General features: G+C 73.2%; 44 protein-coding genes (1 of these 44 running past the window's edge). 22 read left to right on the forward strand and 22 right to left on the reverse strand.

The features are described from left to right. Positions 1 to 330: 330 nt before the first annotated feature. Both QIS96_RS22240 and ptsP read left to right on the forward strand, forming a co-directional pair. A complete protein-coding gene (locus QIS96_RS22240) occupies positions 331 to 780 on the forward strand; it encodes a PTS sugar transporter subunit IIA (protein ID WP_282544451.1) in 450 nt (149 codons plus the stop codon). Between the two features lie 78 nt (positions 781 to 858). After that, a complete protein-coding gene (gene ptsP, locus QIS96_RS22245) occupies positions 859 to 2529 on the forward strand; it encodes a phosphoenolpyruvate--protein phosphotransferase (RefSeq protein ID WP_282544452.1) in 1671 nt (556 codons plus the stop codon). An 84-nt stretch (positions 2530 to 2613) separates the two neighbouring features. Here the strand turns inward: ptsP and QIS96_RS22250 are convergent, their stop codons facing one another. After that, on the reverse strand, positions 2614 to 3501 hold the full coding sequence (locus QIS96_RS22250; protein WP_282544453.1) for a hypothetical protein: 888 nt from the start codon (positions 3499 to 3501) through the stop codon (positions 2614 to 2616). A gap of 81 nt (positions 3502 to 3582) precedes the next feature. Continuing rightward, positions 3583 to 5565, reverse strand: a complete 1983-nt coding sequence (locus QIS96_RS22255) for an acetoacetate--CoA ligase (protein ID WP_282544454.1) — start codon at positions 5563 to 5565, stop codon at positions 3583 to 3585. A gap of 215 nt (positions 5566 to 5780) precedes the next feature. Between QIS96_RS22255 and QIS96_RS22260 the strand changes: the two genes are divergently transcribed. Then, entirely contained in the window at positions 5781 to 8156 is a 2376-nt protein-coding gene (locus QIS96_RS22260; protein WP_282544455.1) for a glycoside hydrolase family 31 protein, read from the forward strand. Positions 8157 to 8190: 34 nt separating this feature from the next. Here the strand turns inward: QIS96_RS22260 and QIS96_RS22265 are convergent, their stop codons facing one another. Further along, entirely contained in the window at positions 8191 to 8730 is a 540-nt protein-coding gene (locus tag QIS96_RS22265) for an NUDIX domain-containing protein (RefSeq protein WP_282544456.1), read from the reverse strand. A gap of 223 nt (positions 8731 to 8953) precedes the next feature. Here QIS96_RS22265 and QIS96_RS22270 point away from each other — a divergent pair, with 223 nt between their 5' ends. The 6 genes from QIS96_RS22270 to glpK all read left to right on the forward strand — a co-directional run bounded on the left by QIS96_RS22270 (position 8954) and on the right by glpK (position 16123). Beyond that, the gene (locus QIS96_RS22270; protein ID WP_282544457.1) at positions 8954 to 9772 is read left to right on the forward strand and encodes a M15 family metallopeptidase; all 819 of its coding nucleotides are present in this window, start codon (positions 8954 to 8956) and stop codon (positions 9770 to 9772) included. Between the two features lie 115 nt (positions 9773 to 9887). Then, positions 9888 to 10331: a Zn-ribbon domain-containing OB-fold protein gene (locus QIS96_RS22275; protein ID WP_282544458.1), complete on the forward strand. Its 444-nt coding sequence runs from the start codon at positions 9888 to 9890 to the stop codon at positions 10329 to 10331. Then, positions 10328 to 11521: a lipid-transfer protein gene (locus tag QIS96_RS22280; RefSeq protein ID WP_282544459.1), complete on the forward strand. Its 1194-nt coding sequence runs from the start codon at positions 10328 to 10330 to the stop codon at positions 11519 to 11521. Before QIS96_RS22275 ends, QIS96_RS22280 begins: the two co-directional genes overlap by 4 nt. A 168-nt stretch (positions 11522 to 11689) precedes the next feature. Then, the gene (locus QIS96_RS22285; RefSeq protein WP_408907236.1) at positions 11690 to 13468 is read left to right on the forward strand and encodes an EAL domain-containing protein; all 1779 of its coding nucleotides are present in this window, start codon (positions 11690 to 11692) and stop codon (positions 13466 to 13468) included. Between the two features lie 359 nt (positions 13469 to 13827). Continuing rightward, a complete protein-coding gene (locus QIS96_RS22290; protein ID WP_282544461.1) occupies positions 13828 to 14556 on the forward strand; it encodes an MIP/aquaporin family protein in 729 nt (242 codons plus the stop codon). 58 nt (positions 14557 to 14614) lie between these two features. Continuing rightward, entirely contained in the window at positions 14615 to 16123 is a 1509-nt protein-coding gene (gene glpK, locus QIS96_RS22295; RefSeq protein ID WP_282544462.1) for a glycerol kinase GlpK, read from the forward strand. Positions 16124 to 16220: 97 nt separating this feature from the next. Here the strand turns inward: glpK and QIS96_RS22300 are convergent, their stop codons facing one another. The 5 genes from QIS96_RS22300 to QIS96_RS22320 form a co-directional block, all read right to left on the reverse strand. Next, the gene (locus QIS96_RS22300; RefSeq protein WP_282544463.1) at positions 16221 to 16829 is read right to left on the reverse strand and encodes a GTP-binding protein; all 609 of its coding nucleotides are present in this window, start codon (positions 16827 to 16829) and stop codon (positions 16221 to 16223) included. Positions 16830 to 17096: 267 nt separating this feature from the next. Beyond that, positions 17097 to 20726 (reverse strand): hydantoinase B/oxoprolinase family protein, encoded by a 3630-nt coding sequence (locus QIS96_RS22305; protein WP_282544464.1) that lies wholly within the window; start codon positions 20724 to 20726, stop codon positions 17097 to 17099. Positions 20727 to 20764: 38 nt separating this feature from the next. Next, a complete protein-coding gene (locus QIS96_RS22310; RefSeq protein WP_282544465.1) occupies positions 20765 to 21169 on the reverse strand; it encodes a DUF742 domain-containing protein in 405 nt (134 codons plus the stop codon). A gap of 9 nt (positions 21170 to 21178) precedes the next feature. After that, on the reverse strand, positions 21179 to 21601 hold the full coding sequence (locus QIS96_RS22315) for a roadblock/LC7 domain-containing protein (protein ID WP_282544466.1): 423 nt from the start codon (positions 21599 to 21601) through the stop codon (positions 21179 to 21181). Beyond that, positions 21598 to 24597, reverse strand: coding sequence for a sensor histidine kinase (locus QIS96_RS22320; protein ID WP_282544467.1), 3000 nt, complete (start codon positions 24595 to 24597; stop codon positions 21598 to 21600). The genes QIS96_RS22315 and QIS96_RS22320 overlap by 4 nt, the downstream gene beginning before the upstream one ends. Positions 24598 to 25136: 539 nt before the next feature. On the opposite strand from QIS96_RS22320, the gene QIS96_RS22325 reads away from it, so the two are divergent. Both QIS96_RS22325 and QIS96_RS22330 read left to right on the forward strand, forming a co-directional pair. Further along, positions 25137 to 25616, forward strand: a complete 480-nt coding sequence (locus QIS96_RS22325; protein ID WP_282544468.1) for a hypothetical protein — start codon at positions 25137 to 25139, stop codon at positions 25614 to 25616. A 324-nt stretch (positions 25617 to 25940) separates the two neighbouring features. Next, positions 25941 to 26849 carry an IclR family transcriptional regulator gene (locus QIS96_RS22330; RefSeq protein ID WP_282544469.1) on the forward strand — a complete coding sequence of 303 codons (909 nt, stop codon included), beginning with the start codon at positions 25941 to 25943 and terminating at the stop codon, positions 26847 to 26849. Positions 26850 to 27020: 171 nt separating this feature from the next. Here QIS96_RS22330 and QIS96_RS22335 read toward each other — a convergent pair whose 3' ends face one another. From QIS96_RS22335 to QIS96_RS22350, 4 genes are all read right to left on the reverse strand, one after another. Continuing rightward, positions 27021 to 31778 carry a coiled-coil domain-containing protein gene (locus QIS96_RS22335; RefSeq protein ID WP_282544470.1) on the reverse strand — a complete coding sequence of 1586 codons (4758 nt, stop codon included), beginning with the start codon at positions 31776 to 31778 and terminating at the stop codon, positions 27021 to 27023. 100 nt (positions 31779 to 31878) lie between these two features. After that, positions 31879 to 32772, reverse strand: a complete 894-nt coding sequence (locus QIS96_RS22340; protein WP_282544471.1) for a hypothetical protein — start codon at positions 32770 to 32772, stop codon at positions 31879 to 31881. A 64-nt stretch (positions 32773 to 32836) separates the two neighbouring features. Further along, positions 32837 to 34342, reverse strand: coding sequence for a hypothetical protein (locus QIS96_RS22345; protein ID WP_282544472.1), 1506 nt, complete (start codon positions 34340 to 34342; stop codon positions 32837 to 32839). Positions 34343 to 34552: 210 nt separating this feature from the next. After that, complete coding sequence (locus QIS96_RS22350) at positions 34553 to 35242, reverse strand: GntR family transcriptional regulator (RefSeq protein ID WP_282544473.1); 690 nt, start codon at positions 35240 to 35242, stop codon at positions 34553 to 34555. A 159-nt stretch (positions 35243 to 35401) separates the two neighbouring features. On the opposite strand from QIS96_RS22350, the gene QIS96_RS22355 reads away from it, so the two are divergent. From QIS96_RS22355 to QIS96_RS22375, 5 genes are all read left to right on the forward strand, one after another. Continuing rightward, positions 35402 to 36724: an MFS transporter gene (locus tag QIS96_RS22355; protein ID WP_282544474.1), complete on the forward strand. Its 1323-nt coding sequence runs from the start codon at positions 35402 to 35404 to the stop codon at positions 36722 to 36724. After that, positions 36721 to 37509 carry a putative hydro-lyase gene (locus QIS96_RS22360; protein ID WP_282544475.1) on the forward strand — a complete coding sequence of 263 codons (789 nt, stop codon included), beginning with the start codon at positions 36721 to 36723 and terminating at the stop codon, positions 37507 to 37509. Before QIS96_RS22355 ends, QIS96_RS22360 begins: the two co-directional genes overlap by 4 nt. 73 nt (positions 37510 to 37582) lie before the next feature. After that, positions 37583 to 38347, forward strand: coding sequence for a LamB/YcsF family protein (locus QIS96_RS22365; RefSeq protein WP_282544476.1), 765 nt, complete (start codon positions 37583 to 37585; stop codon positions 38345 to 38347). Next, the gene (gene pxpB / locus QIS96_RS22370; protein WP_282544477.1) at positions 38344 to 39033 is read left to right on the forward strand and encodes a 5-oxoprolinase subunit PxpB; all 690 of its coding nucleotides are present in this window, start codon (positions 38344 to 38346) and stop codon (positions 39031 to 39033) included. Before QIS96_RS22365 ends, pxpB begins: the two co-directional genes overlap by 4 nt. Further along, positions 39030 to 39887, forward strand: coding sequence for a 5-oxoprolinase subunit C family protein (locus tag QIS96_RS22375; RefSeq protein WP_282544478.1), 858 nt, complete (start codon positions 39030 to 39032; stop codon positions 39885 to 39887). The genes pxpB and QIS96_RS22375 overlap by 4 nt, the downstream gene beginning before the upstream one ends. Positions 39888 to 39951: 64 nt before the next feature. On the opposite strand, the gene surE is transcribed toward QIS96_RS22375, so the two are convergent. The 6 genes from surE to QIS96_RS22405 all read right to left on the reverse strand — a co-directional run bounded on the left by surE (position 39952) and on the right by QIS96_RS22405 (position 46622). Next, positions 39952 to 40962 carry a 5'/3'-nucleotidase SurE gene (surE, locus tag QIS96_RS22380; protein WP_282544479.1) on the reverse strand — a complete coding sequence of 337 codons (1011 nt, stop codon included), beginning with the start codon at positions 40960 to 40962 and terminating at the stop codon, positions 39952 to 39954. A gap of 31 nt (positions 40963 to 40993) precedes the next feature. Beyond that, positions 40994 to 41926 carry an SGNH/GDSL hydrolase family protein gene (locus QIS96_RS22385; protein ID WP_282544480.1) on the reverse strand — a complete coding sequence of 311 codons (933 nt, stop codon included), beginning with the start codon at positions 41924 to 41926 and terminating at the stop codon, positions 40994 to 40996. Positions 41927 to 41976: 50 nt separating this feature from the next. Beyond that, on the reverse strand, positions 41977 to 43233 hold the full coding sequence (locus tag QIS96_RS22390) for a glycosyltransferase (protein ID WP_282544481.1): 1257 nt from the start codon (positions 43231 to 43233) through the stop codon (positions 41977 to 41979). Then, positions 43230 to 44390, reverse strand: coding sequence for a glycosyltransferase family 4 protein (locus tag QIS96_RS22395; RefSeq protein ID WP_282544482.1), 1161 nt, complete (start codon positions 44388 to 44390; stop codon positions 43230 to 43232). The genes QIS96_RS22390 and QIS96_RS22395 overlap by 4 nt, the downstream gene beginning before the upstream one ends. A gap of 132 nt (positions 44391 to 44522) precedes the next feature. After that, the gene (locus tag QIS96_RS22400) at positions 44523 to 45944 is read right to left on the reverse strand and encodes a HEAT repeat domain-containing protein (protein ID WP_282544483.1); all 1422 of its coding nucleotides are present in this window, start codon (positions 45942 to 45944) and stop codon (positions 44523 to 44525) included. 285 nt (positions 45945 to 46229) lie between these two features. Next, the gene (locus QIS96_RS22405) at positions 46230 to 46622 is read right to left on the reverse strand and encodes an ankyrin repeat domain-containing protein (RefSeq protein WP_282544484.1); all 393 of its coding nucleotides are present in this window, start codon (positions 46620 to 46622) and stop codon (positions 46230 to 46232) included. A gap of 286 nt (positions 46623 to 46908) precedes the next feature. Between QIS96_RS22405 and QIS96_RS22410 the strand changes: the two genes are divergently transcribed. After that, positions 46909 to 47103, forward strand: coding sequence for a hypothetical protein (locus tag QIS96_RS22410; RefSeq protein WP_266598445.1), 195 nt, complete (start codon positions 46909 to 46911; stop codon positions 47101 to 47103). Between the two features lie 40 nt (positions 47104 to 47143). Continuing rightward, positions 47144 to 48688, forward strand: coding sequence for a hypothetical protein (locus QIS96_RS22415; protein WP_282544485.1), 1545 nt, complete (start codon positions 47144 to 47146; stop codon positions 48686 to 48688). Between the two features lie 169 nt (positions 48689 to 48857). On the opposite strand, the gene QIS96_RS22420 is transcribed toward QIS96_RS22415, so the two are convergent. Further along, positions 48858 to 50354, reverse strand: a complete 1497-nt coding sequence (locus QIS96_RS22420; protein ID WP_282544486.1) for an SCO1417 family PLP biosynthesis transcription factor — start codon at positions 50352 to 50354, stop codon at positions 48858 to 48860. A 122-nt stretch (positions 50355 to 50476) separates the two neighbouring features. Between QIS96_RS22420 and yczE the strand changes: the two genes are divergently transcribed. The 4 genes from yczE (at position 50477) to QIS96_RS22440 (ending at position 53960) form a co-directional block, all read left to right on the forward strand. Further along, positions 50477 to 51145, forward strand: coding sequence for a membrane protein YczE (gene yczE, locus QIS96_RS22425; RefSeq protein ID WP_282544487.1), 669 nt, complete (start codon positions 50477 to 50479; stop codon positions 51143 to 51145). Further along, positions 51142 to 51918, forward strand: coding sequence for a glycerophosphodiester phosphodiesterase (locus tag QIS96_RS22430; protein WP_282544488.1), 777 nt, complete (start codon positions 51142 to 51144; stop codon positions 51916 to 51918). Before yczE ends, QIS96_RS22430 begins: the two co-directional genes overlap by 4 nt. A gap of 56 nt (positions 51919 to 51974) precedes the next feature. Further along, positions 51975 to 53330 (forward strand): MFS transporter, encoded by a 1356-nt coding sequence (locus QIS96_RS22435; protein ID WP_282544558.1) that lies wholly within the window; start codon positions 51975 to 51977, stop codon positions 53328 to 53330. A gap of 255 nt (positions 53331 to 53585) precedes the next feature. Then, the gene (locus tag QIS96_RS22440) at positions 53586 to 53960 is read left to right on the forward strand and encodes an RNA polymerase-binding protein RbpA (RefSeq protein ID WP_161698311.1); all 375 of its coding nucleotides are present in this window, start codon (positions 53586 to 53588) and stop codon (positions 53958 to 53960) included. 146 nt (positions 53961 to 54106) lie between these two features. Here the strand turns inward: QIS96_RS22440 and fxsA are convergent, their stop codons facing one another. From fxsA to QIS96_RS22455, 3 genes are all read right to left on the reverse strand, one after another. Beyond that, positions 54107 to 54691, reverse strand: a complete 585-nt coding sequence (gene fxsA, locus QIS96_RS22445) for an FxsA family membrane protein (RefSeq protein WP_282544489.1) — start codon at positions 54689 to 54691, stop codon at positions 54107 to 54109. Between the two features lie 149 nt (positions 54692 to 54840). After that, positions 54841 to 55614 carry a polyprenol monophosphomannose synthase gene (locus QIS96_RS22450; RefSeq protein ID WP_282544490.1) on the reverse strand — a complete coding sequence of 258 codons (774 nt, stop codon included), beginning with the start codon at positions 55612 to 55614 and terminating at the stop codon, positions 54841 to 54843. Positions 55615 to 56119: 505 nt separating this feature from the next. Then, positions 56120 to 57671, reverse strand: the 3' portion of a protein-coding gene (locus QIS96_RS22455) for an amidohydrolase (protein WP_282544491.1). Its footprint extends 104 nt past the window's final position; only the last 1552 of its 1656 coding nucleotides appear in the window; its start codon lies beyond the right edge, outside the window — the gene reads right to left on this strand; the stop codon is at positions 56120 to 56122.

Consider the following 57671-nt stretch of genomic DNA (forward strand, 5'->3'; position numbering starts at 1 on the left):
GACCCCCGGAATTGAATTCCGGCATCAGGCCTTCCCTTCTCCCTGACCATGCCTCCGCGAGCATGCAGAAGCGGATCCATGGATAGGATCGAGCTTGATGAGGATGCCGCCGAGGCTTTGGACGCTTGGCGCGCTGTGCGACCTCAGGCAGGGACCCGACAGTACATGTCGCTGATAGTGGAGGCAAATCCACGGCGGTACGTCGTACGCCTGCCAACTGGGACCAGTTGTGCGGAACCGGGACTTCATATGACTTACGCTTCTGAACAGTGCGCTGTCGTGGACAGGTAGTGACGGCGCTAATGAATCTCCACCCCTGGGAGGCTCCCCATGACGACCGTGACGTCCCCTCTTGCTGGACGTGCAATCGGGCTGAGCGCAGTGCCCGACCCGGTGTTCTCCGGCGCGATGGTGGGACCCGGTACGGCGATTGATCCCGCGCGCGAGCCTTCGGAGGCCGTTGCTCCCGTCGCCGGCATCGTCGTATCTCTTCACCCGCACGCCTTCGTCGTAGTGGACGAAGAGGGTCACGGTGTGCTGACGCATCTGGGCATCGACACCGTGCAGCTCAACGGCGAGGGGTTCGAGCTCCTCGTGAACAAGGGGGACACCGTGCAGCGCGGTCAGGCGATCGTGCGTTGGAACCCGGCCGGCGTCGAGGCCGCCGGTAAGTCCCCGGTGTGCCCGATCGTGGCGCTCGAGGCCACGGCCGAATCCCTCTCCAATGTCGTAGAGGACGGCGACGTCAAGGACGGCGACGAGCTCTTCAGCTGGCAGTGACGTCAGCCCGTAACTGGGCCGCAGGTACGACATCCATCGCGGCGGGGTGCACCGCCGCATCTATCGGAGACGGGTGAAATGGAGACAACGCTGCGAGGCGTCGGCGTGAGCCACGGTGTGGCGATCGGCGAGGTACGGCACATGGGGACCGCGGTCCTCGAGCCGCCGGCGAAGCAGATTCCGGCCGAGGAGGCGGAGCGCGAACAGGGGCGCGCCCGTCAGGCGGTCGAGGCAGTCGCTGCCGATCTGAATGCGCGCGGCAATCTGGCCGGCGGTGAAGCGCAGGCCGTGCTCGAGGCACAGGCCATGATCGCGCAGGACCCGGAGCTGATCGCCGACGTGGATCGGCGGATCGCCGTCGGGAGCACCGCCGAGCGCGGTATCTACGACGCGTTCTCGCACTACCGCGAGCTGCTCGCGGGTGCGGGTGAGTACATGGCGGGTCGGGTGGCCGACCTCGATGACGTGCGGAACCGGATCGTGGCGCGGCTGCTCGGCGTGCCGATGCCGGGTGTGCCCGACAGCGACGAGCCGTACGTGCTGATCGCGCGGGATCTCGCGCCGGCGGACACCGCTCTGCTCGACCCGACGCTGGTGCTCGGGTTCGTGACCGAGGAAGGCGGGCCGACCAGTCACAGTGCGATTCTCGCGCGGGCACTCGGTGTGCCTGCTGTGGTGGCGCTGCCCGGGGCCTGTGAGCTGGCTGAGGGCGCTGTGGTGGCGGTGGACGGCAGCACGGGTGAGATCTTCGTGAGCCCGAGTGCCGAGAAGCAGGCGGAGTTGGAGAAGCAGGCCGAGGAGCGCAAGGCTGCTCTGGCTGCTTCGACCGGGCCTGGTGCGACGTCCGACGGTCACAAGGTGCCGCTGCTCGCCAACGTGGGTGGTCCCTCCGACGTGCCGGCGGCGGTCGAGGCCGGTGCTGAGGGTGTGGGGCTCTTCCGGACCGAGTTCCTGTTCCTGGACGACAGTCAGAAGGCGCCGTCCGAGGAGAAGCAGGTCGAGGCGTACCGGCAGGTGCTCGAGGCGTTCCCCGAGGGGCGGGTCGTCGTGCGTGTGCTGGATGCGGGCGCCGACAAGCCGCTGGACTTCCTGACGCCGGCCGACGAGCCGAACCCGGCGCTGGGCGTGCGGGGTCTGCGGACGCTGCTCGACCACCCCGAGGTGCTGCGTACGCAGTTGACGGCGCTGGCCAAGGCGGCCGAGGGGCTGCCGGTGTACCTCGAGGTCATGGCGCCGATGGTGGCGGACCGGCTGGACGCCAAGGCGTTCGCCGACGCCTGTCGGGCGGCCGGGCTGCAGGCGAAGTTCGGCGCGATGGTGGAGATTCCGTCGGCCGCGCTGCGGGCTCGGTCGATTCTGCAGGAGGTCGAGTTCCTTTCGCTGGGGACCAACGACCTCGCGCAGTACACCTTCGCGGCCGACCGGCAGGTCGGTGCGGTGTCGCGGCTGCAGGATCCGTGGCAGCCGGCGCTGCTCGACCTGGTGTCGCTGTCCGCCGAGGCGGCCAGGGCCGAGGGGAAGAGCTGCGGTGTCTGTGGCGAGGCCGCGTCCGACCCGGTGCTCGCGTGTGTGCTGACCGGTCTTGGGGTCACCTCCCTTTCCATGGGTGCGGCATCCATTCCGTATGTGCGGGCGACGCTGGCGAAGTACACGCTGGCGCAGTGTGAGCGGGCTGCGGCTGCCGCTCGGGCTGCGGACTCCGCCGACGAGGCGCGGGCCGCCGCGCAGGCGGTGCTGTCCGGGGAGTGAGCGAACGGCCGGATGCCGGCTGATCGTTGTGTGCGTGCGGGTGTCCCACTTCGGTGGGGCACCCGCACGCGTTGTCGGGGTCGGTCAGTGGGCGTGGGGGTCGTCGTACGGACCGAGGTCGGGGGCCTGGGCGTAGTCGAGGCCCGGTTCCGGTGGGACGGGGTCGCCGGTGTGGGCGTCCGTGCAGTAGGCGTCGAAGACCTGGGCTTCTGTGAGGGGTGTCAGGCGTTCGCCGCTGAGGCGCCAGCCGCAGACGCGGTCGGGTCGGTCGGGTGTCGTGGTGCGTTGGACGAGGCCGCCCGGACTCTGGGTGGCGATGCCTACGGCGAGGACCGTGGTGACTTCGAGGGCTTCGCTCTCGTCCAGGTGCAGCAGGCCGTCCGGGGTGCGCTCGGCGTGCAGGGAGCCGAGGAGCGGGGTGGTGTCCAACGTGACGCTGCAGACGATGTGTTGGGTGCCGGGGCTGCCGGTGTCGAGGATGCGGCTCAGCAGGACGGCGGCGCGGGTGAAGGCAGCGACGCCGATGTCCTCGCCGCAGTCGGCGCAGCGGCCCGTGTCGGCCAGGAGGCGTTCGCCGTACTCCACGGTGGAGTGGCGGAGGGTTTCGTCGATCAGGTCGGGGACGATGTCGCTGAGTGGGCGTCCGTCGTAGGTGACCGTGGGGCCCGCTGCGGCGAGTTCGGCTGTGAAGTGCGTGCGGCCGTCGGGGCTGTCGGGGTCGAGGCCGGTTTCGGTGCAGAAGTGTTCGTACTCCTCGGGGTCGAAGAGTGCGAGCGTGGTGTGTTTGCCCTCGGCGGCGAGGGTGCGGAGCAGGTGCTCCACCTCGCGGAGGTACGTCGTGTGGTCGTGGAAGGTGAAGGTGCGGTAGCGGCGCATGGCCGCGAAGTCCTCGGCGTCGGTCAACAGGCCGATGGTGCCGGCGACTTCGCGGCGCAGGGCGCGGCGCATGGTGTCTTGCTTGGCGTGTGCCATGGGGTCCCCCGTGGACGGTGTCGAACGATGCTCACTCACCGTAACGAGGGGGACTGACAATGCGGTCGGGCTCGGGCTCGGTCAGCTGCGGGTTCGGGCCAGCTCAGCGTAGAAGCGGAGGAGGTCGAGGTTGTCGACGGAGCCGGGGTTGACCGCCTTTTCCAGGGGTGTGCCCTGGAGGAGGCGCTTGACCGGAACCTCGATGCGCTTGCCGGTGAGGGTGTGCGGGATGCCGGGGACCTCGATGATCTCGTCGGGGACGTGGCGCGGGGAGAGCTCGGCGCGGATGGTCTGCTTGATCTTGGTGCGCAGGGCGTCGTCGAGGGTGGCGCCGGGGGCGAGGTGGACGAAGAGGGGCATCCAGTAGCCGCCGTCGGGCTGTTCGGCGCCGATGACGAGGGACTCGCGGATCTCCGGGAGGCGTTCGACGACTTCGTAGATGTCGGCCGAACCCATGCGTACGCCCTGGCGGTTGAGGGTGGAGTCGGAGCGGCCGTGGATGATCACGGAGCCGCGCGAGGTGAGGGTGATCCAGTCGCCGTGGCGCCAGACGCCGGGGTAGGTGTCGAAGTAGCTGTCGTGGTAGCGGCTGCCGTCGGGGTCGTTCCAGAAGTGGATCGGCATGGACGGCATGGGGTTGGTGACCACGAGTTCGCCGACCTCTTCGGTGAGGGGTTTGCCCTGGGGGTCCCAGGCCTGGAGGTCGGTGCCGAGGCAGGGGGCCTGGAGTTCGCCGATGTGCACGGGGAGGGTGGGGACGGCGCCGGCGAAGCAGGAGCAGACGTCGGTGCCGCCGCTGACGGAGGCGATCCAGAGGTCGGCCCCGCTGTCGGCAAACTCGTCGTGGAGCCAGCGGAAGCCGTCGGGCGGGAGCGGGGAGCCGGTGGTGGCGACGCACTTGACCTTGGACAGGTCGTGGTCGCGGGCGGGGTGGACGTCGGCCTTGCGGCAGGCCATGACGTATGCGGCGGAGGTGCCGAAGAGGGTGGCGCCGGTGCGTTCGGCGACGGACCACTGGGCGCCGGTCTCGGGGTAGCCGGGGCTGCCGTCGTAGAGGACGACGGTGGTGCCGGTGAGGAGGCCGGAGACGAGGAAGTTCCACATCATCCAGCCGGTGGAGGTGTACCAGAAGAAGCGGTCGTCCGGGCCGAGGTCGCAGTGCAGGCCGAGCTGCTTGAAGTGCTCGACGAGGATGCCGCCCTGGGACTGGACGATGGCCTTGGGGAGGCCGGTGGTGCCGGAGGAGTAGAGGACCCACAGGGGGTGGTCGAAGGGGACCTGCTCGAAGACGGGGTCGGTGTCGGCCGCGGTGAGGGCGGACCACTCGAGGGCGCCTTCGGGGGCTTCGGTGCCGAGCAGGGGGATGTGCACGACGGCGCGCAGGGTGGGCAGTTCGCTGCGGAGTTCGGCGACGGTGTCGCGGCGGTCGTGCTCCTTGCCGCCGTAGCGGTAGCCGTCGACGGTGAACAGGACGACGGGTTCGACCTGTTGGAAGCGGTCGAGGACGCTGCGGGCGCCGAAGTCGGGGGCGCAGGAGGTCCAGACGGCGCCGACGGCGGCGGTGGCGAGGAGGGCGACGGCGGCCTCGGGGATGTTCGGCAGGTAGCCGGAGACGCGGTCGCCGGGGCGGACGCCGAGGGTGCGGAGTTCGGCGGCGAGGGAGCCGACCTGGCGGCGGAGTTCGGCCCAGGTGACGGTGCGGGTCTCGTGGGTCTCGTCGACGGCGAGGAGCGCGGGGGCGTCGGGGCGGTCGGCGGCGGTGCGCAGGGCGTGCTCGGCGTAGTTGAGGGCGCCGCCGGGGAACCACTGGGCGCCGGGCATGGTGCGGTCGCCGAGCACGCGCGCGTAGGGGGTGGAGAAGCGGATGTCGAACCATTCGACGACTGCTTCCCAGAAGGTCTCCAGGTGCTCCACCGACCAGCGGTGCAGTGCCTCGTAGCCGCCGTCCGCCGGGGCGCCGTGGCGTTCTGCGGCCCAGGTCTGGAATCGGGTGATCGCGGCGGCTTCGACGCGGGCGGGTCCGGGCTGCCAGAGGGGCTGCGGCTGCGGGGCGGCGGTGGACATCGGGCGACTCCCAAGCTGTACGCGGTGTGTGCGTCCGGCACGCGCACGGCTGGGGTGGTGCGCGTGACGCGGCTGAGGTGGACGATGCCACGTGATCGATATCTGCACCAGGGCGGGGCCCCCATAGTTCGGGCCGTGAAGGTGTGGTCCGGCCACAGGTGAACGGCGGATGAACGCCTCACCCCGCACGCGCGCGTACTGGCAGGCTGAGCTGCATGAACGGTCAAGGCCTGGTGCGGTCGGTGAAGGCGGTTTCGGTGGTGGGTCCCGCGCGTGGGTGGCGTGCGGTGCGGTCGGCGTGGCGGCGCAGTCGGGCGGATGCGGCGGGGTTGCCGCGCAGAGGCGCGGAGCGGGCGCGGGTGCCGGGGGCCGTGACGGGTGTGGAGCCGGGTCCTGGCGGCGGGGTGATCAGTTTCGCGCGGGCGGAGCTGCGGGTGCGGGTGACGGCCGGCGGGGCGGTGTTCTGGGGCTGGGACGGGGCCGGGCCCGAGCCGTCGTACGCGGTGGTCGGTGCGGGGCCCGAGGCGGATCCGCGGGCGGTCCTGGAGCCGGACAAGGAGGGCGGCTGGCGGGTCGTCTCGGAGCGGGTGACGGTCGTGGTGTCCCGGCACGGCGCCGTGGAGGTGCGCACGCCGGGCGGTGTGGTGCTGCGCAGGGATCTGCCGCCGCGCTGGTGGGAGCCGGTCGCCGGGGGGCCGGCGCGGTGGCTGCAGCGGTCCGAGGTGGCGGCGGACGCGCGGTTCTTCGGGCTTGGCGGCCGGGCGGGCGGGCCGCGGCTCCGGGACGGCTCGTACCGGCTGTGGAACACCGATCCTGCGGGGTCGTTCGGGCCGCAGGACGATCCGTTGTCGTTGACGATGCCGGTGCAGATGGTGGTGGCCGACGCGGGCACGCATCTGGTGTTCCACGACAACACGTGGGACGGGTCGGTGACCCTCCGGGAGGGTGCGGAGGGTGCGGGTTCGGGGCACGACCGTGCGGGGTGCAGTGAGCTGCGGATGGACGGGGGGCCGCTCAGGTGCTGGGTGGTGGTCGGTGCTCCCGCGCGTGTCCTGCAGGTTTTCGCGTCGTTGACGGGGTCCCCGGCTGTGCCGCCTTCCTGGGCGCTCGGATATCAGCACGCGCGGTGGGGGTTCGGCAGTGAGCGGGAGGTGCGGCGGGTTGTCGCGGGCTGTCTGGATCATGAAATTCCGCTGAGTGCACTGCACTTGGACATCGATCACTTCGACTCTCATCGGGTTTTCACGGTCGACCGGGAGCGGTTTCCGGATCTGCCGGTGCTGGCCAAGGATCTGGCCGAGGAGGGGGTGCGCCTCGTGTCGATCGTGGATCCGGCGGTGAAGGCGGACCCCGCCGACGAGGTGTACGCGTCGGGGCGTGCCGCGGACGCGTTCGTACGGGATGCGCGGGGGCGGGTCGTCGAGGGGCTGGTGTGGGCGGGTGAGTCGGTGTATCCGGACTTCACGTCGCCCCGGGTGCGGCGGTGGTGGGGCGGGCTCTACGAGGAGCGCCTGGGGCAGGGCTTCGCCGGGTTCTGGCACGACATGAACGAGCCGGTGTCGTTCGGGGCGTTCGGCGATCGGACGCTGCCGCGGTCGTCACGGCACGCGCTGGAGGGCCGCGGCGGCGACCATCGCGAGGCGCACAACGTGTACGGCCTGTGCATGGCTCAGGCGGCCGATGAGGGGCTGCGCCGGCTGCGTCCGGAGGAGCGGCCGTTCCTGTTCTCGCGGTCCGGCTGGGTGGGGCTGCAGCGCTATGGCGGTACGTGGTCGGGGGACGTGGCGACGGGCTGGCCGGGGCTTCGGGCGTCGCTTTCGCTCGTGCTCGGTCTGGGGCTGTGCGGTGTGCCGTACTCCGGTCCGGATGTGGGCGGGTTCGACGGGAGTCCGTCGCCCGAGCTGTATCTGCGGTGGCTCCAACTGGGCGCTTTTCTGCCGCTGTTCCGTACGCATGCGGCGCGCTGGGCGGGGCGCAGGGAGCCGTGGGAGTTCGGTCCTGAGGTTCTGCGGCACGCGCGCGTGGTGCTTGATGAGCGGCGCAGGCTCCTCCCCTATTGGGTGACGCTTTCGCATCTGGCGCAGCGGACCGGGGCGCCTTATGTGCGGCCGCTCTGGTGGGCGGCTCCGGAAGAGCGTGCGCTGCGGGACTGCGAGGACGCGTTTCTGGTGGGGGACGCGCTGTTGGTGGCGCCTGTGCTGGAGCCGGGGGCGACGCGGCGTGCGGTGCGGTTGCCGCGGGGGCGCTGGTACGACACGACGACTGGACGGGCGTACGAGGGGCCGGGGCAGGTGCTGCTCGATGCGCCGCTGTCGCGGGTGCCGGTGCTTGCGCGGGCCGGTTCCGTGCTGCCGGTGCGGGGCGCGGACGGGGGCCTGGAGCTGGAGGTGTGGGCGCCGGCCCGGGGGCGTACGGGGTCGGGTCTTGTGGTGCGGGACGCGGGCGACGGGTGGGAGCTGCCGGAGGTCGAGCGGTATGTGACGCGTCGCGAGGGCCGGGACCGGGTGGTGGTCGAACGGGACTGCGGGGACGGGGAGTTGCGGGAGGTCACTGAGGGGGTACGGGTGCGGGGATTGGGGGACGGGGGGTGAGCGCCGCGTCCCTCCCCCACGCGCGCGTGCCGCTTCAGTACGCCCCGTCGAACCACCTGCGGGCAGCCAACGTGTGCAGCGGGAAGCCGAGTTCGCGTGGGGCCGTCAGGATCTCCCAGCCGTACGTCTCGTCCGTGGGTGTGGGCTCGGGCAAGGCGTCGGCCGGGCGGGGCGGGAGGAGTCCGAAGAGGAGAAGGTGGCCGTCCGGGGAGCTGAGGGCGTCGGCCAGGCGGACCTCGTCCGCGTGTGCCTCGATGCCGGTCTCCTCGGCGAGTTCACGGACGACGGCGTGCCGCCAGTCCTCGCGGTGGTCGATGAATCCGCCGGGCAGGGCGAGGGTGCCGCGGGCGGGTTCGATGGCGCGGGTGATGACGACCAGGCCTGTGCGCTCGGCGTCCCGGACCGGGAGGAGTGCGACCGCGACCGGCAGTGGGTTGCGGTAGGCGGTGTCGCCGCAGGTGGTGCAGCGGCGGGGCCAGGGGGTGCGGGGCGCGTACGGGGTCCCGCAGCTTGCGCAGTGCGAGCCCTTCTCGGGGCGGGGGGTGGGGAGTTGGAGTTGCTGCTCGGTTTGCACGGGCGGAGGGTATCCGAATCCGATCCGACTCACGGTGCGGTGGGCTGGGTGTTGTGGCGCGGGGCCGCGGTCCGGGGGTTTTCCCCTCCCCGCCCCTTCCCGAAAGTCCTGCGGACGGCTTCGGGGGCCAGCCCCCGGGCCCCCTCCCCCATCTCAAACGCCGGAGGGGCTGAAATTTGCGGAGGCGGCCGACCGTCTTTCGGGCACCGTGCCCAGCTGATAGATGAAGGCCATGAAGCCGACCTCCTTGCTCCGTGTTCTCACCGTCGCCGCCGTCACCGCGCTGGCGTTCACCAGTGCGCCGCAGTCCGTGCAGGCGGAATCCGAGCCCAAGGCGCCCGACGCGTTCGTGGCGCTGCAGGACGTGGATCCGACGATCCTGCAGGAGATCAGATACACCACGCCGCACAACTTCGTGGGCGAGCCGATCGACGGCTACAGCAAGCCGATGTGCATCCTCACCGAGCCGGCCGCGAAGGCCCTCCACAAGGCGCAGCAGAAGCTGCTGTCCGGGGGCTACTCCCTGAAGGTGTACGACTGTTACCGGCCGCAGCGCGCCGTGGACCACTTCGTACGCTGGGCGAAGGACCTGGACGACGAGCGGATGAAGCCGGAGTTCTATCCGCAGGTCGACAAGTCGAGGTTGTTCGCTGACGGTTACATCGCGGAGAAGTCCGGGCACAGCCGCGGCTCGACCGTGGACCTGACCGTGGTGAAGCTGCCGGCCGTGCCCACGCGCCCCTATGTGCCGGGCGAGCCCCTGGTGCCGTGTTACGCGCCGCAGGGCGAGCGTTTCCCGGACAACTCCGTGGACATGGGTACCGGGTTCGACTGCTTCGACACTCTGTCGCACACGGACGACCCGAGGGTCACGGGCGAGCAGCGCGCCAACCGGGACCTGCTGCGGGGCGTGCTCGCCGAGCGGGGATTCGTCAACCTGCCTGAGGAGTGGTGGCACTTCACGTACAAGCCGGAGCTGTTCCCCGACACGTACTTCGACTTTCCGGTGGCGCGAAGGTCGTTGAGCGGGCACCGCGCGTGAGGCGGTTTCCGCCTCTGTCGGTGTGCGGCCGGGCGTGGCACACTGCGAGCCACAAACAGTTCTGACGTTCCGTCAGATCGAGTGGGATCATGGGATCCAGTGCCGGGGAGGGACCTTGACGCGTCAGCGGACACCGGTCGTGGCCGATTGGTTCAGTGGGGAGGGCGACGGCTTCCGCCTGCTCGGGACGCGCTGCGCGGCCTGCGGGTCGGTCTTCTTCCCGCGCGAGGACACGTACTGCCGCAACCCGGGATGCGCGGGCGGGGAGCTGGTCGAGGCGCCGCTGTCGAAGCGGGGGCGCGTCTGGTCGTACACCGACGGGCGCTATCGCCCGCCCGCGCCCTATGTGTCGGATCCGGAGCGGGAGTGGGAGCCGTACACGCTCGTCGCGGTCGAGTTGGAGGCCGAGCGGCTCGTGGTGCTCGGGCAGGCCGTGCCCGGGGTGACGCCGGGGCAGCTCGCCGTCGGCATGGAGGTGGAGGCCGTGCCGGGCGTCCTGAACGAGGACGCGGACACCACGTGGACGACCTGGCACTGGAAGCCGGTGGACGAGCGATGAGCGCGCGTGACGTGGCGGTGCTCGGCGCCGCGATGCACCCGTGGGGCAAGTGGGGCCGCAGCTTCGTCGAGTACGGCGTGAAGGCGGCGCGGGACGCGCTCGCGGACGCCGGCGTGGACTGGCGGGACGTGGGCTCGATCGTCGGCGCGGACACCGTGCGCGGCGGCTATCCCGGGTACGTGTCCGGCGCGACCTTCGCCAAGGCGCTCGGCTGGCAGGGGGCGCGCGTCACCAGCGTGTACGCGGCGTGCGCCTCGGGCGCGCAGGCCGTGCAGACCGCGCGCACGCAGATCCTCGCGGGGCTCGCGGACGTGGTGCTCGTGGTGGGTGCGGACGCGGCGCCGAAGGGGTTCTTCCGGCCCGCCGGAGGGGACCGCAAGGACGACCCCGACTGGCTGCGGTTCCGGGTGCTCGGCGCGACCAATCCGGCCTACTTCGGGCTGTACGCGCGCCGGCGGATGGCCGTGCACGGCGACACGCTCGCCGACTTCGCACAGGTCAAGGTGAAGAACGCGGCCATGGGCGCGCTCAACCCGAACGCCCGCTACCGCAAAACCGTCACTACAGAAGAAGTGGCGGCTTCCGCGGTCGTCGCCGATCCGCTGCGGCTGCTCGACATCTGCGCCACCTCGGACGGGGCGGCGGCGCTCGTCCTGTCCAGCCTCGACTTCGCGCGCCGGCACGGTGCGGCGGACCCGGTGCGGATCCGCGCGGTGTCGACGGTGACGCCGGAGTATCCGCAGACCGTGCTCGACCTGCCGGACATCGCGACCGATTCAGCGGCCGCCGTCGCCCCGCCCGCGCGCCCGTTCCGCGCCGCGATCGCGCACGCCGCGTACGAGGAGGCGGGCATCGGCCCGGAGGAGCTGTCGCTCGCGGAGGTGTACGACCTGTCGACCGCGCTCGAACTGCAGTGGTACGAGGACCTCGCGCTGTGCGGTGAGGGCGAGGCGGCGAAGCTGCTGAGGGACGGCGCGACGGCTCTCGGCGGCCGCATCCCGGTCAACGTGAGCGGCGGCCTCGCGTCCTTCGGGGAGGCCGTGCCCGCCCAGGCCATCGCCCAGGTCTGCGAGCTGACGCAGCAGCTGCGCGGCACGGCTGGGGCACGGCAGGTGCCGGGCGCGCGGGTCGGCATCACCGCCAACCAGGGGCTGTTCGGGCACGGGTCGTCGGTGATCGCGGTCCGGTGAGGGCAGGGAAGTGAGGACGGTGCGGTGAGGTGAGGACGGGCGGGGCAGGGCCGCCCGGGGCTTGCGGCCTCGGCCCCCGGCCCCTCGTTCGTACGGAGAGTGACCGCGCGGAAAAGCTGCGTGAACAGCTCATGAACTGGGGTCCGGGAGGCGTCCGGGCGGGACATCATGGTCGTCGTGCCTGTCTGGTCGGACTCCCTCCGCTTCGCCTTCCAGCCCGTCGTCAGCCTGACGACCGGAGCCGTCGCCGCACAGGAGATACTGGCCCGCCCCGAGTCCGGCGACGTCCTCGCCGAGGCCCGGCGCGACCCCGAACTCGACGGCCGGCTCGCCGCGTTCGCGGTGCGCGCCGCCGCCCGCCAGGAGTCGCTGCTTCCGCTGCATGTGAACGTGTTCGCGGGCACCGTCGCCGACCTCGGCGGGCTGGCCGCGCTGCGGGACGCCGTCATGGAGGCGGGGCGGCTGCCCTGGGAGGTCACCGTCGACCTCGGCCCGCCGTTCACACACGTGCCGCAGCCCGCGCTCCTGGAGGGCGTTGCCGCGCTGCGGGACGACGGGTTCCGGATCTGTGCGGACGGGGTCGGCGACGGGGACGCGCCGCTGCGGCTGCTCGTCGACCTCGCGCCCGAACTCGTCAAGCTGGACGCCTCGTTGCTGACCAGGACGGCGGCGGTGCACGCCATGCGGGCGCTGTGCGACGAGCTCGGCGCGCTGCTCGCCGTCGAGGGCGTGGAGACCGAGCGGCAGTGCGCGGCGGCGCTCGCGGCGGGGGCGCAGCTCGGGCAGGGCCAGCTGTTCGCGCCGCCGACGCGCAGGCCCGCCGTCGACGTGTACGTGCCGGAGGCGGCGGCGCCGAGCCCGGACACGCCCCAATCCGGCCCGCCCGTACGGCAGTTCGTGCGCCCCGCCGCACTGCTGCCCGCGAGCGCTTCCGCCGGGCAGGTGCGCGGGCTGCTCACCGACGCGCCCGACGTCTCCGGCGTGCTCCTGGTGAACGCGCGCGGCGTGCCCGTACGCGCGGTGGACCGGGACCGCTTCCTGCTCTCCCTGTCCGGGCGGTACGGGCACGCCCTGTACGCGGACCGTCCCGCGGCGCGGCTCGCGGACGAGCCGCTGACCGTCGGCGTCGACGCCACGGCGTGGGAGGTCCTCGACCTGCTCGCCGACGGGGAGCGCAGCCGTACCGGGGACGACGTGGCGGTGGTGGACGGCGACGGGCGGTGCGTGGGCGTGGTGCGCCTGGCCGACCTGGTGCGGACCCTGGCGGACAGCCGGGTGGAGGAGGCGGCGGGGCTCAACCCGCTGACCAGGCTGCCCGGTTCGGACGCGGTGACGGCCGAGGTCGACCGGTGGATCGCGCAGGGCAGGGGGTTCGCGCTGAGCTGGCTGGACGTGGACGACTTCAAGCAGGTCAACGACGGGGCCGGGTTCGCGGCGGGCGACACGCTGATCCGGGAGGTCGGCGCGGCGCTCAAGGCGGTCGCCGCGGAGTCGGCGGGCGCGGGCAGGGCGACACAGGTGCGGGTCGGGCACATCGGGGGCGACGACTTCGTGGTCCTGGCCGCGCCCGAGGCCCTGGAGCCGGTGGCGGCGTCCGTGCTCGACGCGGCCTGGTCGGCGGGCGGCCGCGAGGTGACGTTGTCGGTGGCGACGGTGAACTGCCCGCCCGGCACGGTCGCCGACCACCGTCAGGCCGCGGCCTGGCTCGCGCCCCTGAAACAGGCGGCGAAGGCGCTGCGCGGGGCGAGTTGGGTCGTCGGCCGCGCGGGCAGCGAGGGCCACCGCATCCGCCGCGGCACGCCTCTGCCCCGCCAGGAGCCGCCGCCGCGCGGCGAGCCGGCCACCGTGCCGGGCCGCGCCCGGCACGAGTCCCCGTACGGCCCCGGCGCGGCGGCCCCGTACGGCATACGGCTCGACGAACACGGCAGCGGGCGGGCCACGGCCTGAGCGGGACGGCGCGGCTACGGGCCGTTCTGGCGGAACGTGTGCTTCCGCCCAACTTCCGCCCGTACGCGAACCGTTGTCGTCCGTGACCTTGACGGTGTCACAGCACCGGTGAACACTTCCGGGTGTCAGTCGGCATCGCCGCACTTCGGCATGGCGTCGCCCGAGGTCGCCGCGCGTCTCGCGGTCGGCAACAGGCCACTTCCCAGGGGCGATTCGGCTGCGACGGCACGCTCGTCACGGACGCCGGGCGGGGCCGGGGAACCTCATGGGCTCTCCTGCCTTCGGCCGACGTAGCCACGCACGCACCCTGCACGGAGGACCGGGGCGCAAGGCCCCGGGCATGGGCCAAGGGAGCCGCCATGTACGCGAACGGTGACGTCCTCGTCGGTGAGATCATCGGCACCGCGATCCTGATTCTGTTCGGCGCCGGCGTCTGCGCCGCCGTCACGCTCAACCACTCGAAGGCCAAGTCGGCAGGCTGGGTCGTCATCGCGTTCGGCTGGGGCTTCGGCGTCCTGGCCGGGGCTTACACGGCCGGGCCGCTGTCCGGCGGGCACCTCAACCCGGCGGTGACGCTGGGCATCGCCATCGACACCGGCAAGTGGGGCCAGGTCCCGCTGTACATCCTCGGGCAGATGATCGGCGCGGTGCTCGGCGCGGTGCTCTGCTGGCTGGCGTACTACGCGCAGTTCCAGGCCAACGCCGACAAGGAGACGGCCCTGCCGACGCTCGGGATCTTCTCGACCGCGCCCGAGATCCGCAACACCACCGCCAACCTCCTCACCGAGATCATCGCGACCGTCGGACTCGTCCTGCCGATCCTCGCCTTCGGCCTCACCGAGGGCCTCGGCGAGTCCGGCACGGCCACGCTCGTCGTCGCGTTCCTGGTGGTCGGCATCGGCCTCTCGCTCGGCGGTCCGACCGGGTACGCCATCAACCCCGCCCGCGACCTCGGCCCGCGCATCGCGCACGCCCTGCTCCCGATCCCCAACAAGGGCGGCTCCGACTGGAGTTACTCCTGGATCCCGGTCGTGGGCCCGCTGATCGGCGGCGCGCTGTCCGGGATCGTCTTCAACGCCGCGTTCTGAGCCCGCCGGGCACACCACACCAGCCGGGCGCACCAAACCAAGGGGACAAGGGGACTTCATGACGGACAAGTTCGTCGCCGCGATCGACCAGGGCACCACGTCGAGCCGCTGCATCATCTTCAACCAGGACGGCGCGATCGTCGCCGTCGACCAGCGTGAGCACCGCCAGATCTTCCCCAAGCCCGGCTGGGTGGAGCACGACGCGACGGAGATCTGGTCGAAGGTGCAGGCCGTCGTCGCGGGCGCGCTCGCCAAGGCGGGCCTGCGGGCCGAGCAGCTGAGCGCCCTCGGCATCACCAACCAGCGCGAGACCACGGTGCTGTGGGACCGTGCGACCGGCAAGCCCGTGCACAACGCGATCGTCTGGCAGGACACCCGTACGTCCGCGCTCTGCACCGAACTCGGTGGCGACGTCGGCCAGGACCGGTTCCGGGACGCCACAGGGCTTCCGCTCGCCAGCTACTTCTCCGGGCCCAAGGCGGCCTGGCTGCTCGACAACGTGCCGGGCCTCAGGACCCGTGCCGAGCGCGGCGAGATCGCCTTCGGCACCATCGACTCCTGGCTGATCTGGAACCTCACCGGCGGCACCGACGGCGGCGTGCACGTCACCGACGTCACCAACGCCGGCCGCACCATGCTCATGAACCTGGAGACCCTTCAGTGGGACGGGCAGATCCTCTCGGCGATGAACGTGCCCGAGGCGATGCTGCCGGAGATCCGGTCCTCCGCCGAGGTGTACGGGACGGCCGTCGGCCAGCTCGCCGGGGTGCCGGTGGCGTCCGCACTCGGCGACCAGCAGGCGGCGATCTTCGGGCAGGCCTGCTACGACACGGGCACCGCCAAGAACACGTACGGCACGGGCAGTTTCCTGCTGCTCAACACCGGGAACCGGCCGGTGCCGTCGAAGAGCGGGCTGCTCACGACCATGGGCTACCAGATCGGCGGCGAAGCCCCGGTCTACTGCCTGGAGGGCTCGATCGCGATCACCGGCGCGCTCGTGCAGTGGCTGCGCGACCAGCTCGGCATCATCGCGAGCCCCGACGAGATCGAACCGCTCGCGGCGAGCGTCGACGACAACGGCGGGGCGTACGTGGTGCCCGCGTTCTCCGGTCTGTTCGCCCCGTACTGGCGGTCGGACGCGCGGGGCGTGATAACCGGACTGACCCGTTACGTGACGAAGGCGCACCTCGCCCGCGCGGTGCTCGAAGCGACGAGCTGGCAGACGCGTGAGGTCGTCGACGCCATGTACCAGGACTCGGGCGTGCAGATCACGACCCTGAAGGTCGACGGCGGCATGACGAAGAACAACCTGCTCATGCAGCATCAGGCGGACGTGCTCGACGTGCCGGTGGTCCGCCCGAAGGTGTCCGAGACGACCTGTCTGGGCGCGGCGTACGCGGCCGGGCTCGCCACGGGTGTGTGGAACGACCTGGACGAGCTGAAGGCGCACTGGCAGAAGGACGCGGAGTGGCAGCCGCGGATGGCGCAGGAGGTGCGGGACCGCGAGTACCGCAACTGGCGCCGCGCGGTGGAGCGCAGCTTCGGCTGGCTGGAGGACGGCGAGTAGCCCCTCCGCTCCGCGTCGGTGAGATCTGCGGCTCGTACCCCGGTCGGCGGGGGTACGGGCCGTAGTCCGTTGCCTTCCGGCCTCGCTGCGGCGCGGGTCAGCTGGTGGCCGGCTCGCGGGCGGCCGTCGCGCGGGCCATGGCGTGGCGTACGACGGTGACGAGGACGTTCTTGACGGACTCGCGGTCGCGGGCGTCGCAGAGGACGACGGGGACGTGCTCGTCTATGTCGAGGGCCTGGCGGACCATGTCCTCCGGGTAACGGGCCGCGCCGTCGAAGCAGTTGACGCCGATCGCGAAGGGCAGGCCGCGCCGCTCGAAGTAGTCGACGGCGGCGAAGCAGTCCTCCAGGCGGCGGGTGTCGGCCAGCACGACCGCGCCGAGGGAGCCCTGCGCCAGCTCGTCCCAGAGGAACCAGAAACGATCCTGCCCGGGGGTGCCGAAGAGGTACAGGACGAGGTCCTCGCGGAGCGTGATGCGGCCGAAGTCCATGGCGACGGTGGTGGTGCTCTTCGTCTCCACGCCCGCCGTGTCGTCGACGGGGCGGCCGGCCTCGGTGAGGGCCTCCTCGGTGCGCAGCGGCTTGATCTCGCTGACCGTGCCGACGAGGGTCGTCTTGCCCACGCCGAAGCCGCCGGCCACGAGGATCTTCAGGGTCACCGGTTCGACGGTGGCCTTGCGCCGCTGAGAGCGCCCGAGGATCGCCATTGGTCTCCACTCCAGCATTGCCTACGGGGGTGAACTCTCCGCTGACATGGGCGAGTTCCGCAGCAGACTCTAGCGGCGACCTGATTCCGCTTCATCGCCGGAGGTCGATCGTGGCCGGAACGATGCAGGGGGCGTGGGCGAGTTCGCGAGCTTCGCTCCGATCTGCCGGATCCGCAGGTCATGCCGTACGTCCGGTTCCTGTCGGTGGGCGCTTTCCTGTCGGTGGGCGCTGCGGTGCGCGCCGGTCCGTGCGGCCTGAACGGGCGGTCAGGCTCCGGGCGTTCCGTATCCCCCGCCGCCCGGCGTCTCGACGACCAGTACGTCGCCGGGGCCGAGCTCCGCCGAGTCCGCGCCCTGCAACCGCGCCGTCGTGCCGTCGGCCCGCTCGACTCGGTTGGCGCCGAGGGCACCCGGCTCGCCGCCCGCCATGCCGTAGGGGGGCACGCGGCGGTGGCCGGAGAGGGTGGAGACGGTCATGGCCTCGCGGAAGCGGATGCGGCGCACCGCCCCGTCGCCGCCGCGCGTGCGCCCGTTTCCACCGCTGCCCGCGCGGACCGCGAACTCCTCCAGGAGTACGGGCAGTCGCCACTCCAGGACCTCGGGGTCGGTGAGGCGGGAGTTGGTCATATGGGTCTGCACCACGGGCGCCCCGTGGAAGCCGTCGCCCGCGCCTGAGCCGGAGGCCACGGTCTCGTAGTACTGGAAGCGGTCGTTGCCGAACGTGACGTTGTTCATCGTGCCGGACCCCTCGGCCTGCACGCCGAGCGCCGCGTACAGGGCGCCCGTGATGGCCTGCGAGGTCTCCACGTTCCCGGCGACGACCGCTGCGGGCGGCTCGGGCGCCAGCATCGAGCCGGGCGGGACGACGATCCGGAGGGGGCGCAGGCAGCCGTCGTTGAGCGGGATGTCGTCGGCGACGAGGGTGCGGAAGACGTACAGGACGGCCGCGTTGACCACCGCGTACGGGGCGTTGAAGTTGCCGGGCAGCTGCGCGGACGTGCCGGTGAAGTCGACGGTCGCGGAGCGGGCGGCGCGATCGACGGTGACGCGGACCCGGATGACCGCGCCGGAGTCGGTCTCGTAGGCGTAGGAGCCGTCGTCGAGGGCGTCGACGACGCGGCGGACGGCGGCCTCGGCGTTGTCCTGGACGTGCTTCATATAGGCCTGCACGACGTCGAGTCCGAAGTGCTCGATCATCTTGCCGACCTCCTCGACGCCCTTGGCGTTGGCGGCGATCTGGGCGCGGAAGTCGGCGAGGTTGGTGGCCGGGTTGCGGGACGGGTAGGGGGCGCTCGTGAGGTGGTCGTGGGTCTCCTGCTCGCGGAAGCGGCCGTTCTCGGCGAGCAGCCAGTTGTCGAAGAGGACACCCTCCTCCTCGATGCGGCGGCTGTCGGCGGGCATGGAGCCGGGGGCGATGCCGCCGATCTCGGCGTGGTGGCCGCGGGAGGCGACGTAGAACAGGATCTGTTCCCCCGCCGTGTCGAAGACCGGGGTGATGACGGTGACGTCGGGCAGGTGGGTGCCGCCGTGGTACGGGTCGTTGACGGCGTACGCGTCGCCGGGGCGCATCTCGGGGCGGCGCCGGATGACCTCCTTGACGCTGGTGCCCATCGAGCCCAGGTGCACAGGGATGTGCGGGGCGTTGGCGACGAGGTTGCCGTCCGGGTCGAAGAGAGCGCAGGAGAAGTCGAGGCGCTCCTTGATGTTTACGGACTGGGCGGTGGACTCCAGGCGGGCGCCCATCTGTTCGGCGATGGACATGAAGAGGTTGTTGAAGACTTCGAGGAGCACGGGGTCGGCCTCGGTGCCGGCTGTGATGCCCTCGGCCCTGCGCACCCGCCGCAGCACCAGGTGTCCTTCGTCGTCCACGGCGGCGCGCCAGCCCTGGTCGACGACGGTCGTCGCATTGGCCTCGGTGATGATCGCCGGCCCGTCGACCTGTTCGCCGACGGCGATTTCCTCACGGCGGTGCAGCGGGACTTCGCGGTGGGCGCCGTCGATGTGCACGCGCGCGTGGTGCCGGTTTTCGCCTCCACGCGCGCGTGGTGCCGTGAGCGTGGTCAGGTCCGGCGGCTCGGTCAGGCCGGTGGCCTCTACGGAGAGGGCCTCGACGACGATGGGCCGGGCCAGGGTGAAGGAGTACGTGGCCCGGTGCCGGTCCTCGAACTCCCGCCGCATGGCCTCGGGTTGGGCGGTGTCGAGGGCGACGGTGAGGGCGGTGTCGGTGCCGTCGTAGCGGAGTTGGGCGCGGCGGGCGACGCGGATGCGCTCCTCGGGCACGTCCTCGGCGCGCAGCTCCGCCCGCGCGGCCTCCTCCAGGGCGGCGGCGGTCTCCTCGACGCGCGGCATCGACTCGGCCTCCAGGTCGGCCTCGACGGACTGCTCGCGCATGGCGGTGGTGTCGGCGAGCCCGATGCCGAGCGCGGACAGGACGCCGGCCATGGGCGGTACGAGGACGGTGCTGATGCCCAGGGAGTCGGCGACGGCGCAGGCGTGCTGGCCGCCCGCCCCGCCGAACGTCGTGAGGGCGTACCGCGTGACGTCGTGGCCCTTCTGCACCGAGATCCGCTTGACCGCCCCCGCGATGTTGTTGACGGCGATCTGCAGGAAGCCCTCGGCGACCTGCTCGGGCGTACGGTCGTCGCCGGTGGCCTCGCGGATCTCGGCGGCGAGCGCGGCGAACCGCTCGTGGACCAGGTCGGCATCCAGCGGCTGGTCCCCGTCCGGCCCGAACACCCGTGGGAAGCGGTCGGGTTGGATGCGGCCGAGCATCACGTTGGCGTCGGTGACGGTGAGCGGGCCGCCGCCGCGGTAGCAGGCGGGGCCCGGGTCCGCGCCTGCCGAGTCGGGGCCGACGCGGTAGCGGCTGCCGTCGAAGTGCAGGACCGAGCCGCCGCCCGCGGCCACGGTGTGGATGTCCAGCATGGGGGCGCGCAGGCGCACGCCCGCGATCTGGGTGGTGAAGACCCGCTCGTACGCGCCCGCGTAGTGCGAGACGTCGGTGGAGGTGCCGCCCATGTCGAAGCCGATGACGTTGTCGAAGCCCGCGCGGCGCGACATCAGGGCCATGCCGACGATGCCGCCCGCGGGCCCGGACAGGATGGCGTCCTTGCCGCGGAACTGGTGGGCCTCGGCGAGCCCGCCGTTGGACTGCATGAACATCAGCCGCACGCCCCGGAGTTGGTCCGCGACCTGGTCGACGTACCGCCGGAGGACCGGTGACAGGTAGGCGTCCACGACGGCCGTGTCGCCGCGCGGGACGAGCTTCATCAGCGGGCTGACCTCGCTGGACAGGGAGATCTGCGGGAAGCCGATGCGGGCGGCGAGGCGGCCGACGGCCTGCTCGTGCGCGGGGTGCAGATGGCTGTGCATGCAGACCACGGCGAGGGACCGGATGCCGTCGTCGTACACACCGCGCAGCTCCGCCTCCAGGCGGTCCAGGTCGGGCGGGGTGAGGACGGTCCCGTCGGCGGCGATGCGCTCGTCGACCTCCACCACGCGCGCGTGCAGCAGTTCGGGCAGGACGATCTCGCGGGCGAAGATCTGCGGGCGGTTCTGGTAGGCGATGCGCAGGGCGTCCCGGAAACCGCGGGTGACGACGAGTGCGGTGGGCTCGCCCGTGCGCTCCAGGAGGGCGTTGGTGGCGACGGTCGTGCCCATCCGTACGGCGTCGATCCGGGCGTCCTCAAGCGGGACGTCCAGAAGTGCGCGAATGCCCGCCACCGCGGAGTCGCGGTAGCGGGCGGGGTTCTCGGAGAGCAGCTTGTGGGTGAGAAGCCGGCCGTCCGGGCGGCGCGCCACGACGTCCGTGAACGTGCCGCCGCGGTCGATCCAGAACTGCCAGCCCGTCGCCGTACCGCCGGGGTCCGAACCTGCCGCTGTGCCTGTACCCGTCACGGAGATCTCCTGCTCAGGGCACGCGCGGACCGGTGGTCTCAGAGCGCGCGCAGACCGTTGATCACGTCGCGCAGAATACTCTCGTCCGGCAGTTCGGCCGGGGGGACAGGGCGGGTCACGTGCACCAGGTCCTGGGCGACGAGGTCGCCGACCAGGACCCGGACCACGCCGATCGGCAGATCCAGCTCGGAGGCCAGCTCGGCCACCGACTGCGGGGACTCCCGGCACAGCTCGACGATGTCGACGTGCTCGGGGGCCAGGGTGTGGTCGGCCTCCCGGTCGCCCACCGCGGACTCGGCGACGACGACCGCGATCAGATCGAGGCGGTGCTGGCCCTCGCTCGTGGTGCGGCCCCGCGTCATGGCATACGGACGGACCACTGGTCCCGCGTCGTCGTCGAACCAGTGGGGCGCCCCGTGACCCGCATTACCGTCGATGGTCATGCCATTCCACTACCCGCCCGCGGGCACATCGGTGCGCGGCGCGGTCCCCAGATGTACGCCGACCCGCTTCACGAGGAGCGTCATCTCGTAGGCGACCAGGCCGACGTCGGTGTCCGCGTCCGCGAGCACGGCGAGGCAGCTGCCGTCGCCCGCGGCGGTCACGAACAGGAACGCGTCGTCCAGCTCGACCACCGTCTGCCGGACCTGGCCCGCCTCGAAGTGCCGGCCGACGCCCTTGGCGAGGCTGTGGAAGCCGGAGGCGACGGCGGCGAGGTGCTCGCTGTCCTCGCGGGTCAGATCGGCCGAGACGCCGGTGGCGAGGCCGTCCGACGAGAGGACGACGGCCTTGCGGATCGTCGCCACGCGCGCGACGAGGTCGTCGAGCAGCCAGTTCAGCTCGCCGATGTGTGCGGCTGTCTTCGGTGCGGTCATCGACCGTCCCCCTCCGTGGTGCTGTGTGCTGTGTCGTCCTCGGCGGTGCCGGGACGGGGGTCTTCGGTGGTACGCGGACGAGCCGATCCGGAGGCGGTGTGCTCCGCCTCGCCGGGCCGGGGCTGCTGCGCGGCGTCCCGCTGCGAACTGCCGTCGGCCGCCTCGCCGTTGTCCCTGCGCCCGCGCTGCCAGCCGCGCTGGAGTGCGGCCATGCGGCTGCGCACCTCCTCGGCGTCGCGGTCGGCCGGCGCCTCTTCGCGTACGGGCCGCTTCTTCGGCTCGCCCTTCAACTGCGGGGCGAGGCTGGCCTGGCGGACGCGGCGGGGCAGGGCGGCGGTCGGGATGTCCTCGTACGGGGCGGGTTCGGGGCGGCCTTCGGCGGCCGACGGGGACTCGTCGCTCCGGCCCTGAAGTGGCTGCTGCGGGGCGGTAGTTGCGCGCTCGTCCCGGCCCTCGCCCGCGTCGCCGTCCGTGCCGTCCGCGCCGGACCTGCCGCGTGCGTCGAACCGGCCGGGGAGGCCGCTGAGGAGCTCCTCGCGCGGGGTGAGGACCCGGTCGTCGGACCGCTCCGCGGGACGTTCGGCGGAGCGCTCTGTGGGACGTTCGGCAGCACGCTCTGCGGTGCGCTCGTCCGCGTCCTGGCGTCGGTCGGCGCCGACCGGTCGGCCGTGCGAGCTGACCAGCTTGGGTGCGCGGCGGCGCGGCAACGGCACCGGAACGGCCGCGTCCGGGCGGGCCGAAGCGCCTCCGTCCACGCTGTCCCTGGCCTGCTGGTGCTCGCCCAGGTCACGGCCCCGGCCGCGGCCCTTGGAGGCGGGCCTGCGGCGCGGCCGGAAGAGCCCGCCCCGCTCGCTCTCGCTGTCCTCGATGTCGCCCAGGCCGCCGAGGTCGCTGAGGTCCAGGGCACGCACCCGCTCGACCACGTCCACCGGCGGCTCCAGCTCGACCGGACCGTCGATGACGCCCGACTCCCGGACCGACTTGGGCAGTCCAGGCAGCCGCGCGGGCACCTTGGTGAGCTGCGCGGTGCGCTCCGCGGGCGCCTCCTCGTCCAGGCCCGCCGCCGCGCGATCGAGCCGCATGCCGCCGCTGGTGTCCCCGTCGGGCGCGGCGGTGAGCAGCACGTCCGGCACGAACACCACCGCGGTGGTCCCGCCGTACGGCGACGGCTGCAGCGAGACGCGTACGTTCTGCCGCTGGGCGAGCCGGCTGACCACGTACAGACCGAGCCGGTCGGTGTCGGAGAGCTCGAACTCGGGGGTCTCCGCGAGCCGCAGGTTGGCGTCGAGGAGGGCGTCCGGGGTCATGCCGAGGCCGCGGTCGTGGATCTCCAGGGTGAAGCCGTTGGCGACGCGCTCGCCGTGCACCTGGACCGCGGTGTGCGGCGGCGAGAACACCGTGGCGTTCTCCAGGAGTTCGGCGACGAGGTGGGTGAGGTCCGCGACGGCCGGTCCGGTGACCGCGATCCGGGCGAGCCTGCGCACCTCGATGCGCTCGTAGTCCTCGACCTCGGCGACGGCCGCGCGCACCACGTCCATGAGCGGTACGGGCCTGCGCCACTGCCGCGACGGCGCGGCGCCGGAGAGGATCACGAGGCCCTCGGCGTGCCGGCGCATGCGGGTGGTGAGGTGGTCGAGCCGGAACAGGTCGGCGAGTTCCTCGGTGTCCTCGGTCCTGCGCTCCATCGCGTCGAGCAGGGTGAGCTGCTTGTGCAGCAGGACCTGGCTGCGGCGGGCGAGGTTCACGAACACCTCGGAGACGCCGCGGCGCATGTCGGCCTGCTTGACGGCGGCCTCGACGGCGGCGCGCTGCAGGGTGTTGAGGGCCTGGCCGACCTGGCCCATCTCGTCCTTCTCGTACTCCAGACGCGGGGCCTCGGTCTCGATGTCGACGTGCTCGCCGGCGGCGAGGCGGCGCATCACGCTGGGCAGGCGGACGCCGGAGACCTCGTGGGCGTCCTTGCGCAGCCGGGACAGGTCGCGGACCAGCTCGCGGCCGATGCGCACGGACAGCACGACCGAGAAGAGCAGCGCGAGCAGGCCGAGCACTCCGGCCGCCCCGGCCCGTGCGAAGATCCCGACGATCTCGGGCTCGACGCGTTCCTGGAAGCGGTCGCCCGCCTCGTAGTTCAGCTCGGCGAGGTCGTCGAGGACGGTCTTCGCCGCCTTGTCCCAGGTGGCGGAGGTGATGCCGCGCGGGGTGCCCGTACGGCCCTCCACGATGTTCTTCTCCAGCTCCAGGAGCGGGGCGACGGCGGGGCTGCGCCAGTAGTCCTTGAAGCGTTCGCGTTCAGCGCCGGGGAGCAGGTCGAGGCTGACCTCGCTGCGCAGTTCGCGCCGGGCCCGGTTGTCGGCCATCTGCCGCTGCTGCGCGGCGTCGAGGCGGTCGCGCACCAGGACGGCGGAGATCAAGGCGTCCTGGCGGGCGAGGAATTCACGGGTGCGGCCGAGGTCGACGAGGGCCTGCCCCTCCTTGTCGAGCGGCACGTCGTTGACGACGTTGAGGCCGGACAGGAAGGTGTAGCAGGGGTCGATCAGGCGGTTGTAGAGCCTGAGGGCCTGGCCGGCGGAGATCGAGCCGTCCTCGACGGTGCGGCGCAGGCTGTCGATGCCGTCGAAGGCCTCGAGGAGGGAGTCGAGCCGGCGCGCGGTCTCGGGCGACATGTCGCCGCGTACGTCCGGGTTCTCGGCGTTGGCCCGGACCTCGGCCACCCGGGCGTTGGTGGCGTCGCGCTGCTCGTGCAGGCGGGCGGGGGCGTCGGAGGCGCGCGGGTCGGCGAGGTAGACGAGGGTCGCGCGGCGCTCTTCCTGCAGGACGCGGACGGTCTCCTCGATGGGGTAGCCGACCTTCTCGACGACGCTGGAGGCGCTCAGGAGTTGGGCGGCGGCACGTCCGGTGACGACGGTGGTGACTCCCCAGATGACCGTCAGCGACACGAGCGGCACCAGCAGCAACGCCACGATCTTCCTGCGGATGGTTTTCCCGCGAAAGCGCATGGCCTCCCCCAGCTCAACCCCGGTGACCGGGGGTACGTGCGGCAATAAACGGCGCGAGCCTACTACTGTCGGGGTACCAACTCGAAGGCGCGTACGGTCACCGCGCGACCCTTTCCCGCCGAAGCGCGCGCGACCCGTCACGAGTTGTCCGCTCTTACCGGGAGATGCCCACCCTCTGGAGCACGGGCCACCCACCCGCATCACGCCACCCGCCGCAGCCACTTGGCCGGAATCGATCCACCGCCCCACCCCTGCGACGGGAACGCCCGGCCCTCGTCGTACGTTTCACGTTTACGGACTGCTTGTACGGGGTTGTCTGCCGGCTGTACGGGGTCGCCTGCCGCGCGGTGCGTACGGTTTTGCGCGCGGGCGTTTCCTCATGCCCGTACGGGAGTTGGGGATGCCGAGGAGTGCGGGGCTGCGCTTGCCGGGGGGCGAACTACCCGACAGGGTGGCGTAATCAGGTGCAAGACGGGCAGCCCATGAGGGGTCGGGGAACGCACCGGGACGACCGGCTGCACAGCGTGGGGAGTGAGTCGATGGGCACGGCGGCACACGGGGGTCCGCAGCGCGGCGAAGACGCCGAGAGGCAGCGGCAGTTGTGGGTGGACGACCCGGTGGGGCGGCCGAGCATGCCGGATCCGGTGCGGACTGCCGCGGTGCGCGCGGTGATCATCGTGGCGGTGACGCTGACGCAGGGCATGGTGGCGCTCCTGTGCACGCTCGCGGGTTCCTGGCTCGCGTTCCCGATGGTCCTGAGCAGTGTGGCGAGCACGGTCGTGGCGACCTGGTCGGTCCTGGACATCTGGGTGACGAGACAGGTCTGGAACCAGCGGTACGGAGTGGTCTCCTCCCCTGCCAGCACCGCCCGCCGCCTCCGCAAGGAGCGCCGCCGCGCCCGCCGCGCGGCCCGCTCGGCGGCACGCGCCCGGCCAGCGGGGACAGCGACGGTCACCACGGTGAGTGCGGCGGCGGGCGCGGCGACCGCGGCGAGCGAAAGCGGGCTGTCGCGCGCGTGACGGCGGCAGGGGGCACCCCTTGCCCAGATCGTCCTGATCGCCCTGGGGCGGGCGGAGTTCGGGCGGGGCGGGCGTAGCGGTCCGCGGTTCGGGAAGGAGCGACTGAGTCCGGTTCGGCGTACCCGCTGGACCGAGCCGATCCGCGTACGGCTCGGCGTGCGTCTCGACGACCAGGTGCGGAGGTACGACCGTTCGGTAACATCATGTTGCGCATAGCGCTCAGCCGAGCGCTATGCGCAACAGAATCCGGGCGGGAAGCCAGCCGCGTCAAGCGCTTCCCGCAGATGCGGCGCGGACGAGCCGCCAGGTGGTGAGAACTGACCGATGACCGGAAAACAGAAGAGGGCCTCGACCATCGACGACGAGCAGAAGCCCACGAGGAGAAGGAAGCAGCCGCTCCCGGAGGACCCCGGGAGCGTGCAGGGCAAGGCGGACGCGAAGACGGGCCCCGGGGACGGCGAGCGGCCGAGCCGCGGCAGCGCGAGCGCCGTGCAGTCCGTGGACCGCGCGGTGAGCGTCATGGAGATCCTCGCCAGGCACGGCGAGGCGGCCGTGTCGGAGATCGCGGACGAGCTGGAGGTGCACAGGTCGACGGCGTTCCGGCTGCTCGGCGTCCTGGAGAACCGCGGGCTCGTGTCCCAGACCTCGGACCGCGGCAAGTACTACCTCGGGGCCGGGGTGCTGCGCCTGGCGGGCGCCGCCGCCGTACGGCTCGACATCTCGCAGGAGGGCGCGCCCGTCTGCCGTGAACTGGCCGACGAGCTGGGCGAGACCGTCAACATCGCGGTGCTCGACGACGACTCGGCGGTCAACATCATGCAGGCCCGCGGCTCGGCCGCCGTGACCGCGCAGAACTGGCTGGGCAGACGTACCCCGCTGCACGCCACCTCCAGCGGCAAGGTGCTCATGGCCCACCTGCCGCAGGCGCTGCGCGAGGGCCTGCTCGCCCGCAGCCTGCCGCGCTTCACCGAGCACACCGTGACCGGCACCGTGCAGCTGCGCGCCGAGCTGGACGCCGTCGTCGAGCAGGGCTACGCGCGGGCCCTGGAGGAGCTGGAGATCGGCCTCACGGCGGTCGCGGCCCCGGTGCGCGCGCACGACGGCAAGGTGATCGGCGCGCTCAGCGTGTCCGGGCCCGTCTACCGGCTGACGGAGGACCGCCTCGGCGAGCTCGCCAAGCGCACCGTCGTCGTCGCGGGCGACCTGTCCAAGCGGATGGGCTACGGCTTCTGACGGAGCCTCTACTGGACGCCGGGGCGGCGCGGGGCCGGAATCGCGTCGGCCCCGCGCCGCCGTACGCAGGCCCGACGCCGCAGCCGTAACGAGGGCCCCGCGAAGGCCCTTTGATGATCTCTGCCCGCCCGACATGGCATGAGTCGGGCACAGCATGCGTCGACCTGGGCGTCAGTCGGCCGCTGCCTCCGCCGGGCGCTTGTACATCCGCGTGGCCGTGATCTCGCCGTGCACCGTCTCCCCCTCCGGGTCCTGCTGCGGCAGGCCGGGGCGCAGATGCTCCTCCACACTGATGTACTTCAGCCCGGCCCGCAGGTCCGCGTCGTTCCGCAGCCGGATGACCAGCGGGAACTCGGCGAGCGCCGTCGTGTCGAACAGGCCGGTGGTGTAAAGGAGCTGGACGCCCAGCGCGTCGGCCACGGCCCGCTGGAGTTCAAGGAGATACGTGGCGTTGGCGCGGCCGATGGGGTTGTCGAGGAACAGCGTGCCCGCGTGCCGGTGCTTGTCGCGGCCCCGGTCGTTGGAGCGCAGCGCCGCCATCGTGCAGTAGAGGGCGATGGCCGCGGTGAGCAGCTGGCCGCCGGAGAAGACGTCGCCCATCTGCCCGACCGGGACGCGCTCCGCGCGCAGCACCGCGTCCGGCTTGAGGATCTCCACGGCCACACCGCGCGGCTCGATCGCGGCCTGAACTCCCCTGAGCAGCAAGGACATTCCGTCCCGCCGCAGGTCGGAGTTCTTCTTCACCGCCGCGCGGGTCGCCTCGTCCACGACCTCGCCGAGGCGTTCGGTGAGCGTCGCCTGGTCCGGCTCGTCGAAGCGGATGCGCAGGAACTCCTGGCCCGACCACTCGCCGAGCCCCTCCGGGAGCCGGGACAGCCGCTGGGCGGAGCGGAGCGTGGTGAGCGCGGACTCGACGAGACCGCGCAGCCGGTCCACGATCGAGTCGCGGTTGCGCTCCAGCTGCTCCAACTCGTCGGTGAGGACCCGCAGTCGGGGCGCGAAGGCGTCCGCCCACCTCCCGGCGTGCTCCGGGAGCGCGGACGCGGGCAGCTCGCGGATCTGCTGCCGGGCCGGGGTGCGGACCTGCTCGTACCGCGTGGAGTTGGCGTGTCGTACGAGCACGTCGCTCGCCTCGCGGACCGCGGACTCGGCGGCCGAGAGGTCGGCGGCGCAGCCGCGCAGCGAGCGGCGGGCCTCGGCGGCGGACTGCCGGGCCTCGTCGAGGGAGCCCGGGTACGGCTCGGGCCGCTCCTCGCCGTCCGCCGCCGCCTCGTCGTGGTGGTCGCGCAGCAGGTCCCGCAGGAGCGCGGCCGTCTCGTCGAAGCCGCCCGCGCCGTCCTCGGCGGTGCGGTGGGCGTGCAGCAGCTCGGTGTGCGCCGCCTCGGCCTGCCGCAACGCCTCGGTGCAGGCGGCGAGTTCAGCGGACGCGGTGCGCAGCAGGGACTGGGCGTGCTCGGCGTCGGCGGGCGCGAGGTCCTCGGGCAGCTCCGCGTGCGCCTCGCCGTCCTCGGGCGCGTGCCGCTCGGCCTCGCCGCGGAGCCGGCCGAGCTGCTCGCTCGCCGCCGACATGCGGGTCTCCAGCATCTGCACCAGGGACTCGGCGCGGGCGGCGGCGGCCTGCCGGGACGGCCCGTCGGCGCCGTCGGTGCCCTCAAGGAGCTGCCCTGCGCGCGTACGGACCTTGTTGCTGAGCCGGTCGAGTTCGGCGAGCGCGGCGCTCTCGTCGCCCTCGGCGCGGGCCTGGTCGGCGCGCAGATCGGCGCCGACGCCGACCTTCTCGTACAGCTGGGACGCCGCGCGGTACGCCTCGCGGAGCGCGGCGAGCGGGGCGTTCGGCGGCTCCGCGTCGAGCGACTCGTCCTCGGGGGCGCCCGCGATCTCGGCCCGCTCGGCGCGCAGCGCGCGGGCGGTGCGGTGGGCGTCGTCGGCGGTGCGCTGGGCGGCCCTGCGGTCCTCGTCGGCGGCGCGGGCGCGCTCCAGGCAGGACTGGGCGCGGGCCTCGGACTCCACGGCCTCGTCGGCGAGTTCACGCAGCTTGGCCTGCCAGGCGGCGCGCTCCCTGAGCCGGAACGCGAGGCCCGCGAGGGCGTCGGCGGCGCGCCGGGCGCGCTGCGCGGCGTCCTGCCGCTCGTCCCGCACCCGCGCGGCGTCGGCCGCGACCTCGTCCGCCTCCGCGCGCGCGGTGCGGGCCTCGGCCAGCTCGGCCTCGGCCTCGTCGGCGAACGCGCGGGCGGCGCGGGCGGCTTCGGCCAGCTCGCCGAGCCGGCCGGCCGGGCAGCCGGAGCGCCAGGAGGAGAGCCGGGCGGCCAGCTCGCGGTCCTTGCCGAGGCGCGCGGCGAGCTGCCGGATCTCCTCGTCCCGCTCGGCGGCGCGGGTCCGCAGCGCCTGCCGCTCCTCGTCGGCGGCGTGCTCGTCGTGCATGGCCGGGTTCGGCGGTACGAGGAAGACGTCCTGGGCGGTCGCGCCTTCGGACGAGGGGGCCGGGGTGGGCGCGACGAGCGCGGCGGCAGTGCCGACGGCCACGGCGGAGCGGGGCAACAGGGCGGCGCCGTCGAGGACTTCACGCGCGCGTGCGTGCGTGTCCGGGTCGGTGATCACCACGCCGTCGACCAGCTCGGGCCGGGCGGCGAGCACGCGCGCGTGGTCCGCCGGGTCGACGGCCTGGGCGAGGTAGCGCCAGCCGGGCAGTGCGGGGATGCCGTGCTCGCCCAGGTACTCGACGGTGGCGAGGACGTCCGGGCCGGGCGGGAGCAAGCCGCCGTCGCCCAGCGCGCCGAGGATGCGGGCGTCGTCGGCGGCGGCCGTGCGCAGGTCGAACAGCTGCCGCTCGGCGCTGCCGACGCCCTGCTCCAGGAGTTCCTTCAGCTCGTCGGCGAAGCGGTCCAACTCCTCGAAGCTGAGGGCGGTTTCGGCGTCGCCCTGCTCGTCCGCCGCCGCCCCGCCGGAGGCCCCTGCGGTGGCCCCGGCGGTGCCCCCGGCAGCGGCTCCTGTGGTGGCTCCTGTGGTGGCGTACGCGGGCACCGTCTCGCCGTCCGTGGCAGCAGCGGTGCGCGGCTGCGGCACCGCGCGGCGGGCGGGACGATGCGCGGGCAGGCCGAGGAGTTCGACGAGGCGTTCCTCGGCGGCCAGGGACTCGGCGGCGCCGCGCTCGGCGTCCCAGGCGTGCGCGGCGGCCTGTGCGGCGTCGGCTGCGCGGGCCGCGGTGAGCTCGGCGCGGGCTTCCGTGGAGGCGGCTTCCTTGGCGCGTTCGGCGGCTCCGCGCGCGGCGTCCCTGGCCGTGTCCCAGGCGGCGACCGCGGTCTTCTCGGCGTCGCTCGCGGCGAGCGCGGCGCGGGCCGGGTCGGCGTCAGGCGCGGCGTCGTCGAGCCAGCCCGCGCGGACGGCTTCGGCGGTCTCCTGCTCGACCTCGGCGAGGCGTTGGCGCAGGTGGCCTGCCTCGCTGCGGGCGCGCTGGGCCTCGGTGGCGGCGACGGTCGCGTCGCGGTGCGCGGTCTCGCCGACCTCCTGGAGCGCGGCGGAGCGCTCCTCCTCCTCGCTCGCGTGCCGTTCGCCGTCCTCGGCGGCCGCGTGCAGGGCGCGGACCAGGTCGGACGCGGCCTTGGCGCGGGCGGCGAGCGCGGGGGCGGCGTCCCGCTCGGCCTCGCGGATCGCGGCGGCCACGCGCGCGGAGCGGTCGGCGGCGGCGCGGTGCCGGAGCACGGCCTCGGCGGCCTGCCAGGCGGAGTGCAGCGTACGGGCGTCGGCCAGCTCCCGCTTCTGCGCAGTGGCGGCCTTCTCGGCGGCGGTGAGCGCCAACGAGGCGTGCCGGTAGGCGAGTTCGGCGGCGATGCCGGCGCTGCGGGCGCGCTTCTGCTCGGCCTCGGTGACGGTGTGGGCGGCGGCGGTGACGCGCTGCGCGAGGTCGGCGGCGCGGCCGCGCTCCTCGGCGGCGCGGGCGGAGAGCCTGCGGGCGAGGGCGCGGGTGCGCCGCTCGGCGCCGGAGTGCACATCACGCGCGCGTGCCCGTACGTCGGTGGCTTCGACGATGCGGCCGAGCAGGTCGACGGAGCCGGCCGTGAAGTCCCGCTCGGCGATCAGTTCGGCGCGCCGGCCGAGCTTGTTGCCGAAGCCGCTGACCAGGTCGGCGAGGCCGTCGGTGTCCCGGGTGTCGGTGACCGCGCGGAGCAGCAGGTCGGTGAAGTCGGAGTCCTTCTTGACGGCGAAGAGGCCTGCGGCCTCGCCCTCGTCGGCGTTCATCTCCCGCTGGTAGCGGAAGAGTTCGGGGTCGAGGCCCAGCTCGCCGAGGTGCTCGTTCCAGCGGTCGTGGATCTCCTCCCAGTGCACCTCCAGGTGCGGGTACGCCTTGCCCGCCTCGGTGAGGGCGTCCCGGAAGCCCTTCATGGTGCGGCGGCGGCCCTGCGCGCCGGAGGCCCCTTCGGCGGCGGCGCGCATCGAGGTGGCCTCGGCCACCGGCAGGTTGTCCAGGCTGAGCCCGGGGCCCGGCCGGAAGGAGTACCAGGCCTCGGCGAACTTCCTCGGGTCGTTGGAGACCTGTCGGCCGCGCCACTCGCTGACCTTGCCGACGACGACGCACTCGCCGGTGAGGGTGTGCTGCCACTCCAGGGCGACGTGCCCGCAGTCGTCGGCGAGGAGGAACTTGCGCAGGACGCCGGAACTGGCGCCGCCCAGGGTGTTGCGGTGGCCGGGCAGCATCACCGAGAAGATCAGCTTGAGCAGGACGGACTTGCCGCCGCCGTTCTCCAGGAAGAGCACACCCGCGGGGGCGGGGCGGCGGGGCGGGCCCGCGGGCTCGTCCTCGAAGAACTCCGCCTGAGTGGGCGCGGGGTCGGGCACGGCGGCGCCGACTCCGCGCAGGTCGAGCACGGTGTCGGCGTAGCGCGCACCGGCTGGTCCGATGGAGTAGAGGCGGACCCGGGACAGCTCGTACATGGCGGCGGACTCTCGTCGTAAGTCTGAAGTCGTGTGTCGTACAGGGGTGTTGGCGGGCAGGAGTGTCGGCGGCCTGCGCCCGCGCTTTCTAGGACATGGCCTAGGACCGCTCGCCGGCGTGGAACGGCAGCCCTGCGCCCTCGGCCAGCTCCAGGTCGCCCTCGGCCTCGGCGGGCAGGAGGCTGGCGGAGCCGTCGGTGACGGGCACGATGCCGAGGTCGAGGAGCTCGGCCATGGCGGCGCTGCCCGCCATGTCGCGCACCTGCAGCTGATAGCGGGCCGTCGTGCGGTACGTACCCCCCGAGTCGTCGCCGGTGCGCTGCAGGAAGCCGGAGTCGGTGAGGAAGGCGACGGCCTTGGCGACGATGCCGGTGGTCGATCCGGCGAGGCGGCGGGCGTCCTTGGTGGCGCCGGTCGAGCTGCGCCGGGCCCAGATCCGCCAGGCCGATTCGAGGCCCGGTGCGTCGCTGGCCGGGTCGGTGTTCTCGCCCTGCTCCTCGGCGCGCTCCTCCAGGCGGCTGCAGGCCTGGCGGACGAACGCGTCCACGCCGTTGACGGTGACCCGGCCGATGTACGCGTCGTCGGCGAGGTCCTCCGGGCGCGGGAAGGCCATCGCGGCGACGGCGAGGTGGGCGAGGCCGTGCAGGAAGCGGTCGCCGGCGTCGGAGGAGGCACGCCGCGCGTAGTCGCCCATGCGGACCGCGAAGACGGAGTCCTCGGCGGCGGTGACCGCCATGCCCGCGCGCGGGGAGACCTCCAGGACGACCAGGCCGAGGCCGGTCGCGACGGCGTCGGCGAGGCGCGCGAAGGGCGCGTCCTCGCGGTACCTGCGCAGCAGTTCGGTGTACTCGGCGTCCCGCGCGGGCTGCAGCTTGGGCTGGAGCCCGAAGGACACGAGCCGCGCGGCGTCGGCGGCGTCGGCCGGGGTGACGGGCGCGGGCGCGGGGCGGGCGTCGGGCTCGCTCCAGGGGGCGTCCGGGTGGTGCTCGGTCACGGGTACTGCTCCTCGTACGTACGGAAAAGGCCGGGGCTCGGGGCGGAGGGGCGGGCGGGGGCTCTCATGCGGCCTCCGTCCGGTCCGCCGCCATCCCCGCGGCGTCGAGGAGCGCCGTGCCCACGATCAGGTCGGCGCCGCCGAACTCCGGGTCGTCGAGCTCGGTGCCGTCGTCCACGGCGAACAGCAGCTTGGATTCGCCCTGGCGGTAGGCCGTGCCGACCGGGGGGCTGGCCGCGTGCACCGCCAACAGGGCGAGCAGATACGGCAGTTCGGGGTCGATGCGGCGGGCGTCGGCGAGCAGGCCCGAGAGGCGGCGCGGGGCGTCGTGCTCCAGGTCGAGCAGCTCCATGGCGGCGGCCAGCTGCTCCTCGCTGAAGCGGCTGTCGTCGGGGGTGGCGACGAGGTCGGGCTCGGGCATCTCGGCGCCCAGGTGCTCACGCTCCAGGGGCGGGGCGAGGAGCATGTCGACGAGGTCGCCGACGCGCACCGCGGACGGGGTGCGCAGCCCCGCCCCGCGCGCGAAGAACGCGTCGGTGACGCGCAGCGCCTGCTCGACGGGGAGCGGCAGGACGGGGGCGACCAGCTGCCCGTAGAGGTCGAGCCCCGCGCGGGCGGCGGGCGGGGCGAAGGCCTGGCGGTCCTGCTCGGCGCGGAACAGCGGCCCCGCTTCGAGGAGGCGGGACTGCAGTTGGGTGTGGCGGCGGATGCAGTCCTTGACGATGTCGACGAGTTCGGCGGCGCGGGGCTTGTGCTCGGGGCCCTCGGCCTCGTCGCGGGCCTTGCGGATGTTGGTCAGGATGGCGTTCTCGTGGCGGTACCGGTCGGCGACGTGGTCGAGCGCCTCGGCGATCATGTCGGGCACGGCCTCCAGCCAGTCGACCGCGCGGACGTTGCGCCGGGTGGCGTCGAGGGCGCGGCGGAGCGTCTCGCTGTACTGCACCGTGCGGTAGCGGGCCTGCTCGGCGGCGAGTTGGGCGTCGGCGAGGCGGCCGCGGCTGATCAGCACCTCCAGTTTCACCTCGGCGGCGATCTGGGCGCTGGTGACGTCCGTGTCGAGGGCGCCGACCAGGACGTTGACCGCTTCGTCGGTGGTGCGCAGGTAGACCCCGCCGCCGTAGCCGGGGACCTCTTCGATGAGCTTGAAGTCGTAGTCCCTGCGGACGTACGTCCCGTCCGGGCCGAAGGTGCCGTAGACCGCGCGGAAGCCGCGGTCCACGCTGCCGACGTTGATCAGGTTCTCCAGGACCCAGCGGGCCACCCGCTCGTGCTCGGCGCTCGGCCGCTGCGGGGCCTGGGCGGCGATGCGGGGGACGAGCCGGGCCACTATCTGGTCGTGGTCCGCGCCCGTGTCGAAGTCCATGTTCAGCGTGACCAGGTCGATCGCGGAGAGGGCCACTTCCGCCATCGCGTACACCGAGTACTCGCCCGCGAGGTTGGCCTTGCGGGTGTCGAGGTCGTGGAGCGGGGCCGTGCAGGCGAGGGCGCGCAGGCGCCGGGCCAGGCCCTCGTCGGCGGCCGGGCCCGGAGCCGGGGAAGGTACGGCGTTGGCCGGGGCAGGTGCAGTCACGTCGGAAAGATTAGGCGGTCCCACTGACAACGGCCGAAACGACGCAGATGAGACGGGGTCCGAGCCCGATCGACGCCCGATTTGCCTTGTTTGCACGGGGAGTTGGCGTCACGCCCTCGTCACGCAGCGTGACGGAGTGGGCCCGGCCACGGACACGGTCCGTCACCCGCGCTCCCACTCCGCTCACTCCTGCCCCACGCCCCGCTTCCCTCACTGCTCGCCCGCGTCCCCGAGCCCCGCCTCGTACGCCTCGACCATGCCGAGACGCGAGTCGTCGAGGTAGCGGCCGAGGAGGCGCTCGGCGGCCGGGCGGTCGCCGGACTCCAGGGCCTTCAGGATCTCCCGGTTGCGGGACAGGTACGGCTCGTGCAGCCGGCGCGGGTCGTCCACGACGTGGAAGACCAGGCGCAGTTCGGCGAAGACGCTGCGCATCAGCTCGTCCATGCGCGCGCTCCCGGCGAGCGCGACGAGCTCGCCGTGGAACCGGATGTTGGCGGTGCCGACGCCCTTCCAGTCCTTGGCCCGCGCCGCGCGGTGCGCGTCGGCGACGGCGGCGGCCGGGCCGTCGAGCGCGTACGGCGGCCGGCCGAGGCCGCGCACCACGGCGCACTCGACGAGGCGGCGGGTGCGGAAGATGTCCTCGACGTCCTCGACGGTCAACACCCGTACGAAAACGCCCCTGTTGAGCTCGTGCGTGAGCAGCCGCTCGTGCGTCAGGAGCCGGAACGCCTCCCTCAGGGTGTTGCGCGAGACCTTGAGGGCCGAGCCGATGCTCTCCTCCGAGAGCCGCTCGCCGGGCGGGAAGTACCCGTCGGCGATCCGTCCGCGCAGGATGTCCGCCACCCGCTCCGCCGTGCTCGTGCGCCCCAGGAGCGCACGGTCGTCCACGAGTCCGCTCATCGCTCGTCCACCAGGCCGTTCATGGCGGAATTCAAGCGCAGATACCAGAACGAGACAACACAGGTATTGAGGGATTGTTGAACAATCCCCTACGGTGCTCGGAACGCGCACCAGCGTGAACCCGTGAAGCGCCCTCCTCCCACTCCAGCGAGGTGCCGGATGAGTACGACCCCTCAGGGCCACCCCACAGCCCAGGCCGAACCCAGCCCGCCGACCGACCAGCCCGGCCGGCCCGGCCGGCCCGCCGACGACAGCGGCGCGTTCGCCTGGCTGCGTGCCCTCGGCCCGCGCGGACGCCGCGCCTTCGGCGGCGCGTTCGGCGGCTACGCGCTCGACTCCTACGACTACTTCACGCTGCCCCTGAGCATGGTGGCGATCTCCGCCTACTTCGCCCTGGACAGCGGCCAGACCGGCCTGTTCACCACCGTGACGCTGGTCGTCTCGGCCGTCGGCGGCGCCCTCGCCGGGGTACTCGCGGACCGGGTGGGCCGGGTCAAGGCCCTGATGCTCACGGTGATCACGTACGCGGTGTTCACCGTGGCGTGCGGCTTCGCGCCCAACTACGAGACGCTGCTGCTGTTCCGCGCCCTTCAGGGGCTCGGTTTCGGCGGCGAGTGGGCGGTCGGCGCGATCCTGGTCGCCGAGTACGCGACGGCCAAGCACCGCGGCCGCACCCTCGGCGCCATCCAGAGCGCCTGGGCGGTCGGCTGGGCCCTCGCAGTGGTGGTCTACACGCTGGTCTTCCAATTCCTCGACGAGGGCCTCGCCTGGCGCGTGATGTTCTTCACCGGCGCCCTGCCCGCCCTGCTCGTGATCTACGTACGGCGCAACGTCAAGGACGCCCCCGAGGCCGCCGAGGCGCGTGAACAGAGCCGTGAGAAAGGCTCGTTCGCCGCCATCTTCAAGCCGGGCATGCTGCGCACCACGCTCTTCGCGGTGCTGCTCTCGACAGGCGTGCAGGGCGGCTACTACACGCTGTCCACCTGGATCCCCACCTATCTGAAGACCGAGCGCGGCCTCTCCGTCGTCGGCACCGGCGGCTATCTCGCCGTGCTCATCTCGGGCGCCTTCATCGGCTACCTGGCCGGCGGCTACCTCACGGACCTGCTCGGCCGGAAGAAGAACATCGCGCTCTTCGCGTTCCTCTCCGCCGTGTGCATCCTGTCCTTCTCGATGATCCCCGAAGGCGCCAACGGCACCCTTCTAGTGGTGAGTTTCCCGCTCGGCTTCTGTATGTCGGCCATTTTCAGCGGCTTCGGCTCGTTCCTCAGCGAGCTGTACCCGACGGCGGTACGCGGCACAGGGCAGGGTTTCACCTACAACGCGGGCCGCGGGATAGGTGCGGTTTTCCCCACCCTGGTGGGCTTCCTCGCCGACAGCTGGGGCGTCGGCGGCGCCCTGGTCTTCGGCGCCCTCGCCTACGGCATCGCCGTCCTCGCCCTGCTCGGCCTGCCCGAGACGCGCGGCAAGGAGCTGTTGTGAGCCGCACCGCGGCCGACCAGCGGCCACGCGCGGTACGGGCCCGTTTCCGGGCCGGAGAGAGCGCCCCCACGGCGGGCCTCGCGCCCGGCCACACGCAGGCCAACCTGATCTCGGTCCCCGCGGACTGGGCGTACGACATGCTGCTGTTCTGCCAGCGCAACCCGAAGCCCTGCCCGGTGCTCGACGTCACCGACGCCGGCGACTGGTCCACCCAGCTCGCGCCCGGCGCCGACCTGCGCACGGACCTGCCCGGCTACCGCGTGTGGGAGCACGGCGCGCTCGTCGCCGAACCGGACGAGGTCACCGGGCACTGGCGCGGGGACCTGGTGACGTTCCTGCTCGGCTGCAGCTTCACGTTCGAGGCGGCCCTGATCGCCGCCGGGGTGCCGGTGCGCCACATCGAGCTGGGCCGGAACGTGCCCATGTACGACACGGACCGCCCCTGTCGGCCCGCTGGGCGGCTGCACGGCCGCACGGTGGTCTCGATGCGCCCGGTGCCGCCCGAGCGGCTCTCCGCGGCGATCAGGGAGACCGCACTCTTCCCGTCGTTCCACGGCAGCCCGGTGCACTGCGGCGACCCCGCAGCGCTCGGCATCGCCGACCTGGACCGGCCGGACTTCGGCGACCCCGTGGACGTACGGCCGGACGAGATCCCGGTGTTCTGGGCCTGCGGCGTGACCCCGCAGGCCGCGGTCATGGCCTCCCGGCCGCCGTTCGCGATCACCCACGCACCGGGGCGGATGCTGATCACGGACGCCCGCGACGAGCACTACCGGGTGCTGTGAAGCGCCATGAAAACCCTCCCTGTTGAGCCCGTTTTCCTGTCCAGCCCACTCCTTCAAGGACGTACGTACGCACATGAGCCAGGTAGTCATCGACCTCAACGCCGACCTCGGCGAGGGCTTCGGGCGCTGGCGGCTCACCGACGACGAGCAGCTGCTCTCCGTGGTGACCAGCGCCAACGTGGCCTGCGGCTTCCACGCCGGGGACGCCGCCACCATGCGCCGGGTGTGCGAGCTCGCCGCGGAGCGGGACGTGCGCATCGGCGCGCAGGTGTCCTACCGCGACCTGGCGGGCTTCGGGCGGCGCGCGATGGACGTGCCCGCCGACGAGTTGTGCGCCGAAGTCGCTTACCAGATCGGCGCCTTGGAGGTGTTCGCCAGGGCGGCCGGCACGCGCGTGGCGTACGTGAAGCCGCACGGCGCGCTCTACAACCGGGTCGTGCGCGACGAGGAGCAGGCCGGGGCCGTGGTCGACGGTGTGATCCTGGCGGGCGGTCAGCTGCCGCTGCTCGGCCTGCCGGGCTCCCGCCTGCTCGACATGGCGGAGAAGGCCGGACTGCCCACCGTGACCGAGGCGTTCGCCGACCGCGCCTACACCGACGAGGGAACCCTGGTGCCACGCGCGCGTGCCGGTGCGGTGATCGCCGACGCGGACGAGGTCGTCGCCCGCTCCCTCGCCCTGGCCACGACCGGCTCGGTCGCGTCCCTCACCGGGAGGCCGGTCGACGTGGGCGCCCGCTCCCTGTGCCTGCACGGCGACACCCCGGGGGCGGTGGCCCTCGCCCGCGAGGTCCGCGCCCGCCTGGAGGCGGGCGGCGTCGACGTACGGCCCTTCTCATGAGCGGCACACGCGCGGTGCACGATCCGAACTCCCCTGCGCGGGAAGGGGCTTCAGAGGTGACGGTGCGGCTCGTCGGCGAGCACGCCCTCCTCGTCGAACTCGACACCGGGGCCGCCGTGGAGGCCCTCCACGCAGCTCTGCTGCAGCGCCGCGAGACGGGCGACCTGCCTCCCGTACGGGAGATCGTGCCCGCGGCCCGCACAGTGCTCCTGGACGGCGTCGACGACCCCCGCGCGCTGGCCGCCGCCCTCCCCTCCTGGGACGTGCCCGCGGTGCCCGCACGCGCGCCGGAGACCGTCGAACTCCCCGTGCGCTACGACGGGCCCGACCTGGCGGACGTGGCGGCGCTGTGGGGCGTCGCCGTGGACGAGGTGGCCCGGATCCACGCGGAGGCCGAATTCCGGGTCGCCTTCTGCGGGTTCGCGCCCGGCTTCGGCTACCTCACGGGGCTGCCGGAGCGGTACGCGGTGCCTCGCAGGGCCACCCCCCGTACGTCGGTGCCCGCGGGGTCCGTCGCGCTGGCGGGCCCGTACACCGGGGTGTACCCGCGGTCGTCGCCGGGCGGCTGGCAGCTGATCGGCAGCACGGACGCGGTTCTGTGGGACCACGCGCGCGTGCCTGCCGCTCTGCTGTCCCCCGGCACGCGCGTGCGGTTCGTGCCGGCGGGTCCGGCGGTGCGCTCATGACGGACAGCGCCTTCGCCGTGTTCCGCTCCGGGGCCCTGACCACCGTGCAGGACCTGGGCCGCGCCGGGCACGCCCACCTCGGGGTGCCCCGCTCCGGCGCCCTCGACCAGCCGGCCGCCCGGCTCGCCAACCGCCTTGTGGGCAACGCCGATTCGGCCGCCGTCCTGGAGACCACCCTGAGCGGCTGCGCCCTGCGCCCGCGCCGCAACGTCACGGCCGCGGTGACGGGCGCGCCCTGCCCGGTCACGGTCGACGGGCGGCCGGTCGCCTGGGGAGCGCCCGTACGCGTCCCTGCGGGCGCGCTGCTCGACGTGGGGGCGGCGGTCGCGGGCGTGCGCTCGTACGTGGCCCTGGGCGGGGGCATCGCGACGGAGCCGGTGCTCGGCAGCCGCTCCACCGACCTGTTGTCGGGGCTCGGGCCCGCGCACCTGGCCGACGGTGCGGTGCTGCCGCTCGGCGCGGAAACCGGCCGCCACGCGCGCGTGGACACCGCCCCGCAACCGGCGCCGCCCGCGGAGCTCGTCCTCAGGGTGACGCTCGGCCCGCGCGCCGACTGGTGCACACCGCAGTCGCTGAAAACCCTCACCACGCGCGCGTACCGGGTCTCCCCCGCGAGCAACCGCATCGGGCTGCGCACCGAGGGCCCCGCACTGGAGCGGGCGATCACAGGTGAACTCCCCAGCGAGGGCCTGGTGTCGGGCGCGGTCCAGGTCCCGCCGGACGGCCGCCCCGTGGTGTTCCTCGCGGACCACCCGACGACGGGCGGCTACCCCGTCGTGGCGGTGGTGCGGGAGGCGGACCTGTGGGCGGCCGCGCAGGCGGTACCGGGGACTCCGTTGCGATTCGTGCTCTAGAACAGACCACCGGCTGGAGCAGACCACCGGCCAGAACCGACCACCGGCCAGAACCGACCACTGGCTAGAGCAGGCCGCCTGCCCAGCGCACTGTGCTCGCGTCCACGTCGCGGTCGGCCTCGAAGGGGTGCACGGCGGCGTAGCCGTCCTGCACCGCGCGGGTGTCGGTGCCCTCAGCCGCCTGCTGGCCTGTGGGGGCCAGGCCGATCTCGTACGTGCCGGCCTTGTCCGCCCCCGCATCGCCCGACTTGTAGTCGAAGTCGATCCAGCTGCCGGTGTCCAGGGTGGTGACCTTGCTGCCCTTGGGCGGCAGCACGGAGCCGGGCTTGCCGGTCGCGGGGTCGACGGGCCCCGGGCGCACGGGCAGGTTGACGTTGAGGCCCGCGCCCTTCGGCATCAGCGGACCGTCGCCCGCGCGGTTCTGGACCTTCGCGACCAGGTCGACGACGTACTGCGCGGACTGCTCGCCCGCGAGCTCGCCGCCCTCCGCCCAGCCCTTCGGCTCGTCCTGGCTGACGGCGATCGACGGAACGCCGAACTCCAGGGCGGCCGAGGCGGCGTTGAACGTGCCCGAGTGGGCGACGGCCTGACCGAGGTTGTTGCCGGGGTTGATGCCGGAGACGACCAGGTCGGGCTTCTTGTCGGCGAAGATCTCGTCCATGCCGAAGTAGACGCTGTCCGACGGCGACCCGGGGGTCACCGTGTACACGTCCTTCTCCGGGTTGGCGACGGTCAGCTTGTTCGGCGGCAGCGAGATCCGGCCACCCTGACCGGTCTGGTTGGTGCCCGCGGCCACCACGGTCACGTGGTGGCCCTCCTTCCGAAGCGCGTCGCGCAGGGCGACGATCAGCGGCGTCTCGGAGCCGCCCTCGCCGATCCAGCCGTCGTCGTTGGTCAGCAGGATGTCCAACGGTCGGCCCTCGGCGGCCTGGGCGGCAGCGGCCCGCTCGGTGACGCCGCGAGTGGCGCTCTCGGGCGAGGCCGAGGCGGTGGCGGAAGCAGTGGCGGCGATTCCGACACCAGTCGTACCGAGCACAGCGGCAGCAAGGGATATGGCGAAAAGTCGTCTGTTCACGTCGGCGTACATACGGGCGCAATCGCGGCAGTCAGGCCCCTTTCCGGCATACGTGAAGCGACCCGGAGTTGAACATTCCGTTCCCCACGCCCGCTCCAGCTTCCACCCCCGCCGAGGCCACCCCCACCGAGGCCAGCGCAGCCGAAGCCGCCGTCGAAGCCCGCAGGTCGAGGCGTGCCGCCGTGCCGCGCAGGCCGTGCCGTACCTCGTCGGCGGCGAGCGCGGCCAGCTGCGGGAGCAGGTCCGTGCAGCGGCGCAGCACCCAGCCCGTACCGGCCGTGGCCAGCCAGGCGAGGGAGGCCGTGCGCGACGGCGGCGGCCGCTCCGCCTCCGGCGAGGGCGCGGGCCCCACCTCCCGCCCTGCAAGGGCTAGTTGGGCGTGGAACCGTACGGCGAGCGCACGGTGCCCGGCCTCGCCGGGGTGCAGCCGGTCCGCGCTCCACATCGCCCGGTCGGCGATCCACGCCCCGTCGGCCGCGTGCACGTGGACCGCCCCGTACCGCTCGGACAGCGCGTGCACGACGGTGTTGACGGCGCGCTGGCGACGGGCCAGCGGGCGGGCCACGGCACCCGGCAGGCCGAGCAGCGCGCCCGGGTCCGGCAGGCAGGCGGTGAGCAGCACGGCGCCGCGCTCCGCGAACGCCCTGTAGACCCGGTCGAGGCGGGCGGCGACCCGGTGGATGTCGAAGGTGCAGCGCAGGGTGTCGTTGACGCCCACGACGACGGAGACGAGGTCGGGCCCGAAGGCGAGGGCCTGCGGGGTCTGGTGCCGCCACACGTCCCGGGTCTGGGCGCCGCTCACCGCGAAGTTGCCGAATTCCACCGGCACTTCAGGGGGCGCGAGGCCCTCCGCGAGCAGCGCCGCCCAGCCGCGCCGGCCCTCGCCGTCCGCGGCCGGATCGCCCACGCCCTCGGTGAGGGAGTCCCCGAGCGCCGCAAACCGGACCGCGCCGCCCCCGCTCACAGCACGCCCTCCGTTCCCATCCCCGTTCCCAGCGCCTTTCCCGATGCCGCTCACACCGCACCCCTCGCCCCGACCCGCACGTCCGCGGACACCTCGGCCGCCGGCCACTCCCGACCGTCCGGTACACGCGCCACCGCCGGGGCGTCGTGCGCCGCCAGGAAGGCCGCCACCGACCGGTCCCAGCCGAAAACCTCCGCACGCGCGCGTGCGGCCCGGCGACGCTCCCCCTCGGGCCGGTCGAGCAGCGCCTGCACGGCGTCGGCGAACCCCGCGCCTCCGAGCGCGGCGGCCCCCGCCTCGGCCGAACCCCCACCGGAGCCCGCGCCGTCGGCCCCGTCCACCCCGACGACCTCCACCCCCACGACCTCCGGCAGCGCCGACACCGCGCTGACCACCACCGGAGTCCCGCACGCCAGCGCCTCGAGGGCCGCGAGGCCGAAGGTCTCCGCGGGCCCCGGCGCCAGGCACACGTCGGCCGTGGCCTGCAGCGCGGCGAGCTCCGCGCGGTCGGCGACATGCCCCAGGAAGGTCACGGGCAACGCACGCGCGTGCGCCCGTCGTTCGAGGCGCCCGCGCAGCGGCCCGTCCCCGGCCACCACGAGCCGCGCCCGCACCCCGCGCTCCCCCAGCTCCTCCAGGCAGTCGAGCGCGACCCCCGGCCGCTTCTCCACCGAGAGCCGCGAGCACAGGACGAGCAAAACCTCCTCCACGCGCGCGTGCCGCTCCCGTACGCCCGCGTCCCACAGCTGCGGCCGGCAGCGCGCGAGGTCGACGCCGAGGGGTGCCCGTACGACATTGCGGGCGCCGATGCGCCGGAACTCCCGCTCGGCCCACGCGGTGGTGCACACCACGCGCGCGTAGGCGTGTGCCGTACGGGAGTTGAGGGAGTCGGCGATGCGCCGTGCCGGGGCCGCGGGAACGCCCCAGGTGCGCAGGACGCCGTCGGCGGTCTCGTGGGAGACCATCACGGCGGGCACCCGCGCCCGCCGCGCCCACTCGCCGGTCCAGCGCAGCGTGGTGCGGTCGGACACCTCTATGCGGTCAGGCGCGAGGTCGTCGAGCAGCCGCCGAAGGCGGGCCCGGTCGGCGAGCACCCGGTAGCCCCCGCTGCCCGGAAGGACCGGTCCGGGCAGGGTGACGACGAGGCCCTGCCCCGTCTCCCGCTCCTCGTGCCGCTCCCCCGGCACGACGAGCACGGGCTCGTGCCCGGCGGCCAGGTACCCGGCGCCCAACTCCCGCAGCGCGGTGCGCAGTCCACCGGACCCGGGAGTGACGAAGTTCGCAAGCCGCACGATGCGCAGACTCATGCCGCGCCCCTCTCTCGCCGCAGCTCTCCCCGGAGCACGGGAGCACCCGCCGTACGCCCGTCGAGCACGGCCCCGTAGTGGTCGATGAGCCGGTCCCCGACCGCCTCCCAGGTGCGCCCCTCGACGGCGGCGCGCCCGGCCCTGCCGTACGCCGCGCGCAGCGCCGGGTCGGCCGTCAGGGCCCACACCGCGTCGCGCACGGCGGCCGCGTCGTCCGGCGGTACGAGGAGCCCGGTGCTGCCGGGCTGCACCAGGTCGAGCGGCCCACCGGCGGCGGGCGCGACGACGGGCACGCCGCTGGCCATGGCCTCCTGGACGGTCTGGCAGAACGTTTCGTACGGCCCGGTGTGCACGAAGAGGTCCAACGAGGCGAAGATCCGGGCGAGTTCGTCGCCGGTGCGGCGGCCGAGGAACACCGCGCCGGGCAGGGCGGCGCGCAGCGCGGGCTCGCTCGGCCCGTCCCCGACGACGACCACGCGGACCCCGGCGAGGCCGCAGACCCCGGCGAGCAGGTCCACGCGCTTCTCGGGCGCGAGCCGCCCCACGTACCCGACGATCAGCTCGCCGTCCGGCGCGAGCCTGCGGCGCAGCGTCGGGTCGGCGTGTGCGGGCCGGAAGCGCGCGGTGTCCACGCCGCGCGGCCACAGGTGTACGCGCGGGACGCCGTGCCGGGTCAGCTCGTCGCGGGCCGCGGTGGACGGGGCGAGGGTGCGGTCGGCGGCGCGGTGCACCGTACGGATGCGCCGCCAGGCCGTGGCCTCGCCGGCGCCGACGTACATCCGGGCGTACCCGGCGAGGTCGGTCTGGTAGACGGCGACGGCGGGGACGCCGAGCCGGGCGGCGGCCGCCATGCCGCGCGCGCCGAGCACGAACGGACTGGCCAGATGGACGAGTTGGGCCCGATGGGCGGCGAGTGCGGCGGCGACGCGGCGGCTCGGCAGCGCCACTCGCACCTGCGGATAGCCGGGCAGCGGCAGCGAGCGGATGCGAAGCACCGGACAGGGCCCGTCGGCATCGGGCGGCGCGCCGGGCGCGGCGGGGGCGACGACGAGCGGCTCGTGGCCGCGTCGCAGCAGATGGCGGACGGTCTGCGCGGTGCAGTGGGCCACGCCGTTGACGTCGGGAGGGAAGGACTCGGTGACGATGACTACACGCATACCGGTGTTGTCGTCGCCCGCGGCGTGGCCGCGTCGACATGGATCTTTCCGCCCGCGGAACGTCCCATGAGCGTTCCGGGCCCTTGCAGGGCCCGGCAGTCGTCGCCCAGGGGTCCGGCCCCTGAACTCCGGTCAGACGGCGGAGGCGTCGGGCCCGATCCGGCTGCGTACGGCCGTCTGGACCTCGTCCTCCTCGGCCGGGTCGGCGGCGAGTCTGCGGAGCTGGTCGACGACGCGGGAGTCACCGGTCTCGGCGGTGCGCGCGGCGACCTCGCGGGTGGACTCCTCGCAGTCCCAGAGGCACTCGACGGCGAAGCCCGCGGCGTACGTCGGGTCGGTGGCGGCGAGGGCGCGGGCGGCCCGGCCGCGCAGATGCGACGAGGCCGTCTCGCGGTAGACGTGGCGCAACACGGGGGCGGCGCAGGCGATGCCGAGCCGTCCGGCGCCGTCGACGAGGGTCCAGAGCGTGCAGGCGTCGGGGCCCTCGGAGCGCACGGCCTCGCGCAGCGCGCCGAGCACCAGGTCGGCGTCGGCCGCGCCGCCTCTGCAGGCGAGGACGCGGCCGGCGGCGGCGCCGAGCTCGTCGGCCCGGCCGGCCCAGGCGCGGGCCTGGCGCAGGGCGTCGTCGCCGCGCATCCGCTCGAAGGCGTCGACGGCGGCTTCGACGACGGTCCGCGAGCCGTCGCCCACGGCGGCGGCGATCAGGTCGAGCACGCGCGGGTCCTGGGCGTCGGCGAGGTAGCGCAGGGAGGTGCTGCGGGCGCCGTCGCTGCCGGCCCGTGCGGCGAGGAGGATCTCGTCCCGGTCCTCGGGCCCGGCGACGGCGCTGAGGCAGCGGGCGGCGGACACATGCAGTCCGGCGCCGCGGCCGATGGCCTCGTCGGCCCAGTCGAAGACGGCTCGTACGCTCCAACCGGGGCGTGGGCCCGAGGAGTTGAGCTGCCGCTGCCACTGGGCGAAGGAGCCCTGCTCCTGGGCGGCGCGCACCCGTTCGGCGAGGTCGGCGCGGGTGCCGTCCTCGGTCCAGAGCCGCCAGGGCCGGGGCTCGAAGGCGTCGCGCACGGCGGCGGCGAGTTCGGCCTCGCCCTCGGGGGTGCGCGGGAAGCGGGCGAGGACGGGTTCGGCGAGGGCGCGCAGGGCGTCGTCGTCGTCGCGCACGGCCAGCTCGTCCAGGGCCCAGGTCCAGTTGCTGCCGGAGGCCGCGTACCGCCGCAGGAGCTGCAGCGCGTCCTGCCTGCCGTACGAGGCGAGGTGGCCGAGGACCGCGAGGGCGAGGCCCGTGCGGGTCTCGTCGGTGTCCAGGACGTCCGCCGCGCTGAAGAGGTGCCGCTCGATGCCGTCCAGCTCGCCGTGCAGGTCGAGGTAGAGACGGGCGTAGTACAGGGAGCGGTTCTCGACCTGCCAGTCGTGCCGCGGGTCGCTCAGGACGCAACTGTCGAGAGCCGCGAGGGCCTCGGAGCGGGGTGCCGTGAGCGCGTGCAGCGTGCCGTCGCCGCGGCCCCGCTGGAGCAGGCCGAGCAGAGTGCCACTGGGCGCTATGACCGTGTCGAACATGGAAAAAGCCTCACATCAAGCTGTCGACGCAACAGGGGATCGCGCATTACCTGCCGGCGCAACAACACGTGCGGCTGCCCGTCGTCTCTTGCTTGTCGTAGACCATTTTCCTCTGCCTCTCGTCGTGGCCCGGGTATGGGCCGTCACGGCCCGCGTGCTGCAGCGTCTGCCCAGCAGTCGTGTCCGTGAACCACGACGTCATGATGGACCAGCGGCTTCGGCGGCCGCGACCAGATTTCCGGCTGCTCGCGGACCGCCCCCGTCACCTCGCGGTGACGTGCCGGGTCACTGCGCGTCGAAGAGCTCGAGCAGTTCCGCCTTGCCGAACATCCGCGCCGTGTCCACGGCGGACGGGGTCCCCGCGGACGGGTCGGCGCCGCCTTCGAGGAGGGCCTTGATCACCTCGTCCTCGCCCTTGAAGACCGCGCCGGCGAGCGGGGTCTGGCCGCGGTCGTTGACCCGGCCCGCGTCGGCGCCGCGCGTGAGGAGGGCACGGACCGCGTCGGCGTGCCCGTGGTAGGCGGCGAGCATCACGAGGGAGTCGCCGCGGTCGTTGGTGAGGTTCACCGGGACGCCGGCGTCGACGTAGGCGGCGAGCGCCTCCGTCTCGCCCTGCCGCGCGAGATCGAAGATCTTCGTGGCGAGCTCCACGACCTCCGGATCGGGGGCTTCAGTCATCGGCAGGACCGCCTTTCGCAGTGAGCAGTGGGTCGGCCGCGAGGTGGGCCGTACGAGTGAATCGCCAGCGTACTGCCCCTGTCGGCACATGACCGCGCGTGTCCGAGGCGAAGATCACCGCGGCTCCGGCGGGTCGGCCGGGGACGCCCGAGCGGCTCAGAACACAGAGCCAGATTGGGGAAATCGGCGAAATTTCATCCGTTTGCAGCTTTTGTCGTATGGATACATGCTGTGAGCCTGGAAGAACTCATGGTGACTGTCCCCACATCAACCAGGAGAAACCGTCATGATCCTGTCTATCTCGGGCGTAGTGCTGCTCGGCATCATCGTCTTTCTGTTCTTCCGCAAGGACGGACTGAAGGCGTCCCACGCTCTGGTCTGCGCCCTGTTCGGCTTCTACCTCGCGGGCACCGCCATCGCCCCGAGCATCAAGGCCGGCGGCCAGAGCCTGGCCAGCCTGCTCGGCGGGATCAAGTTCTGACCTTCCGGCCCACCCCGCGCGACAACTCCAGGAGACCGACGTGGCCAGGCGACCACTCCCCCGCATCCTCACCAGCGGCACCGCTTCTCTCGCTCGCAGCAGAGAGCTCGCCAGGACGGCCGCCGACAGCGCCACCGACGTCCTCCACCCCCTGATCACGATCACCAGGGGCCTGCGCCGCCTCGCAACCGCCGGGCGGCGCAAATGGACCGAGACCCCCAAGGACCGTCGCGGCCCGCTGCTGTTCTTCACCGCCGCCGTGATCCTCGTCGTGGCCCTCATCCCGTACGGGCCGCTGCTCGGCCTGGTCACGCTGATGGCGGCGGCCGCATGGCACGGCCGCGACCGCACCCCCGTGCAGACCGGCCGCGACGAGACCCAGGTCGAGCGACTGCGCTCGCTGTACGAAGCGCTCGTCCCCTACTTCTCCGTGGCCGAGGACCCGAGCCCGCTGTACGCACACGGCGGCGACTGGGAGAAGGCCTTCGGCGGCTACGACTTCGACGACGACAACCGGCTCACCCGGCTCGTCGTGCGCTACCCCGCCTACTTCGCCGACGGCGAGGCCGCCGCCCGCGCCCGGATCGAGCAGTTGCTGCACGCCAAGTCGGGCCGCGGCCGCGAGTACCGCTTCGGCTGGGACGAGGAGGGCAACCAGCTCACGTTGACCGTCCTCGACCCGCTGCCCACCGACATCGCCGTGCAGCGCTTCGTCACCTCGCCCGGCGAGACCGTCCTCGGCTTCACCGACGGGACCTCCGTGCAGCGCACCCTGCCCGTGACGGACGGCGGGCAGGAGCAGCGGGACGTACCGCCCGTGGTGTGGCGCACCGGCATCCGCTCCACCGAGCCGCACCTGCTCGCCGTCGGCCAGCCCGGCAGCGGCACCACCTCGCTGCTCCGCTCGATCGCCGTGCAGGCGCTGCAGGACGGCGACGTGGTGATCGTGGAGGGCAGCGGCACGGGAGAGTACGCGTGCCTGGTGGGCCGGGCCGGCGTCCTCGCCGTGGAGTGCGGCCTGGCCGGGGCGCACGCGACGCTCGAATGGGCCGCCAACGAGACGGAGCGCCGGCTGATCGCCGCCAACCGCGCCCGGCAGGCGGGCCTGCCCACGCCCGAGGACTGCAAGCGCCCGCTGTGGATCCTGCTCGACCGGCCGTCCGCGCTCGGCCACCTGGCCGCGGCGGACGGCGTCGGCGACCCGCAGTCGCTCCTCCAGGTGCCGCTGCGGCACGGCCGGGTGGCCGCCGTGACGGTCGTCGTGGCCGAGCAGTTCGACTGCCTCGACGCACTCGCCGAACCGGTACGCCAGCACACCCGGGCCCGCGTCGCGCTCGGCCCGGCGAGCCCCGCCCAGCTGGCCGAGGTGCTCGGCCTCGCACCGTGCACGACGCCCACCCCCGACGTCCCGCCGGGCCGCGGCTACGCCCGCCTCGGCTCGGGCCCGGTCCACCGCCTCCAGGTCCCGGCCACCCCCGACCCGTACGACGACGCGACGAGCGACTCCCACCGCAGGGCGGTCCTCGACCTGCTCCCCGACCGCGTCCACCCGACCGAGCCGGAGCCGGTGGCGGCGGAGGGCTAGCCCGCTGGGGCCGGCCCTGAAGGGGCGCGGGGAACTGCGCGACCAGCCACCGCGGCGCGGCAGCCGAAAAGGCCCCGGGGAGGGGGTCCGCGGGGCGCAGCCCCCAGGAGCTGTCCGCAGGGCTTTCGGGAAGGGGCGGGGAGGGGAAAACCCAGGCCCCGCCCCACCCTCACGCCACAAACGTCCGCGGCGCCTCCGCCCCCGTCCCCGCCCCCGAAGCCACCAGACGCGCCGCCGCCGCCAGCCGCACCGCAGCCTCCTCGGCCACCGCACCGCCCACGGTGAACGGCAACCGCACGTACCCCTCGAAAGCCCCGTCGACCCCGAAGCGCGGCCCCGAGGGCACACGGACGCCGACCCGTTCGCCGAGCTCGGCCAGGCGCGAGCCGGAGAGGCCGCCGGCCCGCACCCACAGCGTGAGTCCACCGCTCGGCACCTCGAACTCCCAGTCCGGCAGCTCGCGTCGGACAGCGGCCACCAGGGCGTCGCGGTTCTCCCGGGCCTGCAGCCGCCGGACGTCGACCGCCTCCTCCCAACCGCCCGTGCTCATCAGCCAGTTGACGGCGAGCTGTTCCAGGACAGGCGTGCCCAGGTCCGCGTACGCACGCGCCGAGACCAGGCTGCGGATCACGTCGGGGGCGGCCCGCACCCAGCCGATCCGCATGCCCGCCCAGAACGCCTTGCTGGCCGAGCCGACCGTGATGACGGTGGCGCCGCCCGGGTCGAAGGCGCAGACGGGGCGCGGGAGTTCGAGGTCGTCGTCGAGCCACAGCTCCGACATCGTCTCGTCGGCGACGAGCACCGTGCCCGCCGAGCGCGCCGCCTCGACCAGGCCGCGCCGCTGCGCGTCGTCGGGCAGCGCGCCGGTGGGATTGTGGAAGTCGGCGACGACGTACGCGAGTCGCGGCGCGGAGTCGCGCAGGACCTGCCGCCAGCGGTCCATGTCCCAGCCGCTCAGCCCCTCGGCCATGGCGACGGGCACGAGGCGCGCGCCCGCCTCCCGCATCAGCTGCAGGATGTTCGCGTACGACGGGGACTCCACGGCGATGCGCTCGCCGCGGCCGGCGAAGAGGTGGCAGATCGCGTCGATCGCGCCCATCGCCCCGGTGGTGACCATGATCTGCTCGGGCATGGTGGGGATGCCGCGCGCGGTGTACCGGTCGGCGATCATCTCGCGCAGCGCGGGAAGACCGGCCGGGTAGTCGCCGTGCGTGTGCGCGTACGGCGGCAGCTCCTCCAGGGCGCCCTGCACGGCGCGGGTGAGCCAGGGCTCGGGGGCGGGCAGCGCCGCGCAGCCCAGGTCAATCATGGAGCCGAGCGCCTCGGGCGGGAGCGGTTCGAGGCCGCGCGCGGGCAGCGGGTTCCCGGCCGGCACGGCGGTCCAGCTGCCCGCGCCCCGGCGGGACTCCAGGAAGCCCTCGCCGCGCAGCGCCTCATAGGCGGCGGCGACGGTGGTGCGGCTGACGTTCAGGGAGAGGGCCAGCTCGCGCTCGGCGGGCAGCCGGGCGGCCACGGGCACGCGGCCTTCCAGGACGAGCAGCCGGATGCCGTCGGCGAGCGCACGGTAGGCGGGCGGGCGGCGGCCGGGGCCCGCCGGGCGCTCCTGCTGCGAGCCGATCAGCCGGGCCAGCTGCCCGGACCCCACCGCTGAAGTCCACTGCGCCATCGCGACCAGTCCACCTTCCCCGAATTGGCCATGGTTGGCTCTGCCTGACAGGCCACAGAGTGTCATGGGTCAGGCAACTGGCACCACATCCGTCCATCCAGCAGAACCCACGGGAGCAGATCTTGTCCGAGACACCCAGCGCGCGCAGCGCCCAACTGCCGCGCCGCATCGTGCAGTTGTACGTCGGGCTCGCGCTGTACGGCGCGAGCTCAGCACTGCTCGTCCGCGCCGGCCTCGGGCTCGAACCCTGGAACGTCCTCCACCAGGGCCTCGCCGAGCTGACCGGCCTGACCATCGGCGTCGTCTCGATCATCGTGGGCGCCGCGGTGCTCCTGATGTGGATCCCGCTCAGGCAGAAGCCCGGCCTCGGCACGATCTCCAACGTGTTCGTGGTCGGCCTCGCCATGGACGGCACCCTGGCCCTGGTCCCGGACGCGCACGCCCTGGCCGTACGCATCCCGCTGCTCGTCGGCGGCATCGTCCTGAACGGCGCCGCGACCGGGCTCTACATCTCGGCGCGCTTCGGGCCCGGTCCGCGCGACGGCCTGATGACCGGCCTCAACCAGGTCACGGGCCGCTCGATCCGGCTGATGCGCACCGCGATCGAGATCGCCGTGGTGGCCGTCGGCTTCCTGCTCGGCGGCACCGTCGGCGTCGGCACCGTGCTCTACGCCCTCTCCATCGGCCCGCTCGCCCAGCTGTTCCTGCGCGTCTTCGCCATCCCCGCGGCGGACGGCGTCAGCACCGTGGTCGCCGGCTCGCAACCGAAGCGGGCGATACTGCGACGGTGAGCACCGTCCCGCCGCGCCCCCGGCACCCCTACCTCGACGCCCCCGCCCCGATCGCCTTCGCCCACCGGGGCGGCACGGCGGACGGCCTGGAGAACACCGCGGTCGCCTTCCGCCGCGCCGTCGACTCCGGCTACCGCTATCTGGAGACCGACGTCCACGCGACGGCCGACGGGAAGCTCGTCGCCTTCCACGACGCGACCCTGGACCGGGTCACCGACAGCGGCGGCAGAATCAGCACCTATAAGTGGGCGGAAATGCAGCACGCGCGCGTGGCGGGCAGCGAACCCGTCCCCCTCTTCGAGGACCTGCTCGAAGAGTTCCCCGAGGCCTGCTGGAACGTCGACATCAAGGCCGAGCCCGCGCTCCGGCCGCTCGTCGACCTGATCCGCCGCACGCGCGCGTGGGACCGGGTCTGCGTCGGCTCGTTCTCCGAGTCCCGCGTGGCCCGCGCGCAACAGCTGGCCGGCCCCCGCCTCGCGACCTCCCTCGGCACCCGCGGCGTCGCCGCCCTGCGGCTGCGCTCGTACGGGATACCCGCCGCGCTGCGCCGTTCCGCGGTGGCCGCGCAGGTGCCCGAAGTGCAGTCCGGGGTGCGGGTGGTGGACCACCGCTTCGTACGGACCGCGCACGCCCTGGGACTCCAGGTGCACGTATGGACCGTGAACGACCGGGAACGGATGGCGGCGCTCCTGGACCTCGGAGTCGATGGCATCATGACCGATCATCTCGGGACCCTTGTCGAGGTCCTGAAGGAGCGCGGCGCCTGGGAGTGACAGCCCGGGAGGACCCGCGGCGCTCGACGGTCTACGGGGACGGCGAGGGGACTGTGGTGGGCGGGGACACCGTGCGTTCTGCGGAAACGGGCGACAAGGCCGAGCGGCGACGCGAGCAACGCGGCTGGTACTTCTACGACTGGGCGGTCTCGGTCTACTCGACGAGCGTCCTGACCGTGTTCCTCGGCCCCTATCTGACCTCGGTCGCCGAGTCGGCCGCGGACCCCGACGGGTTTGTGCACCCGCTCGGCATCCCGGTCAGGGCCGGCTCGTTCTTCGCGTACGCGGTCTCCCTGTCGATCATCGTGGCCGTGCTCGTGATGCCGCTCGCGGGCGCGGCCGCGGACCGCAGCGGCCGCAAGAAGCCCCTGCTCGCGGTCTCCGCGTACGTCGGCGCGGGGGCGACCGCCGGGATGTTCTTCCTCGACGGCGACCGCTATCTGCTCGGCGGCCTGCTCCTGGTCGTCGCGAACGCCTCGCTCGGCGTCTCCATGGCGCTCTACAACGCGTACCTCCCGCAGATCGCCGAGCCCGACGAGCGCGACGCCGTCTCCTCCCGAGGCTGGGCCTTCGGCTACGCCTCGGGCGCGCTCGTCCTGATCCTGGACCTCGTCCTCTACAGCGCGCACGACTCCTTCGGCCTGGACGAGGCGACAGCCGTACGCATCTGCCTCGCCTCGGCCGGGGTGTGGTGGGGCGCGTTCACGCTGGTGCCGCTGCGCCGGCTGCGGGACCGCGGGACCGTCGCGCAGACAGGCCCGGCCGAAGGGCTCGGCGGCTGGCGGCAGTTGATCGCGACCCTGCGCGACATGCGCCGCCACCCGCTCACCCTCGCCTTCCTGCTCGCCTACCTGGTCTACAACGACGGCGTCCAGACGGTGATCTCGCAGGCCTCGATCTACGGCTCCAAGGAGCTGGGCCTGGACCAGACCACACTCATCGTCGCCGTGCTCCTGGTCCAGCTGCTCGCCGTGGCCGGCGCCCTCGGCATGGGCCGCCTCGCGCGGACCTACGGCGCCAAGCGGACGATCCTCGGCTCCCTCGTGGCCTGGACGCTGACGATCGGCGCCGGGTACTTCCTGCCCGCCGGCGCGCCCGCCTGGTTCTTCGCCCTCGCCGCCGGCATCGGCCTGGTCCTCGGCGGCACCCAGGCCCTGTCCCGCTCGCTCTTCTCGCACCTGGTGCCGCGCGGCAAGGAGGCCGAGTACTTCTCCGCGTACGAGATGAGCGACCGCGGGATGAGCTGGCTCGGGCCGCTGGTCTTCGGGCTCACCTACCAGCTGACGGGCAGCTACCGGGACGCGATCGTCTCCCTCGTGGCCTTCTTCGCGCTGGGCTTCCTGCTGCTCGCACGGGTCCCGGTGCGGCGCGCGGTGGCCGCCGCGGGCAACCCCGTACCGGACCGGATTTAGCCCCGGAGGGCAAAGGCCGGTAGTGTACGCCTTTGGCCTGCCGGACGGACCGTTCCTGCGCGGTAAAGAAGCAACAACGCTGGGTGACATCTGGTTGCAGATGTGACAAACCGGACGCTGGTGGGTACAACAAGGGGCGGCTACGACGGCGACGCATGACCCGGAACGGGAATCTTTACCGCCGACCGGACGTTGACCGGATGACGACGACAGCGACACCTGTCCTGTGGGCGACAAGCCCGGGAGGCACGATTCATGAGTGAGCGAGCTCTTCGCGGCACGCGCCTCGTGGTGACCAGCTACGAGACGGACCGCGGCATCGACCTGGCCCCGCGCCAGGCCGTGGAGTACGCATGCGACAACGGCCATCGCTTTGAGATGCCGTTCTCGGTGGAGGCGGAAATTCCGCCGGAGTGGGAGTGCAAGGTCTGTGGGGCCCAGGCACTCCTCGTTGACGGCGACGGCCCCGAAGAGAAGAAGGGCAAGCCCGCGCGTACGCATTGGGACATGCTCATGGAGCGGCGCACCCGCGAGGAGCTGGAGGAGGTCCTGGCCGAGCGCCTGGCCGTCCTGCGCTCCGGTGCCATGAACATCGCGGTGCATCCGCGCGACAGCCGCAAGTCCGCGTAACCCTGCGTACGTAAGCGACTATCGCAAAGAGCCGTGGGCGCGAGCACAGCGATGTGCGCGCACCCACGGCTCTTTGTCGTACCCGGATTCGACTCGTACGCGTACGAGAATTCGGGGCGTACGCGTACGAGTCGCCGGGCGCGCGCTCAGCCGGTGAGCGGCGGGCGGGGGCCCTGGTCGCGCGGCTCCTCGGGGGCCGAGGGGGCGTCGTCGCGGATGACCTCGCCCTGGACGACCTTGCCGTCGGGGCGGTGGATACGGGCCTGCTGGAAGGCGTTCTCGAACGTCCCCGGGCCCGCCTTCCGGATCCGGCGCTCCATGCTGCGCTCGACGCGCTTGGTCAGCAGACCGCGCACCGGCGGCAGCAGAAGCAGCAGCCCCAAGCCGTCCGACACGAGGCCGGGCAGCATCAGGAGCAGACCGGCGATCATCGTCAGGGCGTTGCCGCCCGCGCGTTCGCTGCGCTCGGGCATCTCGCCTCGCTGAACCTGCTGGAGCTGTTCGGTCCAGCCCTTGAAGGCCCGGCGCCCGGCGCGCTTGATGACCACGCCGCCGAGCACGAGCCCGGCCGTCAGCAGCAGGAACACGGTGAACCCACCCCAGGCGGAGGCCACCTGGGTGAGCAGCCAGATCTCCAGCACCATCCATGCGGCGATGCCGAGGGGCACGTACCTGCGCAGCTTGGAGCGTGAGGCCGGGCGGAAGGGCGGAGACGGAGTGCCGGTCGTCATAGTCCCAGTGTGCCGAATGCCGTGTGCGGGGCACATAAGCGGGGGCGCCGAAGATCGGCGCCCCTTGATGCGTCTGCGTGCGAGGGTTCAGCGTTTGCGGCCGAGGACGCGGGAGGGTTCAGCGTTTGCGGCCGAGGACGCGGGAGGGTTCAGCGTTTGCGGCCGAGGACGCGGCCGATCCTGCCCGCCCGCTCCTCCACGCCCCACGCCGCGACCCGCCACAGGGCCTCGAGCGCGATGTCGCGGCTCATCTTGGAGTCGCCGTACTCGCGCTCCACGAAGGTGATGGGCACCTCGATGACGTGGTAGCCGGCCTTGAGGGCGCGGCGGGCCAGGTCGATCTGGAAGCAGTAGCCCTGCGAGGCGACCTCGTCGAGGCCGAGCCCCTCCAGGGTCTCCTTGCGGAAGGCGCGGTAGCCGCCGGTGACGTCGCGCAGCGGGACGTCCAGGAGGAGGCGGGAGTAGAGGCTGCCGCCGCGGGAGATGAACTCGCGGGACTTGGGCCAGTTGACGATGCGTCCGCCCGGCACCCAGCGCGAACCGAGCACCAGGTCCGCGCCCTTGAGCGCGGTGAGCAGCCGGGGCAGCTCCTCGGGCTTGTGCGAGCCGTCGGCGTCCATCTCGACCAGCACGCCGTAGCCGTTGTCGATGCCCCAGCGGAAGCCGGCGAGGTACGCGGCGCCGAGGCCTTCCTTGCCCTTGCGGTGCAGCACATGGACCTGGTCGTCGGTGGCGGCCAGCTCGTCGGCGAACTTCCCGGTGCCGTCAGGGCTGTTGTCGTCGGCGACAAGGACGTGCGCCTCGGGCACGGCGGCTCGTACCCGGCTCACGATCGGCTTGATGTTCTCGGCCTCGTTGAACGTCGGGATGATCACCAACGCTGTGCCGAGCGGGCCGTACTGCCGCTGACCGCCGTCCTTCACTGCTGCCCCTTAAGTCCGTACGCAGATCCTCCACCATAGTGGGCGGACCTTACTGAGCCGTAGGTGCAGGGGGAAGGTGTCGGCGGAGAGCCGCCGCTGCGGCAGCGGATCGGGGCCCGGCGCCCTTCGGGCCGACCTGGGACCCGCTGGCTGCGGGTCGACCGAAAGCCGTTGTCTACTGAGCGTCCGGGCCCCACCCGGGTCACACCTGCCGACCGGGCTGGACCTGCCTGCGCCCCCGAGGCGCGGCTGCTGGACCTGGCTCCCAGTGGTGGTGTTCCGGTGCGGTACACCACCCCATGGCCCAGCGGCGTCGACGACTGCGTGGAGGTGTCCCGGTCGGACGTCCTGTGGTGGACCCGGCCGAACCTACCCGCCTCGGTCCGCCGTCTGTCAATAGCCGTCCGACCTGCCGCGTTCGCTCAAGTCCCCTGCTCAGCACGGAGGATACGCAGGTCGCACGACCGTCCGGCGGCCCCGTCCCACACCCTTGCGACCCGGCACATCACCCACCCGGCCGTACGAACACGGTCCGCCCGCCGACCACCGTCCGCAGGCAGAACGGGAGTTCGGCGCCGGGGCTCAGGTCGGGCAGTCCCGGCGTGCCGGAGCGGGGGTCGGTGGACCAGCGGGCGACGCGGTCGTCGGGGGCCTGGACGACCAGCTCGTCGGCGCGCCACACCGCGTAGTCCGCGGGCGCTCCGGGCACGAGGACGCCCGCGTCGTCCCGGCCCATGGCCCGCCAGCCGCCGCGCGTGTGAGCGGTGAAGGCGGCCCGTACGGAGACCCGGTGCTCCAGGGTGCGGTGGAAGGCGGCGGCGCGCACGGTGCCCCAGGGGTCGAGCGGGGTGACCGGGGCATCGGAGCCGAAGGCGAGCGGCACGCCCGAACGCAGCAGCGCCGCATACGGGTTGAGGGTGCGGGCGCGGTCGACGCCGAGGCGGTCGGCGTACATGCCGTCCTCACCGCCCCACAGCGCGTCGAAGCCGGGCTGCACGGAGGCGGTGAGCCCGAACTCGGCGAAGGCTGCGACGGTTTCGGGGGTGAGCATCTCGGCGTGCTCGACGCGGTGCCGGGCGGCCCTGATGCGTTCGATGCCGAGCTTGTCGGCCGCGGCGCGCATGCCCTCGACGACCGCGGTGAGGGCGGCGTCACCGATGGCGTGGAAGCCGGCCTGGATGCCCCCCTCGGTGCAGGCCGTGACATGGGCGGCGACGGCAGCGGCGTCGAGGTAGGCGGCGCCGGTGTGCGGGGCGTCGGCGTAGGGCTCGTGCAGGCAGGCGGTGTGCGAGCCGAGAGCGCCGTCGACGAAGAGGTCGCCGGCCGCTCCGATAGCGCCGAGGGCACGGATGCGGTCGGCGTCGGCGGGCGAGGCGACCTGCTCGGCCCAGTAGCCGAAGACCCGCGGGCCGGGCTCGCTCGCGGCGAGGCCGAGGAGGCCGATGAAGTCGGACTCGGAGGAGATGGTGGGGCCCGCGCACTCGTGCAGGGAGCCGATGCCGAGCGACGCCGCGTGCCGGCGCGCGGCACGCTGGGCCTCGGTGCGCTGTTCCTCGCCGAGCGCGGCCTGGGCGGCGGCGCGCACCGCGTGGTGGGCGTCCTTGGTGAGCGGGGCGTCGGGCTCGTATCCGGGGCGTTCGGTGATGCCGGGGACGAGGTCGAGGAGCGCGGTGCTGACGACGGCGGAGTGGACGTCGATCCGGGAGAGGTACAGCGGGCGGCCGCCGGCGGCCTCGTCGAGCTCGGCGCGCGACGGCGGGCGGCGCTCGGACCAGCGCGCCGCGTCCCAGCCGTGCCCGAGCAGGACCGGGTCGTCGGGGTGGGCGGCGGCGTGGGCGCGGACGAGGGCGAGGGCCTCGTCGAGGCCGCGGGCGCCGGAGAGGTCGAGTCCGGTCAGGGCGAGGCCGGTCGCGGTGGTGTGCACGTGGGCGTCGGTGAACGCCGGGGTGACCAGGGCGCCTTCGAGGTCGACGACTTCTTCGACGCCGCTCGCGAAGGCGTCCGCGGCGCCTTCGGAGCCGACCCAGGCGATGTGGCCGCGCTCGACGACCATCGCG

The sequence above is a fragment of the Streptomyces cavernicola genome (assembly GCF_029968035.1).
Taxonomy (GTDB): domain Bacteria; phylum Actinomycetota; class Actinomycetes; order Streptomycetales; family Streptomycetaceae; genus Streptomyces; species Streptomyces cavernicola.

Excerpts from the sequence above, each read along its gene's own strand:
- QIS96_RS22240 (WP_282544451.1), top strand. The coding sequence starts at position 331 with ATGACGACCGTGACGTCCCCTCTTGCTGGACGTGCAATCGGGCTGAGC.
- ptsP (WP_282544452.1), top strand. The coding sequence starts at position 859 with ATGGAGACAACGCTGCGAGGCGTCGGCGTGAGCCACGGTGTGGCGATC.
- QIS96_RS22250 (WP_282544453.1), bottom strand. The coding sequence starts at position 3,501 with ATGGCACACGCCAAGCAAGACACCATGCGCCGCGCCCTGCGCCGCGAA.
- QIS96_RS22255 (WP_282544454.1), bottom strand. The coding sequence starts at position 5,565 with ATGTCCACCGCCGCCCCGCAGCCGCAGCCCCTCTGGCAGCCCGGACCC.
- QIS96_RS22260 (WP_282544455.1), top strand. The coding sequence starts at position 5,781 with ATGAACGGTCAAGGCCTGGTGCGGTCGGTGAAGGCGGTTTCGGTGGTG.
- QIS96_RS22270 (WP_282544457.1), top strand. The coding sequence starts at position 8,954 with ATGAAGGCCATGAAGCCGACCTCCTTGCTCCGTGTTCTCACCGTCGCC.
- QIS96_RS22280 (WP_282544459.1), top strand. The coding sequence starts at position 10,328 with ATGAGCGCGCGTGACGTGGCGGTGCTCGGCGCCGCGATGCACCCGTGG.
- QIS96_RS22285 (WP_408907236.1), top strand. The coding sequence starts at position 11,690 with ATGGTCGTCGTGCCTGTCTGGTCGGACTCCCTCCGCTTCGCCTTCCAG.
- QIS96_RS22290 (WP_282544461.1), top strand. The coding sequence starts at position 13,828 with ATGTACGCGAACGGTGACGTCCTCGTCGGTGAGATCATCGGCACCGCG.
- glpK (WP_282544462.1), top strand. The coding sequence starts at position 14,615 with ATGACGGACAAGTTCGTCGCCGCGATCGACCAGGGCACCACGTCGAGC.
- QIS96_RS22300 (WP_282544463.1), bottom strand. The coding sequence starts at position 16,829 with ATGGCGATCCTCGGGCGCTCTCAGCGGCGCAAGGCCACCGTCGAACCG.
- QIS96_RS22310 (WP_282544465.1), bottom strand. The coding sequence starts at position 21,169 with ATGACCATCGACGGTAATGCGGGTCACGGGGCGCCCCACTGGTTCGAC.
- QIS96_RS22315 (WP_282544466.1), bottom strand. The coding sequence starts at position 21,601 with ATGACCGCACCGAAGACAGCCGCACACATCGGCGAGCTGAACTGGCTG.
- QIS96_RS22320 (WP_282544467.1), bottom strand. The coding sequence starts at position 24,597 with ATGCGCTTTCGCGGGAAAACCATCCGCAGGAAGATCGTGGCGTTGCTG.
- QIS96_RS22325 (WP_282544468.1), top strand. The coding sequence starts at position 25,137 with ATGGGCACGGCGGCACACGGGGGTCCGCAGCGCGGCGAAGACGCCGAG.
- QIS96_RS22330 (WP_282544469.1), top strand. The coding sequence starts at position 25,941 with ATGACCGGAAAACAGAAGAGGGCCTCGACCATCGACGACGAGCAGAAG.
- QIS96_RS22335 (WP_282544470.1), bottom strand. The coding sequence starts at position 31,778 with ATGTACGAGCTGTCCCGGGTCCGCCTCTACTCCATCGGACCAGCCGGT.
- QIS96_RS22350 (WP_282544473.1), bottom strand. The coding sequence starts at position 35,242 with ATGAGCGGACTCGTGGACGACCGTGCGCTCCTGGGGCGCACGAGCACG.
- QIS96_RS22355 (WP_282544474.1), top strand. The coding sequence starts at position 35,402 with ATGAGTACGACCCCTCAGGGCCACCCCACAGCCCAGGCCGAACCCAGC.
- QIS96_RS22365 (WP_282544476.1), top strand. The coding sequence starts at position 37,583 with ATGAGCCAGGTAGTCATCGACCTCAACGCCGACCTCGGCGAGGGCTTC.
- pxpB (WP_282544477.1), top strand. The coding sequence starts at position 38,344 with ATGAGCGGCACACGCGCGGTGCACGATCCGAACTCCCCTGCGCGGGAA.
- QIS96_RS22375 (WP_282544478.1), top strand. The coding sequence starts at position 39,030 with ATGACGGACAGCGCCTTCGCCGTGTTCCGCTCCGGGGCCCTGACCACC.
- QIS96_RS22390 (WP_282544481.1), bottom strand. The coding sequence starts at position 43,233 with ATGAGTCTGCGCATCGTGCGGCTTGCGAACTTCGTCACTCCCGGGTCC.
- QIS96_RS22395 (WP_282544482.1), bottom strand. The coding sequence starts at position 44,390 with ATGCGTGTAGTCATCGTCACCGAGTCCTTCCCTCCCGACGTCAACGGC.
- QIS96_RS22400 (WP_282544483.1), bottom strand. The coding sequence starts at position 45,944 with ATGTTCGACACGGTCATAGCGCCCAGTGGCACTCTGCTCGGCCTGCTC.
- QIS96_RS22405 (WP_282544484.1), bottom strand. The coding sequence starts at position 46,622 with ATGACTGAAGCCCCCGATCCGGAGGTCGTGGAGCTCGCCACGAAGATC.
- QIS96_RS22410 (WP_266598445.1), top strand. The coding sequence starts at position 46,909 with ATGATCCTGTCTATCTCGGGCGTAGTGCTGCTCGGCATCATCGTCTTT.
- QIS96_RS22420 (WP_282544486.1), bottom strand. The coding sequence starts at position 50,354 with ATGGCGCAGTGGACTTCAGCGGTGGGGTCCGGGCAGCTGGCCCGGCTG.
- QIS96_RS22440 (WP_161698311.1), top strand. The coding sequence starts at position 53,586 with ATGAGTGAGCGAGCTCTTCGCGGCACGCGCCTCGTGGTGACCAGCTAC.
- fxsA (WP_282544489.1), bottom strand. The coding sequence starts at position 54,691 with ATGACGACCGGCACTCCGTCTCCGCCCTTCCGCCCGGCCTCACGCTCC.